The organism is Nonomuraea rosea (assembly GCF_039539705.1).
Classification (GTDB): Bacteria; Actinomycetota; Actinomycetes; order Streptosporangiales; family Streptosporangiaceae; genus Nonomuraea; species Nonomuraea rosea.
This window is the reverse complement of record NZ_BAABDQ010000013.1, coordinates 192,574-248,078: the sequence shown is the minus strand read 5'-3', so window position 1 is coordinate 248,078 and position 55,505 is coordinate 192,574. Positions and strand designations below refer to the sequence as shown.

The following is a 55,505-nucleotide window of genomic DNA, read 5'->3' as shown; positions in this document are numbered from 1 at the left end:
TTCGTCGCCTACTGGCTGACGACCTCCACCCCCACCGTCGCGGCGTGGGACGGGCTCTGGCAGTCGGCCCGCGAGCTGATCGGCTTCACCCGGCAGACCTGGATGAACGGCGCGCTGGGCGCGGCCCTCGTGGCCGCCGTGGTGACGCTGCTCATCGGCTGGCCGCGACGGCGCTCATCCGCCCGCTGAGGTGCGCCTTTCCACGTTGAGCAGGTGCTGCTTGGCGGCCACGCCACCCGCGTAGTCGCCGAGCTCGCCGTCCTCGCGCACCGCCCGGTGGCACGGCACGATCACGCAGATCGGGTTGGAGGCCAGCGCGTTGCCGATCGCCCGCAGCGCGCGCGGCCTGCCGATGCTCTCGCCGATCCGCTCGAACGTGGTCGTCGTGCCGTAGGGGACGCCCATCGTCTTCTGCAGCACCGTGCGGGCGAAGGATGTGGCCAGCGACAGGTCCACCGGCGTGGCGAACGCCCGCAGGCGGCCGGAGAAGTAGGCGTCCAGCTCTCTGCGCACCGGGTCGAGCCGCCGCGGATCGGGCCCGATGAACGTGCCCACATGCCTGCTGAGCAGCTCGAACACGCTGTTTTCCGGCTCGAAGCTGCAGGCCGCGATGCCCTTGCCGGTCACGGCGAGCACCATTCTGCCCACGGCGCCGTCATAGGTGCCGAACGCGATGTCCGGCGGTGTCTCACCCTTGTAGGTGCTGGAGGTCACGCGCAGCAGGGCATCGAGATCGCCGCTCGACATAGCCTCACCCTCCCACCCGCCGGGAATCACCGTGACCGCAGCGTATCGGACGGATCGCCCGACGCACCCACCGCGCCACGTGCACTATGGAGGAGTGGGGGACGAATGGGCCGGTAGTGACGACGAGATCGCTCGTGCGGTGCTCGCCAGCTCGCCCAATGCCGTCGTGGCGCTCGACAGGGATCAGAGTGTCCTTGTCTGGAACGACGCCGCCGAGCGGCTCTTCGGGTGGACGGCGGAGGAGATGCTCGGGCGCAGGGCGCCGATCGTGCCGGGCGAGCTGAAGGCCGAGCACAACGCGGTGCTCGAACGCGTACGCACCGGCGGGCAGGTCTCGCTGCGTACCAAGCGCCTGCGCAGCGACGGGACCATGCTCGACGTGCGGGTGGACATCAGCGCGCTGCGTCTGGGCAGCGCCGTGGCCGGCTACGTCTGCGTGCACCATCTGGCGCAGGCCGACGAGGTGGCCAGGAACCGCATGGCGCGCCGGGCCAGGCTCGTGCGCAGGCTCACCGACGTGGTCGGTGACATCAACTCCGAGCTGGAGCTGTCCGCCGTGCTCGACCGGATCTCGGCGAGTCTTACGGAGCTCACGGGGGCCGACGCGGGCGGGTTCGTGCTGATCGAGGAGGATCGGCTGCGGCTGGTCAGCACGTACCGGCTGCCTGAGAGCATCAGAGGGACCACCACGGACCTGCGTACGAGCCTGGTGGACAAGCTTTTACGCACCGGCAAGACCGTCATGCTGGAGTCGGACGGGCTGGAGGACCTGGTGTGGGCGCGGCTGAAGGGGCTGCACACGATCGCGCTCGGCCTGGCCGCCGTCGGCGGGCGGCCCTACGGCGCCCTGTACGCGCTGTTCGCCCGGCGCACGCCTGGACACCTGGAGCTGGAGCTGCTGGAGCTGCTCGCCGGGCACGCGGGCATCGCCGTCGGGAACGCGGTGGCCTACCAGGAGGCGGTGCGGCAGCGGGCGCATGAGCGGGCCGTGTTCGACGCCAGCGCCGACGGCATCGCCGTGCTCGACGGCGGGGGCCGCGTCGTGCGCTGGAACCCGGCCGCGGCCGAGCTGACCGCCTTCCCCGCCACCGCCGTCATCGGCGGGCCGCCGCCGTTCCCGCTGCCCAAGCCGGGGGAGAAGGTCACGTTCCAGATGGAGACCGGGCGGTGGCTGGACGTGGTGAGCGCGCGGATCGAGGAGACCGGCGAGGTGGTCATCGACTTCCGCGACGTGACCACGGCCAAGGAGCTGGAGGAGGCCAAGGACCTGTTCCTGGCCACGACCAGCCACGAGCTGCGGACGCCGATCACGATCGTGCGGGGGTTCGCCAGCACGCTCGATTCGCGCTGGGACAAGCTGAGCGACGCCGAGCGGCGTTCTGCCGTGCACACGATCTCGGAGCGGGCCAGGTCGCTGGGACAGCTCGTGGACCACCTGCTGCTCGGCGCGCGGGCCGGGGCGGAGGAGCTGAAGGTCAAGATGGAGACGTTCGACCTGGCCGAGCGCATCAACGCGGCCACGCTCGGGCTGCCCGTCCTGTCGGACAAGCACCGGGTCGAGGTGATCATCCCTGAAGGGCTGCCGCACGTCCTGGGGGACCCGCTGGCTACGGACATCGTTCTGGGGCAGTTGCTGGAGAACGCCTTCAAATACTCGCCGAAGGGCGGTTTGATCAGCGTCGAGGCGTGGCCCGAGGACGACAACGTCGTGGTGGTCGTCGATGACGAGGGCGTCGGTATCGCCCCGCCTGACCGGGAGCGGATCTTTGAGAGATTCGTCCAGGTGGACAGCGGCGATCGTAGACGGTTTGGTGGAGTGGGGCTCGGGCTCTACATCGTCCGCAGTCTCGCCAGGGCTCAGGGGGGAGATGTGAGTGCTCATCCGCGGCCTGGAGGCGGTACGAGGATGCGCCTTGTCCTTCGTTGCGCTTCCAATATCGGATCCGACACACCGATGCGGTAACGAGGTGGTCACGGTTGAGCTGATCTATCGTCCAATGTGTACAAGCTGTGATCGAGATGCGGTTTCTGGGATTGAGTAACGGGGCATTTCGGTCGTACCGGGGAGTGTTCCCGCGGGGGGCACAGGGAACGGGGAGGTGGGTGTGTCAAGCGTGGTGCTGCTGCCGTACGCGCCGTCCAGCGTCGCCGTCGCCCGCCAGCGTCTGAGCACTGACCTGCAGGAAAGCGGGGTCTTTTCCGCTGCCATCGACGATGCGGTGCTGGTGGTGAGCGAGTTGCTGAGCAACGCGCTGCGGCACGCGCATCCACTGCCGTCGGGCATGGTGAGAGTGGCCTGGCTGCGTAGTGACGATCACATCGAGGTGGCGGTGAGCGACGGGGGTGCGGCCACAGAGCCGCGGGCGGGCCGCCCGACCCTGTCCTCGCTCGGGGGCCGTGGGCTCGGCATTGTCGAATACGTCGCGGAGAGCTGGGGGGTTCGGCACGACGGGGACACGACGACGGTGTGGGCGATACTGCCCGCCCCCAACGGATCGATGAACGGGCAGGTCACAGGGCAGGTGGCGGCCCTCAGAGAGGCCGGCTAGCCAGCACCGCGCGCTCCGAGACGGCCCACGCCGACGAGACGAGCAGGTACACGCCGGCCGCCAGGGGGAGCACCAGCGCGGCCAGCACGGACCCGTACGGGAGGAACGGCGCGAGCTTCCTCATGAGTTCCGGCTGCTCTTCCGAAATCTTGATTTGCCTGGTGGAAAGCCATGCCACCACCGCGACCAGTGCGATGACCACTACAAAGACCAAAACCGGGGTGCTGAGCAGACCGTAATTAGCGATGACGCCTGCCACTTGCTGACCCAGCGGAGCCCCGAACAGGTCGTGGCCCACCAGTGCGGTCGGATGCGTGGCCACCCGATACATCAGCCACATGAACGGCAGCTGCGCGAGCATGGGCATGAAGCCGGCGAACGGCGAGCTGCCCTCTTTGGCGTAAAGCGCGGACGTCTCCTTGACGAGGCGCTCGGGATTGCGCGCGAAACGCTTCTGCAATTCGCGCAACTTGGGGGCGAGGCGCTCGCGGATTTTCGCGATGCGGGCCTGACGGACGTTGAGCGGCAGCAGGAGCAGCCGTACGGCCAGTGTGAACAGCACGATTCCGAGCGCGGCATGGCCGCCGGACACGGTGATGACGAACGTGACAAGTGAATCGATCATGAGCCCAACCCTTTGGGGAGACAGGTTTCAAGGGCTCACTGCGGTCATGGCGAAGTGAGCCCCGCTTGACGGGAAGCGGGGCTCGGTTAAGGAGCGCGTGGACGCGAACGCCCGGCCGCGCCGGGATCACGCTGGCGCTGGAAGGCCGTGCGGCGCGCGTAGGTCAGCGGGAAGGCCGATGGCTCGCCGCTGAGGGCCGGCAGCAACGTGGCGGCCCACGCAGCCAGCAGCAGGATCGCCATCATGGTGATCCCGGCCAGCCACGGATCGAACAGGAACTGCGTCACTGTGAGGTCACTGAGAACGTGAGGACTTGCCGACGACGGTGACCACGACGAAGACGAGCAGAGCGACCACACCGATGATGAGGGCGACCTTGACCAGCCCGACCAGCATCGGCAGGAGGAAATTGAACAGCACGAAGAGACCCAGCAAGGTCCCTAGCACGAGCATGACGACTCTACCCATGGGGACACCGTACGTCCTCTGAGGATGATCCGCGAGGCTTACGAAGTAATGACGTACATGTCACTGGACGAGGCTGTCGCCGTACCGTGAAGAGGTGAAGACGCGCATCCTGGTCGTCGATGACGACCCGACCGTTTCCGAGGTCGTGGCGCGCTATCTGGAGCGCGACGGGCACGAGGTCGAGTGCGTCGGTGACGGCGTGGAGGCGCTGCGCAGGGCGCTGGCGCACCCTCCCGACCTCATGGTGCTCGACCTGATGCTGCCCAAGATCGACGGGCTGCAGGTGTGCAGGAAGCTCCGGGAGCGCTGGCCGGTCCCCGTGATCATGCTGACGGCGCTCGGTGAGGAGATCGACCGGGTGGTCGGGCTGGAGACGGGCGCCGACGACTACGTGACCAAGCCGTTCAGCCCGCGTGAGCTGGCGCTGCGGGTCCAGTCCGTGCTGCGCCGCGCCCGCGGGGCGTCCGTCACGGGCGGCACGGGGGTGCTGCGCGACGGGGATCTGGTGGTCGACGTGGGGGCCCATGAGGTACGGCTGCGCGGGGGCGAGGTGATGCTGACGGCGCGGGAGTTCGATCTGCTGGCGTACCTGATGCGCAATCCGCGGCAGGCGTTCAGCCGGTCGGCGTTGCTGGATCAGGTGTGGGGGTGGTCGTTCGGGGACTCGTCCACGGTGACGGTGCACGTGCGGCGGCTGAGGGAGAAGATCGAGCCCGATCCGACCGAGCCGCGGAGGATCGTCACGGTGTGGGGTGTGGGGTACCGGTACGAGCCGTTGGACGGTGGGTCGTGACGTCGTGGGCTTTTTTGGCGGCTTCGGCGGCTTCGGCTTCTTTGGCTTCTTCGGCGGCAGAGCCCGCGGCGGTGGCCGTGGGGGAGTTGCCCATGGTCGTGGCGGTGTCCGCCGGGATGGGGCTGCTGGTCGCGCTGGTCGGCATCGGGGTGATGTGGTGGCTGCGCACCAGGTCCATCGGGGTGATGCTGGCCGTCGTCGTGGTGGTGGCCGTGGCGGCGACGCTGGCCGGGGTCGTGGCGATCATCATGCGGATGATCATCGAGGGGCCGGTCAAGGACTTTGTGCTGAGCGTGGTCGCGGTGGGCGGGCTGGTGGGGCTCGGGGTCGCGTTCGTGCTGGCCAAGCGGGTGGTCGGGGAGAGCAGGCGGCTGGTGTCGGCGGTGCGCGACGTGCCGTTCGTGGCGCCTCAGGGGCTGCCCGCCGAGCTCCAGACGATCGCGAACACGCTGGAGGAGGCGTACGCGCGGGAGCGGGCACTGGAGGGCGCGCGGCGGGAGCTGGTCGCCTGGGTGAGCCACGACCTGCGTACGCCGCTGGCCGGCATGCGGGCCATGGCGGAGGCGCTGGAGGACGGGGTGGTGTCGGACGCCAAGACGGTCGCGCGGTACCACGGGCAGATCAAGCTGGAGGTGGAGCGGCTGTCCGCGATGGTGGACGACCTGTTCGAGCTGTCGCGGATCCATGCCGGGGCGCTGCGGCTCTCGCGGGCCAGGATCGGGCTGGCGGACCTCGTCGCCGACACCCTGGCCGGGGCCGAGCCCTTGGCGAGGGCCAAGGGGGTGGTGCTGACGGCTGAGGCGGCGGCCACCGTACCTGTGGAGGCCGACGCCGGGGCGTTGGGGCGGGCTCTGGGGAACCTGGTCGTCAACGCCATCCGCCACACGCCGTCTGACCGGACCGTCGTGCTGCGGGCCGGGGTGGACGACGAGGGGATGGCGTGCCTGTCGGTTACGGACTGTTGCGGGGGGATTCCCGAGGAGGATCTGTCCCGGGTGTTCGAGGTGGCTTTCCGGGGGGAGGCCGCTCGTACTCCTACGGTCGATGGTGGGGCGGGGCTCGGCCTGGCCATCGCGCAAGGGATCGTGGAGGCGCACGACGGGGTGATCGGAGTGGTCAACGATGGGCCGGGGTGCCGGTTCGAGATCCGGTTGCCCCTGGTCGGCAGCTGACGTTCACCGCCTCCGTCGGTTGTGCGTCCGGCGTCCGCTTGAGTCCTCGCCTGTGCGCTCGCCTGAGCCCTCGTCTGTGCTCTCGTCTGTGCTCTCGATCGGGGCTTCGGGTGACGTGCATGCTCTCAGGCGCTCTCGGGGAGTGCCGGGTCGGCTGTGTCCCGAGGAGCTCCGAACGACTCCGACATTGCCCGAAATGTCGGGCAAGGCCAGCGCCACATGCAGCTCCGGCACCGCAAGATCGGGTGGGCGGTGTCGCTGGTGATGCCCCCCGCGTCCCGAGGCTGGTGGAGATCGAGCAGCCTCAGCCCGAGCTCCGTGAACCTGAGCAGATCGGCGCGGGCGCCGGCGAGGAATTCGAGGTCCTCGACCGCGAGCCTGGTGCGGATGGGGACGTAGCCTTCGTGGTTCACCAGGCCACGAAGGCGCCCTGCTTCGTCATGCCATGAAGTGGCCTTGTCTGTGCGGATGAGGATGGACTCCAAACGTTCTCGGAGCCCTTGTCGCTGGGGATCTTCGGGTTTCTCTGCATTCATCGACGCGGGGCCCGCCAGTGGCGCCCCTGCCCCTCCTTCGCCATGAAGCCGTGCCGGTTCCGGTGTCACGCTGTCAAGCTTCGCGTACTCTCCGTTTTGATGGAGCCCAAACGGAGGACAAAAACCTGTGCTTGCCCTATCGGCGTGACAACGTGACCGGAAGCCTTCGCGCCGCTAGCCTGCCCATGTGGAGCTCAAGGTCTCGACTCGATCACACGCCGGGTGCGCACTCGTTGCCATCACCGGAGAAATCGACCTGTACACGGCGCCTCACCTGCAGTCCGAGTTCACTCGGCTGCTGCAGGAAGGGCCTAGCCGGGTGGTCATCGACATGTCCGCCGTGGATTTCTGTGACTCCACGGGGATGAACGTGCTGTTGTCGGCACTCAAACGAATGAAAGAGCAGGGAGGGGCGCTCGAAGTGGCCGCCCCGCGTCCTGCCGTACGGAAGATTCTGCAGGTCACCGGGCTTGATTCGGTGTTCACCGTGCATGATGAGGTGCCGCAGGAGTTCCTCATAACCGAGGGATCATGACGGGATCCGCGACAGAGGGCCGATGCGTCCGCGGAGCCCCGCTCCGCGGCCGGGCCCCGCACCCGAGCGGACCACCGCACCCGGGCACGGCCCCGCACCTGAGCGGAGCACGGCGGCTGAGCGGGGCACCGCACCTGGGTGAAGCGGCGCTTCGAGGTGTGGCTCCTGGGCCGCGGGCGGCCGCGTCCTGCGGCGGGGTCTCCCACTTGCGGGAGGTCGCGGTTCGAGGTGCGGTTCTTGGCCTGCGGGGAGCGACGTCCTGCGGCGGTGCCTTCCGTACGGGGGGAGCCGCGTTTCGACGTGCGGTTCCTGGCCTGCGGGGAGCCGCGTCCTGCGGCGGGATCTCGGGGCTGCGGGGAGCTGCGTTCCGAGGCGAGGTCTCGGGTCTGCGTAACGCCTTGCTGCGAGGGAAAGCTGGACCGCGGGGCCTTACGCCTGGACGGAGCCCCGCGCCTGTCCGGAGCTGTGCTCCGTGGCGGGGTCGGAGTCTGTACGCGCGTGGAGGTGACGCTCAGTGAGCGACGGCGACTCGCGCGGAGATGACACCCGCGACGATGACACGCGTGGGGGTGATACCCGTAACGGCGACACCCGCAGTGGCGACACGGCGGCCATCATTCCGGCCGTCAACGAGGCCGACCGCATCGCGGCCACCATCAAGGCCGCCGCGGCCCTTCCCGGTGTGGACCTCGTCGTGGTCGTGGACGACGGCTCGACGGACCGGACCGGCAAGGTGGCGCGTGCGGCGGGTGCCCGAGTGGTGCGGCACAGTCGTAACCGGGGCAAGGCCGCCGCGATGGAGACGGGCGCGGAAGCGGTCCGGCTCTTGGACGAGGACGCCGCTCCCCGCCACCTCCTGTTCCTCGACGCGGACCTGGGCGAGACGGCTCACGCCGCGGCCCCCCTCGTCGAGCCCGTACGCGCGGGCACGGCCGACATGACCATCGCGCAGTTCTCGACCAGGGTGAAGCTCGGCGGACACGGCTTAGTCGTGCGCCTGTCGAAAGAGGGCATCCGGCGGGCGACGGGCTACGAGCTCGCCCAGCCGCTCAACGGCCAGCGCTGCCTCACCAGAGCCGCGTTCGAGGCGGCCAGGCCGCTGGCGCACGGGTTCGGGGTGGAGACGGCGCTGACGATCGACCTGTTGCGCAAGGGGTACCGGATCGCCGAGGTCCAGGTGGACATGGCGCATCGGGCCACGGGGACGGACTGGCGGGCGCAACTCCATCGGGCCGTTCAACTGCGGGACGTGGCGCTCGCCTTGGCCACGCGGGACCCTCTCGTCGTCAAGAACCTCGGCAAACGCCGCCCCACCCGCTGACCCTGCTTCGGTTCACCGGGCCAGAGCCGGCATTGGTTGATCGCTGCCCTTGGCACAGGTGGCTGGGCTGCCCGCTTGCCTCTGGACAGGCCGGGCTTCATCCACAGGCATGTCTGGCGCGAGCGGGTTATCCACAGGTTGCCGTCGCTGGGCCGAAGGCGCGCCGCGAGTGTGCTGGAATTTCCCGGTGACTTCGGAGACGCGGCGGGAAAGGGAGCACGAGCCGGTTCGAGCGCCGGCACCAGCTCTGGCACGAGGGCTGCCCTGGTGGCCCTCACGGGGGTCTTCTCGGGGGCCTTCTCGGGGGCCTTCGTGGGGACGGCTCGCGGGGCTCGCTGCCGTGGCGGCGATCGGGACCTCGATCCTGCTGACGATCGGCATCGGGCTCCTCGGTCCCTCGCCCTTGGTTCCGGCCTTGGGAGGTCAGGGCCGGCAACCGCCGTATTCGCTGGACGCCCAGCCGGACCCGCACCTGACGATCGCCCTCGCTGTCGCGGCGATCACCCTCGGTGGCATCGGCCTGCTGATCGCGCTCGCCGTCCTCCGGTCAGCCGTCAGAGCCGAATCGCGGACCCCGACACCCACTCCGGCCGATCCTGAACGCCATGCCGAAGTTGAGCCGGGTGCCTTTGACACGGCCGGCCACGGGTCCTCTGCTTCGGCTGAGTCCGGGCCCTCCAGCGCGACCGGTCGAGTGGTGTCCGATCCGGTGGATCCCGGACCCCCGGGCGCGACTGGTCGAGAAATACTCGATCCGGTGGATCCCGGGCCCTCCGGCGCGACCGGTCGAGAGGCATCCGATTCGGTGGAGCCCAGGTTCCCTGGCGTGACCGGTCGCGTGGTGTCCGATTTGGTAGAGTCCAAATCCCTTGGCATGACCGGTCGCGGGCCGACTGCTTCGGCCGTCTCCGGGCTCACTGGATGGCCGAGTGCGCGACTCCTGGTGCTCATCGGCTGCCTCGCCGCCGCCATCCTCGCGTTCCTGCCTCCCTCAGGCTCCGGCGACCACCTCAACTACGCCGCCTACGGCCGTATGGTGACCCTCGGCCTCAGCCCCTACACCCACGGCGCGGTTGACCTGCCGGGCGACCCCATCGCCGACGCCGTGGAGGAGCCCTGGCGCGAGGAGCCGAGCGTGTACGGGCCCGTGGCCACGGCCCTGCAAGCGGCGGCGAGCTGGATCGGCGGTGACTCGCTCCGGCTGACGATATTCGTGCTGGCCCTGTTCAACGCCGCCGCCTTCATCGTGACGGGTCTCCTCATAGACCGGTTCACCAGGGACGATCCCGCCAGGCGGCTGCGGGCCGCCCTGCTGTGGACGGCCAACCCGCTGCTGCTCTACCACCTGGTCGCGGGCCTGCACGTGGACACCCTCGCCATTGCCTGCATGGTCGCCGCGCTCCTGGCCAGAAGCCGTCCCGCAGGTGCCGGAGTCCTGCTCGGGCTCGGAGTGGCCATCAAGGTGAACGCCGGCCTGGTCGCCCTCGGCCCGGCCTGGGAGCTGCGCAGGAGACCCGCCCGCCTGGCGCTCATGGCCGCGTGCGCCCTCGCGGTGGTGGTCGCCGGATACGCCATCGTGGGCCCAGAGGCGATCGCGCCGATGACGCGCACCAGCAAGTCGATCTCACACGCCTCGTTCTGGAAGCTGGTCCAGGGCTGGTTCCAGTCGTTCGTGGGCACCGGCAGCGCCTACCGGGGAGAGATCCAGATCGGCTCGCTGCTGGTGCTGGCACTCGTCGCCTGGTCCTTGCTCCGCTGGGCGGCCCGCTCCGGTCAGGCGAGCCGCCTCACACCGCTTCGGGCGAACGACCCAACGAGCCGCGTACAAGGCGGGCTGGAGGCGCCTGTCGTCGCGGCCGGGCTCGTCGTGGCGTACCTCTTCGCGACCCCATACATCCTGCCCTGGTACGACGGGCTGGCGCTCGGGCTGCTGGCCCTGGTGACGGCGTCCGCGGTGGACGGGTTCGTGGTCGCGCACCTCCTGGTCCTGTCGCTCGCGTACCTGCCGGCCCGGGTGGAGGGGCAACCGCCGGACCTGGAGTGGCTCAGCAGCGTGCTCAGGCCTCAGCTCGCGTGGGTGCTGCTGGCTCTGACCGTGGCTCTGATCCTGTGGGCTTGGCGAGCTGCAGGGCGCGTACACAGGCTGCCAGCGTCAGCGGAACGGCCACCGTCAGGGCCATAGCGGGGATGGCGATGCCGGAGTCGTTCATGAGGAAGCCGACGAATGCGCAGGTGAGAGCACCGAACAGACCCGCTCTGAGTGTCGGCGCCAGGATGTAGGCCTGGCCGAGAGCTGAGGCGCCCCAGCGTGAGGGACGGGCGAGCACCAGGAACAGGAACGCCAGCGCGACCAGTGAGAGGAGGGTCAATGACCAGTTGCCGACGGTTACGCCGATCATGGCGCCGAACTTGCGGCCGATGACGGTCCACGCCTGACCGTCGATGAACTGCTGGACGAACGCTCCCAGGTGGGTTCGCTCCGACTCCGGGCGCAGCCAGTCGAACACCGAGATGGCGCCGATGAGCGCGGCCCCGACCAGGCCGACGAGCAGGAGGCGGAGCACCGATACGCGCTTGCCCGAAAGCAGTATGAGGAAGACCGCCAGACCGATCACGAACGCCGGGACACCGCCGAAGTCCGCGCCCCACGATGGCCAGCCGTCCGCGAAGACCGCGAAACCTCCGTACAAACCACAGACCACTACGACCATGACCTTCGATACACCCTTGCGGAGCAGCCACTGGGCCACCCCTGCCAGCCCGAGGATCGTGCCGGTCGCGTACACGGCGAAGGCGATGTTGCTGAAGCCGTAGAAACGTCCTCCGGTCACGGGCTCGTAGCCGGTTACCGCGTTCACCTGGAGTTTGGAGCCGGTCATGACATCGATGAGAAGGGCGACGGAGGTGATGGCGGAGACCACGGTCAGCGGGCCGAGCACGTGAGCGCGCCAGGGGCCGGCGAAGGCCACTGCGGTGATCAGACCGGCGATGGCCAGGATCGTGACGATCACCGACAGCATCGGCACCGGCAGGGTCCACCAGGGCACGAGCTGGGCCAGGAACGTGGAGACGGCGATGGCGCCGCTCAGCACGGCCACGGCCTGAATGGCCACCAGGATCTTGGATGCGCTCGCCAGGTCGGTGGGGATGCCCGTGGGTGCTGTTTCGGGAGTGTGGTTGATGGCGGTGATGTTCGGGCGGGCGGCCTCGGGTGTGCTGCCGGCGGCGGAGGTGTCCGGATGCGCAGGCTCGGCTGGGCCGTTGAGGGCGGGGGTGACTGTGGTTTCTGCCGGGTTGGTCGCGGTGGTTGCCGGGCTGGGTGCTGTGGTGGCGGCCGGGGTTGGGGTGGTGGCGCGGCGGCGGCGTAGGGCGAGGGCGGCGAGGGCGTAGAAGAGGAGCTGGATCGTCACGAGGACGGTGAAGAACGGGCCGCGTACCTCTTTGAGTACCTGGCTGGCCAAGTCTCCGTCCGCGAGCTCCGCCACCGTGTCGGCCGGGGTGGCGGGGGCGGGGCCGCCGGGTTGCCAGGAGCGGCCGACCACGTCGCGTGTGGCGGGCAGCCCGAGGAGCTGGATCGTGGTGGCGGTGAGGTCGGTGATCGTGACCAGGGCGTCCTGGCGGGTGGAGCTGGCGGTGAGGTGGTCATGGGGGTACGGCTCGCCGGTCGGCGACGGGCCGGTGGCGATCGCGACGTGGAGGTGGGCGTTCGGCGTCACGTCGGAGATGCCGGCCACCAGGATCGTCGTGTCGGGTGGCAGCTTGCTGATCAGGGCGCTGATCTGCTGGTCCGCCCTGGACACGGCTGCTTGGCGGTCTGCGGCGGGCATCGAGGTGGGGATGCCGTACTCGTCCAGGGGGCGGCGGGCCCACTCGTTCGCCAGGTCGGCGGCTTCGAGGATGATCAGGTTGTAAGGGGTGAAGTCGCTCAGGGCATCGAGGGTGGGGGCGTATTTGGCGATGTTTCCGGACTTGTTGGCCCCGCCGAGGGCGGCACCGGGGCCGATGGCGGCGACCTTGCCTCCGCCGTCGGTGACGAGTTGGCCGAGGGTGCCGAGCTGGGCGTTGTATCCGGTTTCGGACTGGTACGCGGTCAGGGCCTGCCAGCCAGGGACCGTGGCGCCCTGGTCGGTCACTTGAGGGGCGGGTGGAGCGGGGCAGCCCTTGCCTGCCGTGCCGGCTCGCTGGCCTGCCGAGACCGTCAGCCAGCCCGCGACGGGGCAGGTGATGCCGCGGTCCGGCGGCGGGACGGCGCGGGTCGAGAGGGAGGCGGAGGCACCCTCGGCGACGAGTTGCCAGAGGGCGGGCGTACGGGATCGGTCGAGGTCGCTCCACTCGAGACCGGGCACGCCGATGAGCGCCACTCGTCCCTGGATCTGGCCGGACTGCTGCTGCTCCTGTCCCTGGGCCTGGGCAGGCTGCTGCCTCTGGTGGTTTGTGGCCGGGGTTTTCGTGGTGGGGCCGGTCTGGGCTTGGGGCGTTGAGCGGGTGAGGGCGGTGTGGCCCAGAGCTGCGGCGTGTGCTGAGGGTGTGGTGAGGGTCGTGTGGTTCTGGGGTGTGGCGGCGGTGGGTGGCAGGGTGACTGCGGTGGAGCCGTAGATCGGGGCGGTGTGGCCGAGGGGTGTGGCGGCGGTGGCTGGGGCTGCGGCGAGGGCCGTGGGGAGGAGGAGGCCCAGGAGCAGGGTGGCGGCTGTGCGTACAGGATGGCGGGCGCTACGGGCCCCCGCCAGGTGCCTGGAAGCGCTACGGACCCACGCCAGGTGCCTGGAAGCGCCATGGGCCCACGCTAGGTGCCTGGAAGTGCTACGGCCGTACGCCGGGTGCTTGGAAGCGTTACTGCCGTACGCCGGGTGCCTGGAAGCGCGGCGGGCTGGGGGGTGAGGTGCCACGGGAGGCGAGCCGGGTGTGGCGGTTGGCATGTACGGACCCCCAGAGTCTGCCCCTCGATCAACAACAGCCACGGTAACGTGCCACACCGTGACAAGTGGCGAGGTGCGGGTGATGCGGCGGCAGTGGTGGGCGTGGGCGATCGTGGCGCTCGTCGTCGCGGCGGCCGTGGCGCCGCTGGTGCACACGTGGCTCACCAACGCGGACGACCAGCGACTGGTCGACCTGGACGTTTACCGTACCGGCGGGCAGATGCTGCTCGACGGGCGTCCGGTGTACGACTACTTCACGCCGGCGCCCCAGTTGCTCCCGTTCACGTATCCGCCGATCGCGGCGATGCTGGCCGTGGCGCTGGCGGAGATGTCCTGGGGGACGGCCCAGTGGGTGTGGACGGCCGGGATCTTCGTGGCGCTGGCCGTGACCGTGGGGTTCGCGTTCAGGCCGGTGCTGCGGAAGCACGCGCCGTGGGTGTTCGCGTTCCTCATGGTCGCCTGCGTCTATCTGATGCCGATCAGGGACCAGGTGCGGTTCGGGCAGGTGGACATCCTGCTGGTCGCGTTGTGCCTGGCGGACTGCGCGGCGAAGCGGCCGTGGTGGCCCCGGGGGTTCCTGATCGGGCTGGCCACGGCGGTGAAGCTGACGCCCGGGGTCTTCCTGATCTACCTGCTGGTCACCAGGCAGTGGCGGACGCTCGCGATGGCGGTGTTCGCCGCGGCGGTGCTGACGTTGCTGCCGTTCGCGGTGATTCCGCAGGACGCGGCGGACTTCTGGTTCTCGGCGCTGCTCGATCCCGAACGGCTCGGCGCGAACGCGGCCACCACCAACCAGTCGATCCGGGGCATGCTGATCCGGCTCTACATGCCCGGTTTCCTGGAGTCCGCGATCTGGGTCGTCATCGTGGCCGCGGTCGGCTGGTACGGGTTCCGCGGCGCCCGTGACGCGTACGAGGCGAAAGATCCGATCACCGCCGTCGCCCTCGTCGGGCTGATGGCCGTGCTGCTCTCGCCGGTCGCCTGGATCCATCACCTGGCCTGGGTGGTCGTGGTGCTCGGCGCCATCGTGGGAGACGGGCGCGATCCGGTCAGGCTGCGGGTGGCGGCCGGGGTGTGGCTGTTCTACGTGGTGCCGGTGCCCTGGTGGGGGGTTTCGCTGAAGGCGGCGAACATCCCAGGGGTCAGCGTGGTGCTCGGGAAGATCGTCCAGAACGGTTTCGGGCTGGGCGCGCTGGCTTTGGTGTGGTTGTTGGTGTCCTGGTTGCCGAAACGGCGGAGGATCGCCTGACCGAACCATTACCCTCTGTGCCGTGCTCGTTACCACCTGGGTCATTGTGGGCGTCGTCGCCGGGGTCAGTGGCGTGTTCATCGGTTTTCTGGCGCTCAAGCAGGCCAGGGCCACGGTGGAGGAGTGTCGGCGGATGCTGGCCAGACAGACGAGCGAGGGCATGGGAGACCTCAAAGCGATCAGAGACGTGGCCGTCTGCCGGTACGACGCGCTGTCGGAGATGACCGGGCGGCTGTCGTTCTCCGTCGCGATGATCAACGGGCTGGGCGACGGCATCGTGCTGACCTCGATCAACGGCCGGAGCGAGACGCGTACCTATGTGCGGCCCGTGGTGGGCGGGAAGGGGCAGCAGCCGCTCTCGCCCGAGGAGGAAGAGGCGGTGCGGGCGGCCAGGCTGGGCATCGGGCCGCTGATCGCGTCCCGGGCCTCCGGACCGCTCTGAGGACATCTGGGCCGCTTCACAGGGCCGGCCTGAGGGCGGTCGTGCAGGTCTGGTACAGCGAATGTACGCGTTGGGCGTCAACCTGCGGATACTCTGGAACCATGCCCAGACTCGCCTATCTCGGACCCGAAGGCACCTTCACCGAAGAGGCCCTGCGGCTCCTCGACCCCGCCGCCGAGCGGCTGCCCTGCGCCACGGTCAGCGCCGCGCTCAACGCCGCCCGCAAGGGCGACGCCGACGGCGCCGTGGTCCCGCTGGAGAACTCCATCGAGGGCGCGATCACCACGACGCTCGACGAGTTCGCCTGGGGCGAGCCGTTGCTGATCAACGCCGAGCTGCTGCTGCCCGTGCAGTTCTCGCTGCTCGCCAGGCCCGGCACCGAGCTCGCGCACATCAAGCGGGTCTACACGCATCCGGCGGCCATCACCCAGTGCCGCGCGTACATCTCGCGCGAGCTCCCCGACGCCGTCGTGGTCTCCGCGCCTTCGACGGCTGCCGCGGCGCAGGAGGTCTCGCTGCCCGGCTCGCCGTACGACGCCGCCATCGCCGCCCGCATCGCCGGTGAGCACTACGGGCTGGTGGAGCTGGCCGTCGACATCGGCGACCGGTCCGACACCGTGACCAGGTTCGTCAAGGTGAGCCGGCCGCAGCCGCTGCCGGAGGCGACCGGCTCCGACCGCACCACGCTGGTCGTCTTCCTCGCCGACGACCACCCGGGCGCGCTGCTGGAGATGCTGACCGAGTTCTCCGTACGCGGGGTCAACCTGACGCGCATCGAGTCGCGGCCGACGGGTGACGGGATCGGGCGCTATTTCTTCCACTTCGACTTCGAGGGGCACGTCGCCGACGCGCGGGTCGGTGAGGCCATCGCCGGGCTGCACCGCATCTGCGGCGAAGTGCGATTCCTCGGCAGCTATCCGCGGGCCGACGGGGTCGCGCCGCGGATCAAGCGGGGCACGGCCGACGCCGAGTTCGCCGAGGCCGGCGACTGGCTGACCCGGGTCCGCGCGGGCCTGGCCTGACCGGCTGGGGCTGGTCCGGAGAAGCGTTCCGCGGTGGCTGCGGGTAATCCGGGGGCTGTCGCGGGCTAATCGAGGGGCGGGCGGCCGTCGCGCGCCGGTAGCCTTTGTTTGTGATTGACCTGCGTACCCTTCGTGAGGATCCCGACCGGCTACGGGCGTCGCAGCGTGCCCGCGGTGAGGACGACTCCATCGTCGACACGCTGCTCGACCTCGACGAGCGCCGCCGATCCGCGCTGACCTCGTTCGAGTCTCTACGCGCTGAGCAAAAGAGTATGGGCAAGTCGGTCTCCAAGACGCAGGGCGAGGAGAAGGCCGCGCTGCTCCAGCGGGCCAAGGAGCTCGCCGGTCAGGTCAAGTCAGCCGAGGCCGAGGCGGAGAAGCTGGGGGGCGAGCTGGACGAGGTCCTCCAGACGGTGCCCAACATCGTCGAGGAGGGCGCGCCGTCCGGCGGCGAGGACGACTACGTGGTGCTCGAGACCCACGGTGAGCCGCGGGTGTTCGACTTCGAGCCCAAGGACCACCTGGAGCTGGGCGAGGCGCTCGGCGCCATCGACATGGAGCGCGGCGCCAAGGTGTCCGGCTCGCGGTTCTTCTTCCTCAAGGGGCTCGGCGCGCGGCTGCAGCTCGGCCTGCTCAACATGGCGATGCAGCAGGCCATCGAGGCCGGGTTCACGCCGATGATCACGCCGGTGCTCGTCAAGCCGGAGACCATGCAGGGCACCGGTTTCCACGTGGCCCACGACAAGGAGATCTACCGGCTTCCCGACGACGACCTCTACCTGGTCGGCACCTCGGAGGTGGCGCTGGCGGGCTACCACGCCCAGGAGATCCTCAGCGGCGACGAGCTGCCGCTGCGCTACGCGGGCTGGTCCTCGTGCTTCCGTCGCGAGGCGGGCTCGTACGGCAAGGACACCAGGGGCATCATCCGGGTCCACCAGTTCGACAAGGTGGAGATGTTCTCCTACGTACGCCCTGAGGAGGCGCACGAGGAGCACCAGCGCCTGCTGGCGTGGGAGAAGGAGATGCTGGCCAAGATCGAGGTCCCTTACCGGATCATCGACACGGCCGCCGGTGACCTCGGTATGTCGGCGGCCAGGAAGTTCGACTGCGAGGCGTGGATCCCGACCCAGGGGCGCTACCGCGAGCTGACCTCGACCTCCAACTGCGGCGAGTTCCAGGCCCGCAGGCTCGCCGTCCGCTATCGCGACAAGGACGGCAAGCCGCAGCACCTGGCCACGCTCAACGGCACGCTGGCCACGACGCGCTGGATCGTGGCGATCCTGGAGAACCACCAGCAGGCCGACGGCTCTGTGGTGCTTCCCGAGGCGCTGCGCCCTTACGTGGGGCTCGACGTGCTGGAGCCCGCCAAGTAGGCACCGGCCGGCGCGCGGCTGAGCCGACCGGATGACGGCGAGGCTGAGCTGGGCGCCGGCAAGACCGGGCCGGGCCTGGCCGGGTGACGGCGCGGCTGAGCCGGGCCGGGTGCTGCCGGCCGCTCAGCCGCTGGTGCCGGGTGCGCTCAGTCGTGCGGGTAAGGGTCTGCGTTCGTGTAGGGGTCTGTGTACGCGTCAGAGTCTGTACGCCGGGCGTCGCGTCTGATGACCGCGACGCCCGCGAACAGCACGAGCGCGGTCAGCAGCACGGCGAAGACGACGGCCAGCTCGTACGAGCCGGGCGTGCCGGTCGACCAGCCGTAGAAGGGCGTGTAGACGGTCGCGTACACCAGTGGTGCCGCCAGCAGCCCCACCGCCACCGGCGTCGGCTCCGTCTTCCCGATGATCACCAGGACGAAGCACCACATGGCTCCTGCCAAGGCCATCAGCCCGCCGATCAGGAGCATCAACAGCCCGATGCCGAAGAGCCCATGCCAGCTCAGCAGAGCCAGATAGAACCCCGTGGCGGCCATCGCGGCGAAACCCGTGTAGAGACGATGGCGCCGGCGCACCCCCGCCCCGATGCCGCCGAACATCATCAGTGCGGCCAGGAACAGCGCCAGGTCCATCTCGGGGGTGAGATCCACCTCGTCGAGGTGGACGTCGTCGCCCGGCCAGCCCACGCGCCGCCATGCTCCCGACGGGTCGCGGACCAGGATGCCGTCCTGGCTGTTCGCGACGACCACGGTGTGCCCGCCCGGCCGGGCCTGTACGGCCAGAGCCACGGAACGCAGGTCGGCCCGGCCGCCGTGCTGTCTGACCAGCCGCTCGCGGTCGTCCCCTGACAGCGACCACGAGGGACCCCATGTGGTGCCGCCGTCGTCCGACTGCTCGACGGCCAGGCGCCCCGACGTCACCCGGTAGCAGCGTGTCCCTTGTCCGGGCACGCAGGCCGCGCTCTGCGGCGACTTGATCCGCTCGTACTGTCCCTCCGCCCAGGTCTGGCCGCCGTCCTCCGACACCCATGCGGGCGACGAGCCGTTCCGGACGTGGACGATGATCCGGCCGGCCTTGTCCACCTCGACGGACTCGGCGGAGGGCGGGAGCGGGGCGGCGGACGTGGCGGTCACCGCCAGCACGGCCAGCGGCACGGTCACCAGGATCCGCCACCGCGCGGGAAACATCTCCAGACCGCGCCGGGCCGGCTTCAGGGCCGGGTCCAGACTGCGCCGGCGTGCGGAGCCCGGTTGCGGGTCGAGGGCGCGGTTGCGGATCCACCAGGCCAGGGCGAGCGTGGGCAGGGCCAGGAGGTCCGTAGGATCGGCCAGGACGCGCGACGGATCCGCCACAAGGGTCCAGGCCTGGGTGGCGGCCTCAGCGCCCGTCTCCGTGGTCTTCACGAGCACGAAGACCACCCCGGTCAGTACGGTGGCCGCGAGGTCCCCCCGCCGCCGGAAGAGCAACGCCGGCAGGGCGGGCGCCACGAGCAGTCCGGCGAAGTCGCTCAGCTTGCCGGTGACGAACCCGGGCCAGACCTGCTTGAACAGATGATCGTTGAGCAAGAGCACGACCACCCCGGCAACGGTCACGGGGTGACATAACCACGCGTACCTCATGTAGAGGTCGATGGCCGGGAGCACCGAGAGGTTCAGCGGTTATGTGAGTCGAGTCACACCCGTGACCTTCCTGACACCGGGCCCGCCACAAGGCCCGGGACGGCAAAAGACCGGAGCCCGCTGGAAGCGAACTCCGGTCTGTCTCGCTGCTACAGGTCAGATGGCTCGGACCTGAGAGGCCTGCGGCCCCTTCTGGCCCTGCGTGATCTCGAACTCGACCCGCTGGCCGTCTTCAAGGCTGCGGTAGCCGTTGCCGACGATCTCGGAGAAGTGCACGAACACGTCCGGCGCACCGCCGTCCGGGGCGATGAAGCCGAAGCCCTTCTCGGCGTTGAACCACTTGACGGTTCCCTGAGCCATAAAAGCTCTCCCTCAGGATGTGAATCTATGGGACCCACACCTCGTGGGTCCCGGTGTGTCGTACAGCAAGCACCCGGGGTGGCTCAGACAAAGTCATGCTGGTTTTCACTACGGGATCAGCTAATACAACGCCATCACATCTAACACCATTCTGGAGCGTTGGTGTTCCCGTCCCTAGGAAGATTTCTGTCAGGCGGCATCACCGGGCAAACTGGAACGTGTTATGCAGAGCCTTCACGCACCGCGCCTAGTGGCCACCGACCTCGACGGTACTGCCCTGCGCGCCGACGGAACCGTGTCTCCCCGCACGGTCGCCGCCTTCGGCAAAGTCGAGGAATCAGGGGCTGTACTCGTGTTCGTGACAGGGCGTCCGCCCCGGTGGATGGGCGCGGTGGCGGGTGCGGTACGTCACCAAGGGCTCGCCATCTGTGCGAACGGTGCGCTGATCTACGATCTACATACCGAACGGATAGTGGAATCTCACCTGATCGCCGTCGACGTACTCGAGGAAGTGGTCGCTCAGCTAAGAGCGAACGTGCCCGAACTCGTATTTTCGGTCGAGTATGAAGCCGGTTTTGCGCATGAGTCAGATTTCCGGCTCGGCGGCTTGGACAGGAAGGGCGCGGGGATCGTACGCGTCGACTCCATGACCTCACTCCCATGCGCCAAGCTCCTGGCCCTGCATCGGGGAATGAACGCGGACGAACTCCAGTCCACCGTCCACGAGTTGGTGGGGCACTTGGTGACCGCCACCCACTCCAGCGGAAGGGGCCTGATCGAGATGAGCGCCCAGGGCGTCACAAAGGCGACGGCCCTGGCGGCGCTCGCCGCGCAGCACGAGATCAGGTCGTCGCACGCGATCGCGTTCGGTGACATGCCGAACGACCTGCCCATGCTGAGCTGGGCAGGCACGTCGTACGCGGTCGCGAACGCACACCCCGACGTGCTGGCGGCGGTCGATCACGTGACCGCGACCAACGACGACGACGGCGTCGCTCAGGTGCTCGAAACCCTTTACGGGTGACGAGCGGGCCGTTACAGGTAAGGGCCGGAACCGTGCGGCGGCCGCTGCGCGTCGTCGCCCGGCACCCCGGGCAGCGCCCTGCGCATCTGCTCAAGCTGCGCCCGAGCGGCCATCTGCTGCGCGAACAGCGTGGTCTGGATGCCGTGGAACAACCCTTCGAGCCACCCGACGAGCTGGGCGTGGGCGATGCGCAGCTCGGCCTCGCTCGGCGGCGTGCCGTTCTCGTCGGTGAACGGGAGCGACAGCCGCTCCAGCTCGTCGACCAGCTCGGGCGCCAGGCCGTCCTCGAGCTCCTTGATGGAGGACTCGTGGATCTCCTTCAGGCGCTTGCGGCTGGCCTCGTCGAGGGGAGCCGCGCGCACCTCCTCGAGGAGCTGCCTGATCATGCTGCCGATGCGCATCACCTTGGCGGGCTGCTCGACCAGGTTGGTGACCGACCGATCGTCCTCGCCGCTATCGCCCTGACCTTGGAAGTCGGGACCCACCACCACGATGTGGGGGGTGTTGTTGTCCTCAGCATTCATAACACTCACCGTACTAGCAGGATCTTGCCGACGTGCTCTCCCGAATCCAACATTCGGTGTGCTTCGGCGGCCTCGCTCATGGGCAGCTCCGCGTGCACCACGGGACGCACGGCCCCCGCCGCGACCAGCGGCCAGACGTTGTCCACGACGCTGCGGACGATCACGCCCTTCTCGTCCACCGGGCGCGAGCGCAGGGCCGTGGCGTGGACGGCGGCGCGCTTGGCGAGCATGGCGCCGAGATCGATCTCGGCCTTGATGCCGCCCTGCAGCCCGATGATCACGAGCCGGCCGCCGGTGCGCAGCGCGCGTATGTTCCCCGCCAGGTATTTGGCGCCCATGATGTCGAGGATGACGTCGGCGGTCACCTTGCCGGCGAAGTCCTCCTCGCGGTAGTTGATCGCCTCGTCGGCGCCCAACTCCTTGACGCGCGCGGCCTTGGCGTCGGAGCCGACGGTCGTCACCACGTACGAGCCGAGTGTCTTGGCGAGCTGCACCGCGAACGTGCCGATCCCGCTCGCACCGCCGTGCACCAGCAGCGTCTCGCCCTTGCGCAGCCGCCCGACCATGAACACGTTGGACCACACCGTGCACGCCACCTCGGGCAGCGCCGCGGCCTGATGCAGCGGCACCCCGTCGGGCACGGGCATGACCTGTTGCCAGGGCACGACTACGCGCTCGGCGTAACCGCCGCCGGCGAGCAGCGCGCAGACCTCGTCGCCGGCCGTGAAGTGCTCGACGTCCTCCCCGACCGCGGCCACCACGCCGGCGACCTCCAGCCCCAAGTACGGGGGCGCGCCGGGCGGCGGGGCGTAGAACCCCTGCCGTTGCAGGACGTCCGCGCGATTCACGCCGGCGGCGGTGACGTCGATGAGCACGTCTCCCCGCTCGACCTGCGGCTCGGGCACCTCGTGCCACTCCAGCACCTCGGGGCCGCCCGGCTCGGTGATCTCAATGGCTCGCATGCGAACCACGGTAGCGGGGCAAAGAACTTGTGGGTTGCCGGGCTGCGCGGTCACCCAGGGCGATAATCTGCAATGTATTTGCTGCCCCTTTAGACCCACCCGAGGGGGAACACGGTGGCAAGACACGATCGAGAAGAATCGCTCGAGGAACAGCTCGCCTGGCTAGACGCGATCAAGGAGACGGAGGAAGTCCCCGTCCCTGTCAGCGCCTCGGCTGCTTCCGCCGACGAGCCGATCGCCTCGCCGTACCCTCAGGACCCCTGGTCGCTGGTGCCCACGCAGCACGACACGCCGACGCCGCCGCTGTTCCGCGCCGCCGTCGACTCCGTGTACGGCGCCGCGGCGGCCGACGACCTCCCCGAGGGGGAGAGCGAGGCCGCGGAGTGGCTCGGCACGGCCGGGACGAAGCAGGAGCCGGCGGCTCCCGCGCCCAGCAGGGACGAGCTGGAGGACCCCTTCCTGGCGCCGCTCAAGCCGCTGCCGCGCCTGGACGACACCGACACCTACGCGCTGACGTTCACCGCGCCGGAGACCAAGCAGCCCGAGACCAAGCAGCAGGACACCAAGCAGCAGGACGCCGAGCAGCCGGAGAGCAAGCAGCCGGAGGCCAGGCAGCCGGATTCGGATGCCAGGCAGCCGGACGAGCCTGACGCCGCCGAGAAGGGCGACAAGCCGGGCGAGGTCAAGGAGACGGCCGAGTCGTCCTGGCCGGCGGCCGTGGAGAAGGCGGCGGCGCGGCAGGAGGCCCCTGCGAAGGAGCGGGCCGAGGAGGAGGCGCGCGACCCGTGGTCGGACACCCTCCCGAGGAGCGAGCGCCCGCAGTGGGCCGTGCCCGAGGCGCAGCAGGCCGAGCCTGAGAAGCCCTCCTGGGCGGCCGAGCAGGACAAGAAGCCGTCGTGGGGGACCGATCCGGAGAAGACGCCGGAGAAGGCCTGGGGGGCCGAGCCGGACAAGCGGCCCTCGTGGGGCGACTCCGAGCAGCGGGATGAGCCCGAGGACCGTTCCCGGCGCGAGGAGCCCAGCGAGCTGCCCCATTGGGGCGAGCCAGAAAGCCACCCGAACTGGTCCGAGCCTGAGAGCCACCCGAACTGGTCCGAGACCGAGACCCGCCCGAATTGGGACGTGCCCGGCGAGCGGCTTCACTGGGCCGAGCGCGACGAGCATCCTCTGGAGCGCCCGCAAGAGCGGGCCCATGAGCGGGTGCAGGAGCAGCAGGCCCAAGAGCAGGAGCAGGCCCAAGAGCGGGTGCAGCAGCGGCCCCAGGAGCGGCTTCAGTGGAGTGATCCCGAAGACCGCCCCCAATGGACGGATCCGCTCCGGCAGGACCGCCCCCAGTGGCCCGAGCACCAGGAATGGCGGCCCGCCGAGCGCGAGATCCCGCCTCCGCACGTACCGGAGCCGCAGCAGCAGCTTGAGCGCCCGCCGCACCACGAGGAACCACCGCGGCCACGACGTCGTCCCGCGCCGGTGCCGGTGTTCACCGCGTCGCCCAGGCCGCCGGTCACCGGCCGGCCGACCGCGGAGAGCCTGGATCCGGAGTCCCTGCTACGCGGACGGCGAAACGCCCCCTCCAAGGGCTGGCGCCGCATGATCTACAAGGCGTCGGGCGGCTGGATCAAGCCCGGCGAGCCACCGGAGGTCCGCCGCCGCCGCGAGCTGGTGGCCAGGGCCCGCACCCCGGTGACCGCGGGGCACCACCGCGTGGCGGTGCTGAGCCTGAAGGGCGGCGTGGGCAAGACCACGACCACGGTGGGCCTCGGCGCCACCCTGGCCCAGATGCGCGGCGACCGTGTCATCGCCGTGGACGCGAACCCCGACAGGGGCACCCTGTCCGACAAGCTCGTCCTGGAGACCTCGGCCACCGTGCGCGACCTGCTCAACGAACGTGAGCAGGTCAAGCGCTACGTCGACATCAGGGCGTTCACCTCGCAGGCGGGCTCGCGGCTGGAGGTGCTCGCGTCCGACCGCGACCCCTCGGTCTCCGAGGCGTTCAGCGGGGCCGACTACCAGGCCGTCTCCCAGGTGCTGGAGAACTTCTACTCGATCTGCCTCACCGACTGCGGCACAGGCCTGCTGCACTCCGCCATGGGCGGCGTGCTGGGGCTCGCCGACCAGATCGTGCTGGTCAGCTCCCCGTCGGTGGACGGCGCCAGAGCCGCCTCCGCGACGCTCGACTGGCTGGAGGCGCACCACTACGGCGATCTGGTGAAGGCGGCGACCGTGGTGCTGTGCAGCGTCAGGCCGCGGTCGAAGTCGGCGGTCGACATCAAGAAGCTGGAGGCCCACTTCGCCGCCAGGTGCCGTGCGGTGATCCGGGTGCCCTACGACCCGCATCTGGAGGAGGGCGCGGAGATCGACCTCGACCGGCTCCAGGAGTCGACCAGGGAGGCCTACCTGCAGCTCGCCGCCAGCGTGGGCGACGGGTTCGCGGGCATTCACGAGTGAGCGGAGGGTGTGGGATTCGAACCCACGAGGCCATCGCTGACCTGGCCGCTTTCAAGGCGGCTGCACTCGTCCACTATGCGAACCCTCCTGTGCGGAAACCACGATAGCGGCTGTCGTGACAGGGGTGTACGTTCAGGAGGTGGCGGATCTCAACGTCGAGGTGGAGCGCGGCGACTCCGTCGCGCTCGTGCGAGTGGACGGCGACCTCGACAAGCTCACGGCGCCCCTGCTGAAAGACTGCCTGGCCAGGCTGTTCGCGGAGGGGCGGGTGCAGGTGGTGATCGACACGGCCGAGCTGGAGTTCTGTGATTCCAGTGGTCTGTGGGTGCTGGTGGAGCACCAGCGCAGGATCACCGAGCACGCCGGGTCCTTACGCCTCGTGGGCGTGCACGGGGTCCTGCAGCGCGTCCTCGACGTGACGGGACTCAAGGCCGCCTTCGACAGCGTGATCCCCGCCGAGCTCTGAAACGGCCGATCCCGGGCGCTCCCCGCGCGCGTCCCGCGCGTTCGCGCGACGCGTGACCTCGCCCGCATGACGCGTGACCTCGCCCGCCCGCTGACACCGCGGGCCAACCCGCTCGCCGCCCGCTAAGCGCCGAGTTGCGACAGCAGCCACTTGGGGCCGGCGGTCTCGGCTCCCAGCGCCGCCACCCGCTCCTTCAGCCCCCGGTCCGCCGTGACGACGACCACGCGCTCCCACGGCCTGGCCTGACGCACGACGTCGACGATCGCGTCGTCGCCGCTGCCCGTGGCGGCCACCACCTGGATCCCCGTCGCGGTGGGCGCGCTCCTGGCGGCGCCCTCCACGACCGCCACCACCCTCGGGAACCACTGCGCCAGCACCGGATGCGTCAGCCGCAGCCGCGACACGGCCTCGATCAGCCGGGTCGCCGCCCCGAGCCGGTCGCGCCACCATCCGTGCTCCGCCCTGGCGCCGACGATGTTGGCCACGTCGAGCACGATGGTCTCCGGCGTGATGGCGCCCTGGACCTGGCTCCAGGTGGCCGCGAAGCCCGGATGCAGCTTGCGCGCGGCGACCTCGGGCAGCGCCAGCCAGCGCAGCTCGGTGCTCTCGCTGTTGGCGGGCGCCGCGGCCAGCAGCTCGGCCGACTCGGCGATCACCGTCTCGAACGCCCACCCGCCGTGGTCGTCGAGGTAGACCCCCTGCACCCGCAGCCCTTCGCCGCCGAGCGCCGCCTCCTCGTAGGCCTCGCGCAACGCGCTGGTGACTGCGTCCTCGTGGCTGTCGCGCGCTCCGCCGGGCAGCCCCCAGGTGCCGCCATGATGGCTCCACCAGGAACGCTTCTGCATGAGCACGTACGGGACGCCCAGGTCGTCATGGTGCACGATGAGGAGCCCGGAAGCTCCGTGGATGCCCCAGTGCCTGTGTCCTTGGGAGCACTCGGCCCAGCCGTCGCCGTCCTTAGCCACCATGAGGGGATTCTCTCAGCCTCCGCCCTTGCTGAAATGCTGGAAGTCCTTGGTGCCCGACCAGGAGCCGCCCCACTCCCAGCCGACCTGGGCGAAGGCCCTGACGACCTTGTCTCCAGGATTAATAACACCTTTGCCCTTCATTGGGCGTTTGGTGTACTTTTTGGCATTTTGGTGCGCAGTGCTCCCACTTGCGGTGACATATGGGTTCTCGCGGGGATTGAGGTCTATTGCTTCCCCGTACGCGTGATTCGACCAATTGCTCGACCCGGTCGCAGGACGGCAGTTGAAGGCCGAGGTGTTGTCCACGTCGATGGAGTCGTAGTCGTCGCCCTTGTAGACGTCCACCAGCTTCATCTGCCTGATCGGCCAGCGCCAGTCGTACAGCTTCCTGAAGACCGTCACCACGTCGTCGGTCACCGTCTTGCGCACGACCAGCTCACCGGTGTGCGGCTTGTCGTCGAAGCCCCAGTAGGACATCGTGATCAGCCGCAGGTCCTGGTAGTGGACGGGGCAGCCGGGGCGCCAGGAGTAGCGCAGGCGCTCCCGCTTGATCGAGGTGACCTTGGCGCTGAACGCGGGCGGCGCGGTGGCACTGGGCGTGGCGGTGCCCGGGGCCGTCGTGGCCGGCGTGAACGTGGCCGAGGCAGGGACGGACGCGGGCGATTCGGGCGGCTGGTTGGCGGACGCAGACGTCGCGGGCGACGCGACCGGGTCTCCGGCGCCGCACGAAACGGACGCGAGCACCACGAACGCCATGGCGGCAGCACGTTTCATCTCGCCACCATATGCGACGTCCCGCCAGGTCACGGGACTATCAATACGGTGCGGCGAGCACGTTTCGCCAGGCCGACGGCCACCGAGCCGCCCAAGGAGCACCACGAGTGGCGCGAGCGGCCCACCACGATGGCGTCGGCCATGTACGCGCTGGCCAGCGTCTCCAGCTCACGCGCCGTGTCACCACGCACGCTGACGAACTGCCAGGGCACCCCCGCGCCCCGGAGCTCGTCACGAAGGTCCTCCGCCAGGTCCGCCCCCGAGTCCGGGATGATCGGCGACCCGGCGAAGAACCACAGGGAGGCGCTGTTCAGCGACTCCACGAAGGCGACGAGCAACGCGGCGTTGTCCCGGCGGGCGAGCCCGGCCGCGTACGCGAGTGCGTTGCGGCTCGGGTCCGACCCGTCGAAGCCCACCACGAGCAGGCCGGCGCCATCCTTGCCGATCTCGAACTGACCGGCGGGGAGCCTGCCTGCCAGCGGCTCCCACTGCGGGTCTGTGCCACCGCCCAACACGGCATGTCTCGCGTCAGGCGTCGGCGTGCTTGCCGCGGCGGGCCAGCTCGCGCAGGGTGTCGGCCGCGTAGACCACCAGGGCGGCGAACGAGAGCGCGGCGATCGATCCGCCGAGCCACAGGTCGTTGATCGTCGCGTCCACGTAGGCGGCGCCCCGGGTCTGGTAGCCGACCGCGAACGGTGCGGCGACCAGCCACAGGCCCGCCAGGAACAGGACGACGAGGGCGGACACGCCCAGCTTGGCCTTCATCGGGTCTCCTCCACTCCGACCAGGGAAGTCCTGCCGTTCTGGCGGTGCTCGCCACCGGTCCTGTCGACCTTGTTCATGTCCTCGCGCAGTGCCTCGACGAGCGGCGCGAGCAGGCTGGCCAGCTCGGCGGACGACGCCTGCGGCGCGGGGACGGCCACGGGCTCGGGCTCCGGCTCGACCTTGCGCGGCTTCACGACGACCAGTCCGCGGGTCACCAGCTCCTCGTGGATGGCGAGCGCGAACGCCACCGCGCCCACGAGGCCCACGACCGCCAGGCCGAGACCGGTGAAGAACTGGGACTGCGTGGCGTTCGTCCAGTCGGCGTCCTCCGGCTGGGTGCCGAGGGCGAAGGGCGCGATCATCTGCCACAGCCCGGCCAGGACGGCCAGGGCCGCCGCGACGGCGCCCACAAACTTGCGAATCATTGTGTGATTCCTCCTGTTACGAGGTCTTTCTGCGGTGGCGTGGCCTGCGCGATCAGCGCGCGCGAGGTGGGCCGCAGCACGTTGTGCGCGACCGACCTAGCCCGCTCACGCTCTGTGCGGTCGTCGGGCGGCGCCATCTTGGCCACCGCGGTCAGCAGGGCGGAGCGCTCCCCGTTCACCCGCTCGATGCGCTGGGCGACGAGCTCCAGCAGCAGGCCGGCCAGGACCAGGTCGTCCTTGCTGAGCGGCTGCTGCGGCTCCGGCGGCGGCGTCGTGGCGCCGCGCAGCGGCAGCTCCTTGAGGAACAGCGTGGCCACGAACCCGAGCAGCGCGATGGGCACGCCCACCATGAACACGGTCTCCAGGCCCCGCGTGAACGACTCCAGCACGATGTGCTTGATCGGCTCCGGCAGCTGCTGGATGGCTCCGGGGCTGCCGAGCTTGAAGTCCGCGCCGCCGCCGGGCAGGTTGAGACCGGCGGCCGTGGCCAGCTCGACCATCTCGTCCTTGAGGCGGCTCGTCAGGATCGCGCCGAACGCGGCCACGCCCACGGCGCCGCCGAGCGAGCGGAAGAACGAGACGCCGGCCGTGGTGGAGGCCATGTCGCGGATCTCGGAGCCGTTCTGGGCGGCCAGGATGAGCATCTGCATGGACAGGCCGAGACCGGTGCCCAGCACCGCCACGTCCAGGCCGATGAGCCATTCGCTGGAGTCCACGTGCAGCCTGGACAGCAGGAACAGCCCGACGGCCACGATCAGCAGGCCCGCGACCGGGAAGATCTTCCACTTGCCGGTCTTCGTGACGATCTTGCCGGAGATCACACCGGCCAGGAACAGCGCCACCACCATGGGCAGCGTCATCAGACCCGAGTTCGTCGGGCTGAGGCCCTTGACGATCTGCAGGTATTGAGGCAGGTAGATCATCGCGCCGAACATCGCCATGCCGACGAACAGCGAGGCGAGGCTGGTGAGCACGAACGTGGGGTTGCGGAACATCCGCGGCGGCAGGATCGGGTTACGCGCGGTCCGCTCGGACAGCACCGCCAGAGCCAGCATGAGCAGGGCCGTCGCGGCCAGGAAGTAGGTCCAGAACGAGTTCCACTCGAACTGGTTGCCACCGAACGTCAGCAACAGCATCAACGCGCTCGCGCTGGCCGTGATCGTCGTCGCGCCCCAGATGTCGATCGAGGTGTTGCGCTTGATCTTCGGTAGCTTCAGCACCTTCTGGATCACGATGAAGGACACCAGCGCGAACGGCACGACCACGTAGAAGCACCAGCGCCAGCCGAGCCAGTCGCTGTCCACGATGAAGCCGCCGAGCAGCGGTCCCGCGACCGTGGAGATCCCGAAGACCGCGCCCATGTAGCCGGAGTACCGGCCACGCTCGCGGGGCGAGACGATGTCCCCCAGGATCACCTGCGCAAGGGCCGACAAACCACCCACACCCAGGCCCTGTACGGCACGTGCGGCGATGAGCTGCCCCATGTCCTGGGACAGGCCGGCCACCAGTGAGGCCGCGACGAACAGCCCCAAGGCGGTCTGGAAGAGCAGCTTGCGTCCGAACAGGTCGGACAGCTTGCCCCACAACGGCGTGGACACCGTCATCGTCAGCATGGTGGCGCTCGCCACCCATGAGTACTGGTCCTGACCGCCGAGCTCTCCCACGATCGTCGGCAACGCGGTGCCCACCACGGAAGTCGAGATCATCGACGTGAGCATCGCGAGCATCAGCCCGGACATGACCTCGAGGATTTCGCGGTGGGAGTAGTGCTGCCTCGCGGGAGATGCGGTCTGTGCCTGGGCTACCAAGACACCACATCCCCTTCTTACAGTCCGATCAGACCCATTCTTTACAGTTTGATCAGGTTGAGTATACGCGCGTTTACTAGCCGCGCGGCAAGTGGGGGTTCGTTCAGTAGAGTGCGGGCATGGAAGCCCAGGTGACGGAGGCCCGGCCGCGCGACCGTGAGGCCACCCGGGAGCGGATCCTCCAGGCTGCCCGCACCCTGTTCGGCGAGCGGGGTTACGAACGCGTGACCGTGCGCATGATCGCCGGCGCGGCCGAGGCCAACGTGGCGCTGGTGGGGCGCTATTTCGGCTCGAAGGCCGGCCTCTTCGGGGCGGTGCTGCAGGGTGAGCCGACCTTCAGTGCGCTGTTCGACGGCGACAGGGAAGGGCTGCCGCGGCGGCTGGCCGAATACGCGGCCGAGCGCATGCAGCATCCGCCCGACAGCCCGATCCTGCGCGCTCTCGAACGTTCCGCGGGACATCCCGAGGTGCAGGGCGTGGCCCGCGAGCGCCTGATGACGGCCGTGCTCAACCCGCTGGCCGAGCATCTGGAGGGTCCTGACGCGTACGCCAGGGCCCGCATGGCCACGTCGTTCTTCCTGGGCATCGGCGCCACGCGCCACCGGCTCGGCCCCCAGCCGCCCACGCCGGCCGACGTCGACCGGCTGACCGCGATCTTCGAGGCGTGCCTGGCCGAGTGAAAGTTTCACCCGCCATGAGGGCTTGACCTGCGGTGGCGGCGTGGGAAGCGATCGGAGGTCTTTGAGCGGGCAGTAGCGGCTACCTACCATCCGGAGTGCCGGTGGGAGCGCTCCCACACGACGGACGGAGAGAAATTTCATGTCTCGCAGAAGGCCCACGTTGGCGGTGCTCCTCGCGGCGGCCGCCATGGCCGCGGCGGGCGCGGTCGTCCTCGCCTCCTCCACCGCACAGGCCGCCGACTCCGCTTTCTACGTGGATCCGCAGACGAACGCCGCCAAGTGGGTGGCGGCGAACCCCGGCGACAGTCGTACCGCGGTGATCAGGGACAGGGTCGCGGCCGTCCCGCAGGGCCGGTGGTTCGCGACGTACAACCCGGCCACCGTGCGCAGCCAGGTCGACGCGTACGTGGGCGCGGCCGCGGCGGCCGGCAAGATCCCGATCATGGCCGTCTACGACATGCCGAACCGCGACTGCGGCGGCGCCAGCGCGGGCGGCGCGCCCGACCACGCCGCCTACCGTGCCTGGATCGACCAGATCGCGGCCGGTCTGGGCGGCAGGGCGGCGACGATCGTCCTCGAACCCGACGCCCTGGCCATCATGACCAACTGCATGAACGCCGCCCAGCAGGCTGAGGTGAAGGCGTCCATGGCCTACGCGGGCAAGAAGCTCAAGGGGACGTCCGCGCAGGTCAAGGTGTTCTTCGACATCGGGCACGACGCCTGGCTGTCCGCCTCGGAAGCCGCCTCCAGGCTGACCGGCGCGGACGTGGCCAACAGCGCCGACGGCATCGCGGTCAACACCTCCAACTACCGCGCCACCTCCGGGCTGGTGTCGTACGCGAAGAGCGTCATCGCGGCGACCGGCGTGTCCCGGCTGAAGGCCGTCATCGACACCAGCCGCAACGGCAACGGCCCCGCGGGCAGCGAGTGGTGCGACCCGGCGGGCCGCGCCACGGGCATCTGGAGCACCACGAACACGGGTGACGCCGCGATCGACTCCTACCTGTGGGTCAAGCCGCCCGGCGAGGCGGACGGATGCATCGCGGGAGCGGGCCAGTTCGTGCCGCAGCGGGCGTACGACCTGGCCGTCGCCGCACCCCAGCCCACGGTGAGCCCGACGGTGACGCCGACGGTCACCCCGACCGTGACCCCGACCACCGGACCGGCGGGCTGCACCGCGGCCTACAAGCTGACCGGCCAGTGGCAGGGCGGCTTCCAGGGTGAGGTCACCGTGAAGAACACGGGCTCATCCGCCATCGGCGGCTGGAAGGTCGGCTGGACGCTCCCGAACGGCCAGACGATCGCGCAGCTCTGGAACGGCACCCTCGCCGGCACCGGCAGCACGGTCACGGTCACGAACCTCAACTGGAACGGCGCCCTGACCGCGGGCGCGACCGCCACGTTCGGCTTCCTCGGCAACTCCACCGGGCAGAACAGCACGCCGTCCGCGATCACCTGCACCGCCTCCTGACACGGGAGAACCCCTGCGGGCCGATCCGGCTCGCAGGGGCGTTTCGGTGGAGTACGTGAAATAACGCAGGCTTCATCACTGTTGCACAGAGCCAGGTCACACCGCTCTTCGAAAGGCGCGCACCCATGGCTCTGCCGTTGTCCATCCTTGATCTGGCGCACATCGGCGAGGGCGAGACGGCGAGTGACAGCTTCACCGCCAGCGTGGCCCTGGCCCAGCGGGCCGAGGAGCTCGGATACCGGCGGATCTGGTACGCCGAGCACCACAACATGTCGAGCATCGCGTCCTCGGCGACCAGCGTGCTGATCGCGCACATCGCCGCTCACACCCGGACGATCCGCCTCGGAGCGGGCGGCGTCATGCTCCCGAACCACGCCCCGCTCACCATCGCGGAGCAGTTCGGCACCCTGGAGACGCTGCATCCCGGGCGCATCGACCTCGGTCTCGGCCGGGCGCCGGGCAGTGACCAGCAGACCATGAGGGCGCTGCGCCGCTCGCCGGCGTCGGCGGACTCGTTCCCGCAGGACGTGCTGGAGCTGCAGGGCTACCTGGCGGGCGAGTCCCGCATCCCGGGCGTCGACGCCACGCCGGGCAAGGGCACGAACGTGCCGCTGTACCTCCTCGGCTCGTCCCTGTTCGGGGCCCAGCTCGCGGCCGCGCTCGGGCTGCCGTACGCGTTCGCCTCGCACTTCGCGCCCACCGCGCTGGAGGAGGCCGTCGCGCTCTACCGGCGCGAGTTCAAGCCGTCGGCGCAGCTCGATCGCCCGTACGTGTTCGCCGCGCTCAACGTGATCGCCGCGGACACGACGGAGGAGGCGCAGGAGCTGTTCCACGACGCCATGCGTTACCGGGTGACCAGGTTCCTCGGGCGCGGGCGCTCGTTCACGCCGGAGGAGGCCGACATGATCCTGGAGTCGCCGGCCGGTCAGCAGATCGCCCAGATGGCCAAATACTCCGCCGTGGGCGACCCGGTCGAGGTGCGGGACTATGTCGGCAAGTTCGCCGAGCACGCCCAGGCGGACGAGCTGATCGTGGTGTTCTCCGCGAGCGAGCGGAAGGCGTGGCTGCGCTCCGCCGAGCTGCTGGCCCAGGCGTACGGGCTGGGCGGCTGACAATCATGGCTCGTCCGGGGAGATCCACGGAGGCGGGCGCTCTCGTACGATAGGGGGGTGCACGGTCTTATTCGTTCCGTGTGGGACGAGCCCCGGCCGCCCAGCCCCCCGCCGCGGGTGTGGCGTGACTGGGCGCTCATGGGAGTGCTTCTTCTCGCCGCGGTGATCGAAGGCGCGGTGCGTCCCGATCTCCCGGCACGGGCGATCGCGGTGATCGTCACCGTCGGGCTGCTCCCCACGCTGCTGTGGCGCAGGACCAGGCCGCTGCGGATGATCGCGATCGTGTTCGCGACCACCAGCCTGTCGCCGCTGCTGACGGGCGGCGTGCGGCCGGAGACGTACACGCTGGCCTACCTGCTGATCCTGGTGTACGCGCTGTTCCGGTGGGGGTCGGGCCGCGAGGCCGTGACCGGGCTGGCCATCATGCTGGGCTCGCTGGCGATCTCGATGGCGTTCTACGACCTCCTCGTGTCCGACGCGCTCGCCGGGTTCACCGTGATGTTCTCGGCCCTCGCCCTGGGCGGGGCGCTGCGCTACCGGGCCAGGGCCCGCATGCGCGAGCTCGACCAGGTCAAGCTCCTCGAACGCGAGCAGCTTGCCCGCGATCTGCACGACACCGTCGCCCACCACGTGTCGGCGATGGCGATCCGCGCCCAGGCGGGGCTGGCGACCTCGGGCTCGCACCCGGACGCCGCGACCGACGCGCTGCGTGTGATCGAGGCCGAGGCGTCGCGCACGCTCGCCGAGATGCGCGCCATGGTCCGCGTCTTACGCCGCGACGAGCCCGCGGAGCTGGAGCCGGGCAAGCACATCGCCGATCTCGAACAGCTCGCCGGCCGGGTTCGCGTCGGCCCATCCGTACACGTGGAGATCTTCGGTGATCTGGACGATGTGCCCCCATCGGTGGGGGCCGCGATCTACCGCATCGCGCAGGAGTCGGTCACGAACGCGCGGCGGCACGCGCGGCACGCCACCCGCATCGAGGTCAACGTCGCCGCGGACGACAGCTCGGTGCGGCTGCGCGTGAGCGACGACGGCGACAGCAGCTCCACGCGCCCGGTGCCGTTCGGCTACGGCCTCATGGGCATGATCGAACGCGCCGGTCTGCTCGGCGGCACCTGCGAAGCGGGCCCGAACCCCGGCCGCGGCTGGACCGTGACCGCCGTGCTGCCCAGGGCCGGGATGGCGGCATGAGCATCCGGGTGGTCGTCGCCGACGACCAGGAGATCGCCCGCACCGGGCTCAGGATGATCCTCGACGCCCAGCCGGACATCGAGGTCGTCGGCGAGGCCGGTGACGGCGCGCGGGCCGTCGAGCTCGCGCGGCGGCTGCGCCCCGATGTGTGCCTGCTCGACATCCGCATGCCCAGGCTCGACGGCATCGAGGCCACCCGCTCGCTGGCCGGACCCGCGGTCGCCGACCCCATCGCCGTGGTGGTCATCACCACGTTCGACCTCGACGAGTACGTCTACGAGGCCCTGCGCGCGGGCGCCAGGGGCTTCCTGCTCAAGGACGCCGGCCCCGAGCTGCTCGGCCAGGCCGTCCGCGCGGCCGCCAACGGCGACGCGCTCATCGCGCCGAGCGTCACGGGCCGGCTGCTGGCGACGTTCGCCGGAGCCGGCGCCACACCACGGCCCGTGCAGCCCATCGAGGCGCTCACGGACCGGGAGGAGCAGATCCTCGCCACCGTGGCCCGCGGGCGGACCAACAGCGAGATCGCCCGTGAGCTGCACATCTCGCTCAGCACCGTCAAAAGCCATGTCGCGAACCTGATGACCAAGCTCGGCGTCCGCAACCGCGTCGAGATCGCCATGTGGGCCTACGAGACCAAGCGCATCAAGAGCTGATCCGATTACGGATGAACCATTCGGCCACGACGAGGTTGATCACCCAGGCCACGGCCATGAGCAGCGCCCTGCGCAGCTCGGCGGACTCCATGGGGATCAGCGAGCCGAGCGTGAGGGTCAGCGCCTGCGTGCCCGCGCCGAGGGCGATCGCGTAGCCGCGCATCATCCAGGCGCGGTGCCTGGCGAAGTCCCGCCGCCTGACCGCGGCGAATCCGAGCACGATGGACACGAACATGGCCGAGCCGAACACCAGCCGGATGCCGGTCAGGAGCGTGCCGTCGCCCGGGGGATGTGCATAGAACACGGTCATCCACAGGCCGGTGAGCGCCGCGATGAGCCCGCACGGGACCAGGATCCGCCCGGCGGTACGGTGCCAGCGCGGCCTGCGCCGCCGTAAGCCGGGCGCGAACTGGAAGGCGCCCAGCAGGCTGTAGGTGGTGACGGCGAAGATGTGCAGCACGACGGGCACGGGCGAGGCGAAGAACCGCGCGCTCTCCGGCGTGACCTCCCCGCCGGTGAGGTCGGTCAGCCGGATGGCGCCGCCGAGCGCGGGAACGACGCTGAGCACGATCAGAGCGGTGGGCACGAGCCAGGCCGCTCTGGAGGAGGTCACGGTCATGCCCCGATCGTGACCTGCGCGGGGGCGCCGGCTCATCGATAGAACGGCCCGAACGGAACCGGCCGATGGGCTGACGACGAGCTCGTACTTTCGGCTGTTAACGGGCGGGCGCCGTGTCATCACACTTCAGGACGTAGACCCCCACAGCGGATGAGGAGAAACGCGATGAAGGCCTTCGTCCTACGCTCGTACGGCCCGCCCGACGCCCTCGAACTCACCGAGGTCACCAAGCCGTCGCCCCGTGACGACGAGGTGCTGGTACGGGTGCGCGCCACCTCCGTCCAGCCCTACGACTGGCACCTCATGAGAGGCGAGCCGCGCATCGCCCGCCTGATGGGAGGTGGCCCCGGCCTGCTCAAGCCGAAGATCACCGTGCTCGGCGCGGACGTGGCGGGAGAGGTCGAGGCGGTCGGGAAGGACGTGACGGAGTTCGGCCCCGGTGACGAGGTGTTCGCGATGCCTTTGCAGGGCGGCTTCTCCGAGTACGTGTGCGTCAAGGAGAGCGATCTCGCCCCGAAGCCGGCGAGCCTGACGTTCGAGCAGGCGGCGGCGGTGCCCCTGGCGGCGGGCACGGCGCTGCTGGCCCTGCGCGACCAGGGCCGGCTCATGCCCGGGCAGCGGGTGCTGGTCAACGGCGCCTCCGGCGGGGTGGGCACGTTCGCCGTGCAGTTGGCCAAGGCGTTCGGCGCGCAGGTCACCGGCGTCTGCAGCACGCACAACGCCGACCTCGTCCGGTCTCTCGGCGCGGACGAGGTCGTCGACTACACCAAGGAGGACTTCACGCGCGGCGGAGAGCGCTACGAGCTGCTGGTGGACATGGCGGGCAGCCACTCCGGCTCGGCCTACCGCCGGGTGCTGACCCGTAAGGGGGCCCTGGTGGTCGTGGGCGGGCGGGGCAGCCGATGGCTGCAGCCCGCCGGCCACGCGTTCGCGATCCTGGGGGCCGGGCCGTTCGTCTCCCAGCGGATGGCGCTGGCGGACGTGGTCAGGTGCAAGGACACCAAGCGGAACCTGCTGACGCTGACCGAGCTCATCGAGGACGGCCGGATGACTCCGGTGATCGACCGGAGCTACCCGTTCGGCGAGATCCCCGCCGCCGTCCGGTATTCGGAGGAGGGGCACGCGCCCGGCAAGGTCGTCATCTCCTTCTGAGCCTCAGTCCGCGACGAGGCGGTTTCCGCGGCCTTCGTGCTCGCGCTGGCGCCGGACCACGTAGGTGCCCGGCGCGCAGCCCGTGCCCCCGTGCTCGGGATGCAGCAGGTAGACCACGGATGACGCCTCGAACATGGCGATGGCCAGCGAGTCGAGGTCGTTCACGTCCCTCGTCCACCGGCAGGCGCCCGGCTCGGCGACGAGCGTGTGCGGGTTGCCGCCCGCCTCGCCGCGCAGCAGCTCGACGCCCTCGGGAGGCACGTCGTGCCACTGCGCGATGGCCCACGGCCGGACCGACCGGCCGACGACGGCGAGCGGGATGACGATCAGGTCGCCCTGGGCCTGGAGCCCGTCGACGACGGGGATGCGCACCGACTGCTCAAGGTGGTCGAGCACGGCGAAACCGGTCTGCTGGGAGAGGGAAGCGAGAGTCACAGTCATGGGAATCACCTCAGGTTCTGCGAAGGAGGAGGGAGTACTGCTCGGCGGACAGCCCGTAGGTCCAGCCGGCGGCTTCGACCGGGTCTTCGAGGAAGCCGGGGACGGTCAGCCCGTAGCGCCGGCGGCGGCCGTCGCGTTCGAGCGAGCCGTTGACCGCGAGCAACACCCGCGTCCCCTGGCGTACGTCGTAGAGCCGCAGCTCGGAGCCGGGATTGCCGGGGTCGGGGGCGGTCGCCACGAGCGTCAGCTCGGCTTGCCGGATGTAGGAGGACCAGCCGATGTGCTCGATCGCGCACCGCCTGACCTCCACGTTGGCCTCGGTGGCGATCCGATGGACGCTCGGATCGCTGATCACCCAGGACGGCACCCGCGTGCCGTGCCAGGAGTGCAGATCCCACCCGTCGGCGTAGCGCACCGCGGGGCCGTCCGCGCAGTGCAGCCGCACCTCGCCGTCCTCGCCCGCGATCTCGGTACGCAGGGCGACGGGCCGCTCGGAGAGCACGCACACGCCGGTGCCCGGCCACCACCAGCCGGACGACCTGGCCAGGGTGGCCCACAGGTCGAGCCGGCGCTCCTGCTCCTCGGTGAAGACCACGCCGGCGGCCCGGCGCAGGGCGTCGTAGTGGGCGATCCAGGAGACGCACTGAGTCGCGTACCAGTTGTCGCGGGTCCGTACCCAGGAGTCGTGCGCCGCGGTGAGCGCGGGGTGGAGCGAGCTGGTGACGGAACGGGTCAGCGAGGCGCGGACCTTCTGGCGGATCATCTGGTCGGCCGGCTGCTGGACCCAGCGGACCCGCTGATCGAGCCCGCGGCACAGCTCACGCATGAGCGCGGAGAGCCGGCCGGGCACCGGCCACTCGGAGATCCGGTCGGCGGACACCCAGGCGCGTTCTCCCGGCGGAGCGGTCAGCAGGGCCGCGACCGGCGACGACACCCAGTGGAAACGCGGTGGGGAGAGCCCGATCAGCCCGTAGAGCCCGGAGACGGCGGCCTCTGCGGCCGGACGGTCGGCGGGCAGCGTCGACAGCGCCGAGCCCAGCCATTCTTCGCGGATTGTGGCAGCTTCCCGCTGCAGGGAAACGCTCACCGGATGGGGGTGGCGTGGTCCTTTCGCACGATCATGTCCCAGATGGTGACATGCCGGACGGGCCCATGTCCACCACGCCCCTCATTCCGGCGGCCGCGGCCCGAGGGTGTAGGGCCCGGTGATCTCGGAGACGGGCGCCGGCGCGAGCCCGGCCGCGAGGAGCTGGGAGCGCAGCGTGATCACCGTGCGTTCCATGGCCCGGATCTGCGCCTGGAGCTGGCGGATCTGGTCCCGCATCGCGGTGGCGCCGCTCTGCTCGGTGACCAGGTCGGAGCTGACCTGGTTGGCTTGGGTCTGCACCCGGGCGACCTGCCTCTCCATCTGGTTGAGCGCGTCCTCGTAGATCGTCTTGGCGCGGACGAAGGCGTCCGCGTCGACTTTGGAACGTTCTAGCTCGGCCTGACGCTCGGCCTGCAGCACCGCCGTCTGCTGGGTCTTCTTGTTGGCGTCGGTGGCCGAGCGGAAGGCGAGATAGGCCACGCCGATCGGGACGATGCCGACCCCGAGCTGGAGGAGTATCTCAGTCAAGCCCGACATCGCTGCCTCCCGTCGGCCGGATCACTCCGGTGTAGGTGACGCCCTCGTCTGTGTGCCAGGCGTTGACGGTCAGCGCGATGGCGAACTCCGTTCCGTCCCGGTGCAGGCCGACCAGCGGCATGAGCCGCCCGGCCAGCTCGGAACTGCCGGAGGTGCGTACGCGGGTCAGCGCCTCGGAGTGCTGGTCGCGGAACCGGACCGGCATGAGGCTCGTCAGCGGCTGCCCGACCACCTCGTTGGTGGACCACCCGAACAGCGAGGCCGCCTGCGGATTCCAGGACAGGATGCAGCCCGCCTCGTCGGCCACGATCACGGCCGCGGACCCGCCGGGCAGGCGCTGCACCACGACGGCCTCGGGCCAGGTGGCGATCAGCGCGATCCAGCTGCCGAACGCCAGCCACACCGCCGCCCCGACCCAGCCGCGCGGGTTGGCGCCGGTGAAGGTCGAGACGAGGTAGAGCAGGCCGTACAGCAGGAAGAGCGCCGTGGCGGCGGCGAAGGCGACGCGATCGGAGCGGACGAAGACCTGGACCAGGCACAGCAGGCCCGTGGCACACCAGACCAGTGCCCAGGCGATCAGGGGTGCGACGGAGGCCAGCACGGCGTAGCCGGGGGCGGACCGTTGCTCGGGAGTGGCGAAGGCCAGGGAGGCGGCTATCGCCTGACTCAGCAGGCCGATGAAGGCGAGGGAAGCACCGCGGCGCCCGACGCGATGCAGAATGCGGGTGATGGCGCGGCTGGGGGTACGGCGAAGAGGGGGCGCACCGACAACGTCTCCATTACTCACGGTGGTTAGATTAATGCATTTAGTTATGATCGGTTGGGGTTATGCCGGTCGATTCTGCGAGGGATTCTGCGCCCGCTGCCGGTGCCGGCGCTTCACGTCGCCGGGCCCGCGCGGCACAATGGGCCCATGCCGAGCTTCGAACGGCTCACCATCGAGGAAGCCCGCACCCTCACCCGCGACGAGCTCCTGCCCCGGATCGAGGCGGAGCAGCAGTATTGGTATCAGCGGATTCACCGCTGCAGGATGCGACCCGGTGATGACGAGGCGTTCAAAACCTTCAACCAGATCCTGCACGTCGCTGCGGATCCCGTCCGGCTGCTCTGGGACACCGATCCGTTCCTCGAAGGCACTTCCACGAACTCGGATTATTGGCAGAAACCGCTCGGCGAACTCGGCGAGCTCTGAATCCCTCGCTTTTCGCTGGCGTAGTGCGAAATTTCCAATTGATTCGGACTGATCGGACGGCTCGGCGACGCGGTCAGAGCCAGCCTGCCTCGGTGGCGATGCGGACCGCGTCCGACCTTGTCCGGGCGTTCAGTTTGGTCACGGCGGAGGCGAGGTAGTTGCGCACGGTGCCGTAGCTGAGATTCAGGTCCTTGGCGATGCCCCGGGGCGCGACGCCGGCGCCGGTCAGGCGCAGGACGTCGGCCTCGCGTTCGGTCAGCGGGCTGGCCGGGACGTCGAGCGCGGCGTAGGCGAGGTGCTGGTCGATCACCCGGCCGCCGGCCGCGACCTCGCGGATGGCGCTCACCAGGTCCTGTGGACGGGCGTCCTTGAGCATGAAGCCGGACACGTGCGCCGCGACCCCGCGCCGCAGGTTGCCCGGCCTGCCCAGCGCGGTGAGGATCAGCACGCGGCAGTCCGGCAGCCGTTCGTGCAGGTCGGCCGCGGCGGCCAGGCCGTCGAGGGCGGGCAGGTCGATGTCGAGCACGGCGACGTCCGGCCGGTGGGCGAGCGCGGCGGGTGCGATCGCGTCGCCGGCGTCCACCTCTGCCACGACCTCTATGTCCTCCTCATAGCCGAGCAGGGCGACCAGCGCCTCCCGAAGTATCCGGACATCCTCCGCTATGAGCACTCGAATCACGATTCGCATACTAAGCGTGGTAAACAACGCAGGTGACGCTGGAGGGAAGCGGGCGGACGCCGCTCAGGCCGTCCACGGGCTGGGCGCTTGTGCTCGGTTACGTCGCCCTGCTCGTCCCGACGCGCTTCACGATCGTCGTCGCCATGGCGAACGCGCGGGGACAGTCCGCGCCGCTCATCCTCGGGAGCTGCCTGGGCCTCATCGTGGCCGTCGCCGCCCTGTTCGCGCTGGTGGCCCGCGGCTCGCGGCGCGCCGTCCGTCCCCTCCTCGGTGTCGCGACCTTCGGCCCGTACCTGCTCTTTCCCCTGCTGTGGGGGCCCCTCGCGGGGCCGCTGGCCGCCGCCATGCCGCTGAGCGTGGCGGGTCCTGCGGGGTGGCTGCTGTTCGGCGGGGTGCTGCTGGCCGACACCGCCGTGGGGGCCGTGCTGCACGGCCCCGCCCTCGCCACGGTGGCCAGTTTCGCCATCGTCGACATGAACGTGGGGCTCACCCTGTTCGCCCTGGTACGGCTGGCCGTGCTGCTCACCGAGATCCAGTCGGCCAACCGGCAGTTCGCCGAGCTGGAGGCGGCGAACGAGCGCCTGCGCGCGGCCGGCGACCTGCGCGCGGCCATCGGCGACCGGCTCGCCCGCATCCTGCGGACGTCCCGCCGCCGGCCGCTCACCCCGGCCGTGCTCGCCGGCGTCGCGGAGATCTCCCGGGAGGCGGCCGCGGCGGCCAGGAGGGTCGCCGGGGTTGGCGGCGAGCCGCTCATCGAGAGCCGGACCGGCGATCCGCCGGACCGGTCGGGAAGGCTCTCGCGCTGGGCCCTCACGGCGATGACCGTCAACATCGCCGTCATCGTGCTCAACAACGTCGCGGGCGGCACCACGACTCCGCGCCACTGGACCGTCGCCGCCGTGACCGCGGTCCTGGCCGTGGCGTTCCAGCTCTACCACGGCGTCCCCAGGGCTTCTGCGCCTTCGGCCTGGCGCTGGACGCTGCCGCTGCACATCCTCCTCGTCGGCGCCGCCGCTCTCTACGTGGGCGACGGCAGCCTGGCGGCGCTGTTCGGCCTGGCCGTGGCCAACACCCTCGTGTGGCTGCCCACGCGCTGGTCGGTGCCGGTCGTGGCGGTCGCCGCCGTCGCCGCCGGCTCCCTGATGAGGCTTTATCCGGACGTGGGCGGCTACCAGCTCTACCAGATCGCCTCGACGTTCGGCATCTCCGTCGGGGTGTTCGCCTTCAACCGGTTCCCCGAGGCGGCCGGACACCTGCGCGACCTGCGCGGCCAGATCGCCACGAGCGCCGTGGCGGCCGAACGGCTCCGGGTGGCCAGAGACGTGCACGACCTGCTCGGCATCACCCTGTCGGCCATCACCCTCAAGGCCGAGCTGGCCCTGCGCGCGATCGGCGACGACCCGGGCAAGGCGGCGCGCCTGCTGGAGGACGTACGCCCGCTGGCCGTGCGGGGCCTGGCCGACGTGCGCTCGATCACCTCCGGCGGCCCCGAGCTGAGCCTCGGCGAGGAGATCGAGTCCGCCCGCGCGCTGCTGGGCTCCGCCGGCGTCGAGGTCCAGGTGCACGCCCCCGGCGTGGAGCCCTTCCCGGTGCTGGCCACGGTCCTGCGCGAGGCCGCCACCAACGTCGTCAGGCACTCGGCCGCACGCCGGTGCACCATCGAGGTGGGGACGGACGCCCACGAGGTACGGCTGCGCGTCGCCAACGACGGTGTGCCGCCGGCCGTGCCGGGAGCCGGCGGCAGCGGGCTGGCGAGCCTGGCGGCCAGGGTCGAGGCCGCGGGCGGCACGTTCACGGCGGGCGACGAGGGGGACGGCACGTTCGCCCTCGTCGCCGTGGTGCCCCGTCAGAGGCCGGCGAAGAAGGCCCGGACGTCCTCCGCGTAGACGTCGGGCGCCACGTGGGCCGCGTAGTGCCCGCCGGTCTCGTACGTGTGCCACTGCACGATGTTCTTGTGGTCGCGCTCCGCGAAGCGCCGGATGGACTGGAAGTCGCCCTTGGCCGAGGCGAGCCCGATCGGCGTCGTGGTGGGCTCGGCCGGAGGCGGCGTGGCCTTGGCGTTCTCGTAGTAGAAGCGGATCGCGGAGCCTGCCGTGCCGGTGAGCCAGTAGAGCGCGACGTTGGTCAGCACGAAGTCGTCGTCGAGGTCGAGGTCGAACAGCTGGGCCTGCCAGCCCAGCAACCCGACCGGCGAGTCGGCGAGCGCGTGGGCCAGCGTCTGCGGCTGCTGCGAGTGCAGGGTGTTGAAGGCGCCCATCTCCTCCCAGAACCACTGCAGCACTCCCATCGCGGCCTGCTCCTCCTCGGTCAGGTCCGCGAGCTCCGCGGGGTCGCCGGAGGGGAAGGAGAAGATCTGCGTGACGTGCACGCCCACCACGTTGGGCGTGGCGACGCGGCCGATCTCCGGCGAGACCATCGAACCGCCGTCGTTGCCGACCGCGCCGTAGCGCTCGTATCCGAGGCGGGCCATCAGCTCCGCCCAGGCCCTGGCGGTACGGACGGTGCCCCAGCCGCTCTCCGTGGTCGGCCCGGAGAAGCCGAAGCCGGGCAGCGACGGGATGACGAGGTGGAAGTCCTTCGACAGCGGCTCGATGACGTCGAGGAACTCCACGAACGATCCCGGCCAGCCGTGGGTGAGGATCAGCGGCAGCGCGTCCTGCTTGGGGGAGCGTACATGGAAGAAGTGGATCCGCTGCCCGTCGATGTCGGTGGTGAACTGCGGATAGGCGTTGAACCGGGCCTCCCAGGCGCGCCAGTCGTAGCCGTTGCGCCAGTGGTCGGCCAGCCGCCGGACCCGCTTGACGCTCACGCCGTAGGCGTCGGGCACGTCATCGGTGAAACGGGCCAGATCCAGCCGCGTCTGCAGGTCGTCCAGGTCCGCCTGAGGGATCTCGATACGGAAGGGAGTGATGTCGGAAGTCATGCCTCCATCTTTGGGAGAGGTGGTCCGCGCCGGTAGTTCGCCGTGCACCGGTCCCTTGTGCAGAATGCACTACGTGGGCTGGCTGGTCCGCCAGCGTGTCTGTTTGACGCGGTTCCCGCACAGCTGCATCGAGCACCAGCGGCCCGTCCGGGATCGGGACTGGTCGTAGAAGGCCCACTGGCAACTGTCGTTGGCGCACGCTTTCAGGCGGGCCCACGTCCCGTCGGCCAGTGCTGCGGCTGTCGCGCCGACGACCCTGCTGATCAGGGAGTTCATGCCGGCACCGCCTTGGTCGGCGAGGACGACGCCGCCGGGTGTGAACGTGATGCCGGTGCCGGATCTTCGGGCGGCCTCGGTGAGGAGCGCGGCGGTGGACTCGGGCAGCGGCAGCCGATCGTGATTGGCGAGCAGGGCCTGGCGGAGGGATTCGCGCAGGGTGATCGCCCATGCGAGCGCTTCTTCGTCCGTCGTGCCGTGGATGCCGCGCTCACCCGCCCACTCGGCCCATGAGGCGGGGTCGGCGAAACGGTCGGTGCCTGCGTCGATGTCACGGGTGTTCACGAATGCGCGAACGAGCTCCAGCGCTCCGGGCGCCGGCGTGACCAGCGGGGCCGGCTCTGTGTCAGGCATACCACATTGTAACCCTTGTTGCGTTGATGGAGGTTACTTGACTAACCTTCAAATCTATGACGACAGTTACTTCGTGGTGGGGCCGGTTCCGTTATGTGTGGGTTGCTGGTGCGTTGTCCGGGCTCGGGGCTGAGATCGGCGAGCTCGCGCTGCCGTCGCTGGCCCTGATCACCCTCGGGGCGACGGCCGCGGAGGCGTCATGGGTCAGGGCCGCGATGCTCGCGCCGTTCCTCCTGGTCACGTTGTGGTTCGGCGTCATCGTGGATCGCCGGGCGCGCAGGCCGCTGATGATCGGGGCCGACCTCGTACGGGGAGCGGTGCTCGTCCTGGTCTGCCTCCTCGCGCTGGGAGGGTGGCTGACGATCCCGCTGCTGATCGCGGCGACGGCCGTGCTCGGGACCATGACCGTCCTCTACCAGCTGGCCGATTTCGCCTTCCTGCCGCAGATCGTCCCTGAGCGGCACCTCATCGGCGCGAACGCCAAGATCACCGCGACGCAGTCCGCCATCCAGATCGCGGGGTCCGGCGTCGGGGGAGCGCTGGTGCAGGTGCTCACCGCGCCGATCGCCGTCGTGATGAACGCGCTCGGCTACCTCTTGTCAGGGTTGCTCATCAGCCGCGTACGACTGCCGGAGCCCCGGCCTGGCGCAGCGGAGCTCAGGCCTGGCGCAGTGGAGCCCTGGCCTGGCGCAGTGGAGCTCAGGCCTGGCGCAGTGGAGCTCAGGCCTGGCGCACCGGTGCGGCGCTCGGCGATCGCGGAGGCGAAGACCGGCCTGAGCCTGCTGCTCCGGCATCCGATCCTTCGCGCGCTCGCCGCCGAGGCCGCACTCTGGAACTTCGGCAACGAGATCTTCATGCTGGCCCTCGCGGTCCACGTCCTCGGCGACGCGGCGGCCGGGCCGATGATCCTGGGCCTCATCGTGACCTGCGGGGGAGTGGGCGCCTTCGTCGGCAGCGTGTCCAGTGCCCGGCTGACGGCGCGCTACGGGTACGGCCGCTCCCTGCTGGTCAGCCTCGTACTCGGCAACACCGCCCCGCTGCTCGGCGTGCTCGGCGCGGCGCTGGTCCCCGCCGGGGCGTTCCCGTTCCTGAGCGCCGCCTTCCTGATCTCGGGGATCGGCATCGGAGTGGCGAACTCGCAGTCGACCAGCATCCGCCAGATCGCCGTCACCGAGGAGGTGCGGGGCCGCGTGAACGCCGGCTACCGGCTCGCCTCCTGGGGCGCGCTGTCGATCGGCGCCCTGGTCGGCGGCGTACTCACCACGATCCTCGGCCCGGTCGCCGCGGCGCTCGCCGGAACGGCGGTGATGGCACTCGCGTCACTGCCCGTGGCGCTCTCCCCGGCCCGGCACGTCCGCACGATCGAGGAGGTCGCCCCCCGAAGCCCTCTCCTGACCGGCCGGCCGTCGTAGGCTGATCCCCTACATGACGGACAGGAGGCTGAGGTGGCCGACGCGACGCTGACCGAGACGACGGTGGCCGAGGTGATGGGCGAGCTGGCCGCACTCGAAGACCCGAAGATACGCGCGGTGAACGAGAAGCACGGTGACGATCACGGTGTGAACCTCGGCAAGCTGCGCGCGCTCGCGAAGCGGCTGAAGACGCAGCAAGAGCTCGCGCGCCGGCTCTGGGAGACGGACGACACCGCGGCGAGACTGCTGGCACTCCTGATCTGCCGCCCGAAGGCGTTCGAGCGTGACGAGCTGGACGTCATGCTGCGCGAGGCGGGCACACCCAAGGTGCACGACTGGCTCGTGAACTACGTGGTGAAGAAGAGCCTGCACGCCGAGGAGCTGCGCCTGACCTGGTTCGCCGATCCGGATCCCGTGGTCGCGAGCGCCGGCTGGGCCCTGACCACCGAACACGTGGCGAAACGGCCCGAGGCCCTCGACCTCGTCGCGCTGCTCGACACCATCGAGGCGGAGATGAAGGACGCCCCGGACCGCCTGCAGTGGGCGATGAACCACTGCCTGGCGCAGATCGGCATCGAGCATGCCGAGCACCGCGCCCGCGCCATCGGCATCGGTGAGCGCCTGAAGGTGCTTGAGGACTACCCGACTCCGCCGGGCTGCACGTCTCCGTTCGCACCCATCTGGATCAATGAGATGGTGCGCCGCCAGCACGACAAGTAGCCGGGCCCTCCCGCCTCTCAGGGAAAGCGCGGGGACGTGGCGACAAGGAGCTCCCGTAGGATCTCGCGGCCGTTCACGCTGACCACCACCTCATCCCCTCGTATCTCGTACAGGTAGGAGCCGTTGCGAGCCAGCAAGCCCGCCGCGGTCTCCTGCGCGCGCATGAGCAGCCCCGTACCGTCCCGGCCGACGTACTGGCCGTAGTAGTACAGCTCTCCGGTCGCGGTGCGGCAGATGACGATGTGCTTGTCGCCCGCGTCGTAGGCGGCCACCAGGTCGGCGCCGCCGTCCGGGATGAGCCTGGCCACCCCGCCCGGGCAGGCGACGGCCTGGACGACCGGCGTCGTGACGACGGGAGGGCCGGACCGCGGTGCGCTCGACGGCGCCCGCGCCCTGACGCCGGCCAGCAGCCCGAGCATCAGGACGAGGGCGCAGAGGAAGGCCACGATGAGTACGGCGATCACGCACCCGGCGAAGCCGCTGGTGGAGGACGAGCGGTAGGCAGGCGGTGGCATCGGGCGCGGCAGGAACGGCGGAGGCATCACCGGCAGCGGCATCACCGGCGGAGGCGGCGGAGGCATCACCGGTAGGGGCGGTGGGGCGAAGAACAGGGCCGGTGGTGGTTCCGTGGCGGTGCGGCGTACGGTGTCGCAGCACCGGCACGAGGTGTCGGCGGTCGCGTTCCACACGTCGCACAGTGAGCACCGCCAGGTCGTCGTCACACCGTTCACAGGCTGTTCGCTATCGTGTCGATGATCTCGTCCAGCTCCAGCTCCGCAAGTCCCTGGCCGGCGACGGAGGGGAAGTGCAGGGTCATGTTCCACTCCTCGGTGATCTCGGTCCACGGATAGGCGTCGGGCGCGAAGAGGACGAGCCGCTTGGCCGCGTTCTCCATGACAGCCGTCTGGCTCTTCGCGTACCCCCACTGCTCGAACAGCCCGTCCAGGTCGCGCGGGATGCCCTGCGGATATGTGTGCGCGGTGACGGCCTGCGGCGCGCGCAGCGGGTGGGCGGGGGCGTCGGTGAACATCACGATGACGTGACGCCGGCGATCCAGGCCGCGTTCCCAGTCGGCGTTGATGGCCAGGGCGAGCGCCTCCAGCCCGGATTCCGGCACGTCGCCCCCGCCCGTCGCGTGCAGCTCGCGGACGAACCGGTCGAAGTCGGCCGCCCGCTCCGGGAACACCAGGAATTCGGTCTCCTCGATCGCGTCCTCGGCGAAGTCGCCGAAGTCCCTGAACGCGATCACCTTGAGCCGCAGCCGGCTGATCTCCTTGCCCTTGCCGCCCATCACGAGGCTGAGCCGCTCGTGGAAGGTGAGGGCGCTCTTCTTGACCGTGTCCAGCACCGGGGCCATGCTCTCGGTCACGTCGACGCAGAGCACGATGTCCACCGCGTACCGCAGGTTGCCCCGATACTCGTGGTCGCTCGTCATGGTTGTCTCTCCTTCGTTGGCCTGCTCATCCGCACTCGTGATCCCGGCGACGTCAGGTAGGGGGCGCGCACCTCGCAGGTCGCCGGGTCCCGCAGCGCCGCCAGGAACCTTCCGGTGCCAGGACGGACGTCGGGCGACCACGCCGTCATGGCCGCGAGGAGCCCCCGCATCGGGGCGCTCAGCCGCTCGTCGATGCGCAGCTCGGCGCCGTCGTTGAGGGCGTCGGCGGGCGACGCGTACCGGTCACCGAACCCCGGCAGCGCGCCCGTCAGATAGTGGTGCGCCATCAGCCCGAGCGAGAAGACGTCGGCCTGGGTCGTCAGCGACTCGGGCGGCACGTCCGCGTCGCCGCGCACATAACGACGCCACTCGGGAGCCCCGTACACCAGGTCGCCCGCGATGTCCTCCCGGTCGGGCGGCCGGCCGGACGCGTAGGCGTCGTCGAAGTCGATGAGCTTGGCGGTGTGGTACGCGCCCGCCCCGCTCTGCCCGACCAGCACGTTGCCCGGCTTCAGGTCGCCGTGCACGACGCCGATGCCGTGCAGGAGCCCGACGCTGAGCCCCAGCGTCCGCAGCAGCACGGCCTTCTGCAACGGTGTGAGCGCGCGCGGCGGTGGCGTGCGGGCGGCGTGGATCCGCTCGGTGACCTTGTAGTACGTGGTGCCGTCGTGGAAGAAGTCGAGGGCGAGCACCAGGTTGCCGCCGCCGACGGCGTCCGGCCGCAGGAGCCCCATGATGGTCCGGTGCCGTCGTTCGAACTCCTCGCACGCCTCCAGCCGTAGCCGCACGCTCCTGGGGCTCGCCGTGGAGCCCTCCTTCGGGCGTTTGGGATCCAGGAACCGCTTGATGAAGTAGTCGCGCCCGTACCGCTGCGCGAAGGCCCATATGCAGCGTCCGCCGCCGCTGTTGGTCGGCTCGCTGACGATGCGGTACCCCCTGATGACGTCGCCCGCCCTCATAGCGGCTCCGCCGGTGGCGGCATGAGCCGTTCGTAGTCCGGCCGGTACTCGTCCCAGGTGCGCGTCCGCCACCGCCCGGCGGCCCTCTCCTCCGCCGGCCGGTCACCCGCCCCGTAGTGCGCCTCGACCTGTCGGGCCCGCTGGGCGAAGCCCGACCGGAGCCGGTCGAAGTCCGCGTACCCCAAGGCCACGAGGCTGAGCGAGGCGTCGTCGCCCGTGTAGCCCGACACGTGCCGCGCCAGCCGCTCGGCCCACTCGCGCGTGTCCCGCGCCTCCTGCATGGTGCTCAGCAGGTGGCACTCGAAGTGCGCGGGCGTGTCCACGTACCCGTGGAAGCCGTCCGTGGCGCAGACGAGGACGCTCGGCAGCGGCAGGAGCAGCACCTGCGCGTCGATCGTGAACTCCTGGTCGGCGCAGATCACGTTCGTCATCGGCGGATCGCGTACCAGCTGCTCCAGGCCGTCCGTTTCGTCGGTGTGATCCCTGGTCAGCGCCTGCAGCCCCTGATGGGGGCTCAGGACGTAGGCCCGGGAGTCGCCCGCCCACAGGACGCGGCACTCCGCCTGGTCGCCGGTGAGCCGGTAGCGTACGGCGGCCATGGTCGTCGGGAGCCACCGGCGCATGCTGCTGACGATCTTGCTGGGACGTGGCGGCGGAACGGCTCCCAGCAGCTCCACCAGTCGCGTACGCAACGACTCCGGGGCGAGCCCGCCCAGGAACCACGACGCGACACCGAGCCTGGCCAGCCGGGCGCCCACCCAGGCTCCGCTGCGCGTCGTACCGTCGCTCAGCTCGCACGCCGCCCCCGCGCCCGAACCGCCCAGCCCGTCGAACACGCCGAGGATCCCTTCGGCCGCCGGTACGCGGTGCGCGAACAGCGGCTCGGCGTCCTCGCCGCCTCCGCGTGAGCGCTCCGTCCACACCCCGAGCGCCAGAACGTCGTCGTCGTCGTACCACCAGACCGTCCCGTCGCCCGGACCGGCGAGCACGCCTTCGACCAGCACGGTCGTCATTCGTCCGCGCCCTCGGCCCGCGTCCGCGGCAGCCCCCGGACCCGGCTGGGGACCCGCTCCGCGTCGGCCGCGAGCGAGCCGCGCAGGCGGCTGGAGCGGATCCCGCCGAACGGCGCAGCCGAGTCGCCGGTGATCCGGTCCCGCAAAGCCCGCTCGGCCTGCAGGAACTCCCACGGCTCGCGCTCCTCGCTGCGAGAGCCCTCCATCATCTTGTTCCACGCGGCGAGCAACTCGCCGCGCTCCTCCCGCTCCGCGCCCGCGATGATGTCGTACGCGGCCCGCGGGCCCTCGCGCTCCATGATCTCGGCGACCAGCCCCTCCGCGCCGTCCTTGCGCAGCATGCGCAAATGGCGCTCCCTGCGCATCTCGATGAGGCGGGTCTCGCGCTCGATCTCCCGGTACCTGCGCCCGCCCGCCAGCACCTCGTCGCCGTCCACGACCAGCTCGACGGTGATGTTGCGCAGCCGGATGGCGGAGTCGCCGGTGAAGACGCGTACCGACTCGCTCAGCGCGTCCTCGGCCAGGTGCAGCTCGCCGATGTCGTAGTTGCGCGAGACCTGGCGGAGCATGCGCTGCAGCGGCAGGTACAGGGCGGCGCTGACGTCCACGATGCCGCGCGCCACGATCTCGGCGGGGTCCGCGACCCGGCAGTTCAGCCGGACCAGGCTCGGGAAGCCGAAGGCCGGGTCCTGGCTGAGCAGCGGCATCCGCAGGACGAGCCGGTGCTCGGTGGTGTCCACCAGGAAGACGTGCCGGTAGGTCCCGTACCAGGCGTCCGGGATGGCCTCGCCGTTCCTGATCGTCAGCAGGTCACCTTTGCGCGGCGCCAGCACCAGCGCCGATCCCGGCGCGGGCGGGCGCAGAGGCATGCGCGGCAGGACGAGAGGCAGGCTCGTGCTCTTCGCGATCGGGTTGTAGGTGTACTCCTCCATGTCAGGTCCTTCCGTTGCCGTATGAGCGGACGTATGAGGGGCGGGCGAGGTCGGCGAGTACGCGGGCGGCGGGGTGGTCCGGGCGGCCGGCCGCGCGGGCCCATGCGCCGAGATGGTGGCGCAGCCGCTCGCAGTGCCGCTCCGAGCGGCCGGCCACGGCGAGCACGAGGCGGCGCGCGTCGCGGTAGGCCAGGTCGTCGCGGCCCGCGTGCTCGTCCAGGTAGTCGCGCAGCGTTTCGAGTGCCTGGTCCTGGGCGGGCTTGCGGTCCAGGGCCCGGGCCCAGAGCTCGGTCAGCGCGGGCCAGTGCCGCTCGGCCTCGGTCAGCAGCAGCGGCACGCCGGACGTACCCGCGCTCCCAGCAGGAAGGGCCGCGAGGAAGGCGAAGGCCGACAGCGCCTTCGCCACGATCTCCGCGGACGCACGCGGCTCCGACCAGGCCAGCAGCCCCGCCAGCACCTCACCGGCGCACCCACCCTCGACCAGGTGGAACAGGGCGCTGCCGACCGGCAGGAGCGTGCTCCAGTCGTCCTCGCGGTCCAGCAGCACGCGCAGTGCCTTGACCGCGCGTTCCGGCTGCGCCACGCCCAGGCTGCCGCTGAGCGTCGCGGCCGCCGTCATGCCGCGCCGGCGCTGCTCGGCCGTGTCCGCCTCCGCGACCCACGTCTCCAGCAGCACCCACACCGCCTCGGTGAGGTCGGGATGCCCGCCCGCCACGTCGAGCGCCGTCGCCGCGCTCTGCCGCACCACGAGCGACGGGTTCTCGGCCCACGACTTGAGGTAGCGGTGCAGGGCGTGAGAGTAGTCGCTCCAGGCGATGATCCCGGCGGCCACGGACAGCCGCGCCCGCACGTCGATGTCGGCATGCGTGACGAGCTGGCGCATCCACTTGACCAGCGCCGAACGCTGCCCGTCCAGGTAGGTCCATGCGAAGCCGAGCACCGCCTGCCGTACCAGCGGATTGTCGTACCGCACGCGCGGCGCCACGTCGCCGGGCGTCTCGCCCGTGCAGGGCGTGAGCTGCACCCACGGGTGCTCCGTCGCGATGTGCTCACGGAAGCGCAGGTCGAAAGGCGCTTCCACGGGCAGTTCCAGCCGCTCGTAGAGCGCCGCGGCGGCGTCCGACACCGTGAGGTAGGTGGCGCCGTCCAGCACCGCCGCCGCCAGCGCGAAGCTCACGGTCTCCGACGTCCGGTGCCGCGTGAACCACTCGTGAACGCGCCCGGTCGGGTCCCGCAGCTCCTGGACGCACGCCGTCAGGTCCGCGCCCTCGCGGATCGCGTCGCCCAGGCGCAGGGCCGTGCGCGGGCGGTGGTCCTCGCGCAACAGCTCGAACGCTCCCGCCTCGCCGAGCCGGCGGCGCAGCTCCACCGACTCCTCCGGCGAGGGATCGCGGCCGTGGACCCGCCGCTCGATGAGCCGTACCGCGTCCAGCGGGCCGAGGTCGGTCAGCACCTGCGCGGAACCACCCCCGGCCTGTACCAGCGCACCCCTGGGCGGCCCGGTCACCAGCACCAGGTAGCTCCCGTGCTCGTGCAGGCAGGCCGTCATGTCCTCGATCCACTGCTCGTCGATCAGGGACGGGTCCAGTCCCGTGGGAACGCCGTCATGGACGAGGTAGCCGCCGTCGCGCTCCGGCTTCCAGCTCATCTCGCGCAGCTCCGAGGCGTCGCGCACCTCGTAATAGGCGCCGTCCGGCTGGTCCCGCAGCACCGTGGCCAGCAGATTCCAGCTCGTGGCCTTCCTGCCGCCGGGCGGCAGAGCCAGGATCAGCAGCCGGTGCTCGGCGAGGATTCGTTGCGCGTCGCCGAAGCGCGGCAGCGGCACGTAGCCTTCCGTCCAGCGGGCCAGCTGCGGCGGCCGGATCTTCGTCTTGGGCCGCCTCGCGCGCCGCTCCTCGCCGCCGACGCTGAAGCCGCCGCCGAAGTCGACCTTGTCGTTGAACAGGGCCAGCGTGCCGATCCGCATGCCGTGCGAGTCGTCGTTGAGCCGCTCCATGACGCGAGCCGCGATGGCGGCCGCCCGTGCGGCCTCCGCCCGCTCCGGCTCGTCCTCGCCCTTGCCCCGAAGTGCCTGCAGCGCGTCCTGCTCGCTGAGCGGCCCGCCATCGTCTTTGTTCTTGTCTTTGTCCTTGTCCTGCTCGGGCTGTGGGGGCGGCTCCGCGCCCGCCGCCTCCGGGCTCTCCTTCTTGACGGGCGGCTCGTCGGTCTGCTGGCTCATGCGGTCACCCGTCCCTACGAGATGTTGAAGTCGCCCGAGAAGTGCACGGGCGCGTGGTAGACGCTGGCGTTCTTGATCAGCTCGGCGGAGATCGACGGACCGCCGGCCTTAGCCCGCGACGCCTGCTCCACCAGCAGCCGGGCGGCCTTCAGGAAGGTCTGGTCCCGGTCGAGGCAGGCCTCCAGCACGCGTCCGAACGCCGCGACGGCCACCATGTCGGCGGGGTCGGCCTCGACCTGCACGAGCGTGCGCTGCGCGTCCTCGTCACCGGCGAAGTGAAGGCGGACCAGCTCCAGCATCTCGACGGGCTGGCTCGTCCAGGACTCCCCTCTGACGGCCTCGGTGACAAGGCGGACGGCGTCTTTTCCGATCTCGGCTGATGACCGCATGATGGCTCCAGGAGGATTGACTTCGTAGGAATGAGCGGGCGGGGCGAGGGCGGGGTCCTGGCGCAGGATCCGTTGCTGCAGCTCCTGAACGGGAGCGCCGGGATCGTTCCCGTCGTCCAGCAGGGCGCGGCGGAGGTCGTCGTACGCGGTGAGCGCGTCGGAGGAGCGGCCCGCCCGGTGCAGCGCCAGCATCAGCAGCCGCGTCACGTCCTCGTCCAGCGGCCACGCGTCGGCGAGGTCCTGGAGCTCGGGCACGAGCTGTGTGTGCCGCCCGAGCCGCAGCTCGGCCTCCAGACATTGCAGGAGCGCTGCCCGATGCTCTCCCAGCAGCCGAGCCCGCGCGCCGGCCGCTCCCGGGCCGGGCAGCCTGTTGAGCGGCTCGCCCGGCAGCAGCCCGCCGCCCCACTGCCGCAGCGCCTTGCGCAGCAGGTGCACGGCCTGCGTGTCGTCCGCACGCAGCAGCGGCCGCGCCTCCGCGACGAGGTCGTGGAAGCGGTGCACGTCCACCTGCTCCCTGCCGGTTTTCGCCACATAACCGATCTCGTACGGCGGCAGCAGCGGCTTCCCCAGCCGCTGACGCAGGCCGCTGGCATATTGCGCGATGACCCTGCGGGCGCTTTTGATCGGGTCGTCGCCCCAGATCTTGTCGATGAGCTGCTCGATGGTGACCGGCCTGCCTTCGGCGAGCAGCAGCAGGGCCAGCATCAGGCGCTGCTGCCGATTCCCCAGTTGAACGGGCTGGTCCCCTTCGCGCGCCTGCATGCCGTTCAGCAGGTGAAACTGCATGGCCACTTCCCTCCACAATTGGAGAATTCCTATGACGGGCCTATGTCCGGCCTTACACCCACTCGCTTACCTGACCTCGTAACGCGCCATTCGATTCTTTATCCAGAGGGACGCACAAGGGCTTCCCGAAGACAAAGGAGAAAGAAATGAACGAGGCCAAGGGCAACAAGTCGCCGGGCATCGCGTGGTACAAGGCCACCTTCAGCGACCACGGTGGCGGCTGCGTCGAGGTGGCTATCGACCGTAATCGGGTCGCCGTACGTGACTCCAAGGACCCGTGCGGGCCCGTGCTCCACTTCAGCGCCGCGGAGTGGAACGCCTTCCTCTCCGGCGTGTACGCCGGAGAATTCGACCTGGCCTGATTCCAGGTTCACCTGGCCTGGAAAAGGCCGCTCCTAGGAGAGGCGCCGCGGCCCGCGGACCGCGGCGCCCTCCCCGGCCTCGGGGAGGGCCCCCGTCGGGCGCGCCCCAGGGCCGGTCGGACGTCCATGGCGGGTCATCGGGCCATGGCACGAATGTCGGCGCCCAGCCGCGCGAGAAACTCCCGCGCCGCATCGCCGTAAAGAGCCATCTCGCCGAGCAGCGACCATTGCCGCCGGTACGTCGCCACGTCCTCGGCGCCGCGCACGATCAACCTCATATGCGTGACCTCTACTTCCACGAAACTGTCTCCCGTGCTGCTGTCACTTTCGTAGAGCGTGAATCCGTGCGGGGGGCACACGGCCGATTCCGCGTCCTGGGGAATCACCCCGACCCTGACGTTCTCCAGCGTGCTCAGCGTCGCGACGCGGTCGAGCTGCGCCAGCAGCAGCCGCACCGGTCCCGGCCGGACCCGCAGCGCCGCCTCCGTGAGGATGAATTCGAACTTCCTGCTCTCGTCGTACAGCGCGAGCTGACGTTGCAGCCGCGCCGCGACGACCATGGGCAGGTCGCCCTCCGAGTAGGGCGGGTCGAACAGCGAGAAGACACGGCGGGCGTATTCGGCGGTCTGCAGCAGGCCTGGAACGATCGCCGGCTGGAAGACCCGGAGCAGTTGCGCCTGGTCCTCCTGGTCACGGATGTCGTCCTGGAGGTGCGTCTGCTGCTGCAGGGCCGCGCGCCAGGTGTGCATCTCGGTGAACGCGGCCTCCGTCAGGTCGGTGAGCAACTCCCGGGTCTGAGCCGGCGCCTCCACCGCCTCGCTCCAGGCCGTGACCTCCGGCAGAGAAGGGATCACGCTGCCGGACTCGATCCGGGAGACCTTGGACTGGCTGATGCCGATGCGGCGAGCGAGGTCCCGCCCTGAGATGCCGGCGAGGTCGCGCAGGCGCCGGAGCTCTGTCGCCAGCCGCTGCCGCCTGGTGCGGTGCCTCCCCGCTTCAGCCGCGAGGTCGTCCATGGGTCCCC

The 55,505-nt window shown here is 70.2% G+C and carries 56 protein-coding genes, 1 tRNA gene and 1 pseudogene (1 of these 58 running past the window's edge); 26 read left to right on the top strand and 32 right to left on the bottom strand.

Annotation, left to right across the window (positions count from 1 at the left end; all coding sequences use genetic code 11):
- Positions 1–189: the end of a purine-cytosine permease family protein gene (locus tag ABEA43_RS29150; protein ID WP_345566708.1), read on the top strand. Its footprint begins 1,146 nt before the window's first position; the window shows 189 of its 1,335 coding nt (coding positions 1,147–1,335); its start codon lies beyond the left edge, outside the window; it ends in the stop codon at positions 187–189.
- Here the strand turns inward: ABEA43_RS29150 and ABEA43_RS29145 are convergent.
- Positions 175–747 (bottom strand): methylated-DNA--[protein]-cysteine S-methyltransferase, encoded by a 573-nt coding sequence (locus tag ABEA43_RS29145; RefSeq protein ID WP_345566706.1) that lies wholly within the window; start codon positions 745–747, stop codon positions 175–177. The genes ABEA43_RS29150 and ABEA43_RS29145 overlap by 15 nt on opposite strands.
- Positions 748–841: 94 nt before the next feature.
- Between ABEA43_RS29145 and ABEA43_RS29140 the strand changes: the two genes are divergently transcribed.
- Complete coding sequence (locus ABEA43_RS29140; protein WP_345566704.1) at positions 842–2,710, top strand: sensor histidine kinase; 1,869 nt, start codon at positions 842–844, stop codon at positions 2,708–2,710.
- A 136-nt stretch (positions 2,711–2,846) separates the two neighbouring features.
- The gene (locus ABEA43_RS29135) at positions 2,847–3,296 is read left to right on the top strand and encodes an ATP-binding protein (protein WP_425570378.1); all 450 of its coding nucleotides are present in this window, start codon (positions 2,847–2,849) and stop codon (positions 3,294–3,296) included.
- On the opposite strand, the gene yidC is transcribed toward ABEA43_RS29135, so the two are convergent.
- The 3 genes from yidC to ABEA43_RS29120 all read right to left on the bottom strand — a co-directional run bounded on the left by yidC (position 3,280) and on the right by ABEA43_RS29120 (position 4,389).
- Positions 3,280–3,921, bottom strand: coding sequence for a membrane protein insertase YidC (gene yidC, locus ABEA43_RS29130; RefSeq protein ID WP_345566701.1), 642 nt, complete (start codon positions 3,919–3,921; stop codon positions 3,280–3,282). The two genes, ABEA43_RS29135 and yidC, sit on opposite strands and share 17 nt — an antisense overlap.
- Before the next feature lie 86 nt (positions 3,922–4,007).
- Positions 4,008–4,208, bottom strand: coding sequence for a DUF6412 domain-containing protein (locus ABEA43_RS29125; RefSeq protein WP_345566700.1), 201 nt, complete (start codon positions 4,206–4,208; stop codon positions 4,008–4,010).
- A gap of 7 nt (positions 4,209–4,215) precedes the next feature.
- The gene (locus ABEA43_RS29120; RefSeq protein WP_345566699.1) at positions 4,216–4,389 is read right to left on the bottom strand and encodes a hypothetical protein; all 174 of its coding nucleotides are present in this window, start codon (positions 4,387–4,389) and stop codon (positions 4,216–4,218) included.
- 94 nt (positions 4,390–4,483) lie between these two features.
- Between ABEA43_RS29120 and ABEA43_RS29115 the strand changes: the two genes are divergently transcribed.
- The 5 genes and pseudogenes from ABEA43_RS29115 to mptB form a co-directional block, all read left to right on the top strand.
- The gene (locus ABEA43_RS29115) at positions 4,484–5,182 is read left to right on the top strand and encodes a response regulator transcription factor (RefSeq protein ID WP_345566698.1); all 699 of its coding nucleotides are present in this window, start codon (positions 4,484–4,486) and stop codon (positions 5,180–5,182) included.
- 92 nt (positions 5,183–5,274) lie between these two features.
- Positions 5,275–6,354 (top strand): sensor histidine kinase, encoded by a 1,080-nt coding sequence (locus ABEA43_RS29110; protein WP_345566697.1) that lies wholly within the window; start codon positions 5,275–5,277, stop codon positions 6,352–6,354.
- Positions 6,355–7,077: 723 nt separating this feature from the next.
- Positions 7,078–7,425 carry an STAS domain-containing protein gene (locus tag ABEA43_RS29105; protein WP_138698378.1) on the top strand — a complete coding sequence of 116 codons (348 nt, stop codon included), beginning with the start codon at positions 7,078–7,080 and terminating at the stop codon, positions 7,423–7,425.
- A gap of 613 nt (positions 7,426–8,038) precedes the next feature.
- Positions 8,039–8,746, top strand: coding sequence for a glycosyltransferase family 2 protein (locus tag ABEA43_RS29100; RefSeq protein ID WP_345566824.1), 708 nt, complete (start codon positions 8,039–8,041; stop codon positions 8,744–8,746).
- Positions 8,747–8,855: 109 nt separating this feature from the next.
- Positions 8,856–10,511 (top strand): annotated as a pseudogene (gene mptB / locus ABEA43_RS29095) (polyprenol phosphomannose-dependent alpha 1,6 mannosyltransferase MptB); the annotation flags it as partial.
- A gap of 292 nt (positions 10,512–10,803) precedes the next feature.
- Here the strand turns inward: mptB and ABEA43_RS29090 are convergent.
- Positions 10,804–13,107, bottom strand: coding sequence for a hypothetical protein (locus ABEA43_RS29090; RefSeq protein ID WP_345566695.1), 2,304 nt, complete (start codon positions 13,105–13,107; stop codon positions 10,804–10,806).
- A gap of 613 nt (positions 13,108–13,720) precedes the next feature.
- Between ABEA43_RS29090 and ABEA43_RS29085 the strand changes: the two genes are divergently transcribed.
- The 4 genes from ABEA43_RS29085 to serS all read left to right on the top strand — a co-directional run bounded on the left by ABEA43_RS29085 (position 13,721) and on the right by serS (position 17,748).
- Positions 13,721–14,911 carry a glycosyltransferase 87 family protein gene (locus ABEA43_RS29085; protein ID WP_345566693.1) on the top strand — a complete coding sequence of 397 codons (1,191 nt, stop codon included), beginning with the start codon at positions 13,721–13,723 and terminating at the stop codon, positions 14,909–14,911.
- 22 nt (positions 14,912–14,933) lie between these two features.
- Complete coding sequence (locus ABEA43_RS29080) at positions 14,934–15,353, top strand: DUF4446 family protein (RefSeq protein WP_345566691.1); 420 nt, start codon at positions 14,934–14,936, stop codon at positions 15,351–15,353.
- 101 nt (positions 15,354–15,454) lie between these two features.
- Positions 15,455–16,375 (top strand): prephenate dehydratase, encoded by a 921-nt coding sequence (gene pheA, locus ABEA43_RS29075; RefSeq protein WP_345566689.1) that lies wholly within the window; start codon positions 15,455–15,457, stop codon positions 16,373–16,375.
- Between the two features lie 110 nt (positions 16,376–16,485).
- Positions 16,486–17,748 carry a serine--tRNA ligase gene (gene serS / locus ABEA43_RS29070; protein ID WP_345566688.1) on the top strand — a complete coding sequence of 421 codons (1,263 nt, stop codon included), beginning with the start codon at positions 16,486–16,488 and terminating at the stop codon, positions 17,746–17,748.
- A 146-nt stretch (positions 17,749–17,894) separates the two neighbouring features.
- On the opposite strand, the gene ABEA43_RS29065 is transcribed toward serS, so the two are convergent.
- Both ABEA43_RS29065 and ABEA43_RS29060 read right to left on the bottom strand, forming a co-directional pair.
- Entirely contained in the window at positions 17,895–19,322 is a 1,428-nt protein-coding gene (locus tag ABEA43_RS29065; protein ID WP_345566686.1) for a hypothetical protein, read from the bottom strand.
- 198 nt (positions 19,323–19,520) lie between these two features.
- On the bottom strand, positions 19,521–19,724 hold the full coding sequence (locus tag ABEA43_RS29060; protein WP_043619750.1) for a cold-shock protein: 204 nt from the start codon (positions 19,722–19,724) through the stop codon (positions 19,521–19,523).
- Between the two features lie 250 nt (positions 19,725–19,974).
- On the opposite strand from ABEA43_RS29060, the gene ABEA43_RS29055 reads away from it, so the two are divergent.
- On the top strand, positions 19,975–20,748 hold the full coding sequence (locus tag ABEA43_RS29055) for an HAD family hydrolase (protein ID WP_345566684.1): 774 nt from the start codon (positions 19,975–19,977) through the stop codon (positions 20,746–20,748).
- Between the two features lie 11 nt (positions 20,749–20,759).
- Here the strand turns inward: ABEA43_RS29055 and ABEA43_RS29050 are convergent, their stop codons facing one another.
- Together ABEA43_RS29050 and ABEA43_RS29045 are read right to left on the bottom strand one after the other, a co-directional pair.
- The gene (locus tag ABEA43_RS29050; RefSeq protein WP_345566683.1) at positions 20,760–21,272 is read right to left on the bottom strand and encodes a bacterial proteasome activator family protein; all 513 of its coding nucleotides are present in this window, start codon (positions 21,270–21,272) and stop codon (positions 20,760–20,762) included.
- A 5-nt stretch (positions 21,273–21,277) separates the two neighbouring features.
- Positions 21,278–22,234 carry an NAD(P)H-quinone oxidoreductase gene (locus tag ABEA43_RS29045; protein WP_345566682.1) on the bottom strand — a complete coding sequence of 319 codons (957 nt, stop codon included), beginning with the start codon at positions 22,232–22,234 and terminating at the stop codon, positions 21,278–21,280.
- A 114-nt stretch (positions 22,235–22,348) separates the two neighbouring features.
- On the opposite strand from ABEA43_RS29045, the gene ABEA43_RS29040 reads away from it, so the two are divergent.
- Positions 22,349–24,679: a nucleotide-binding protein gene (locus tag ABEA43_RS29040; protein WP_425570377.1), complete on the top strand. Its 2,331-nt coding sequence runs from the start codon at positions 22,349–22,351 to the stop codon at positions 24,677–24,679.
- Between the two features lies 1 nt (position 24,680).
- On the opposite strand, the gene ABEA43_RS29035 is transcribed toward ABEA43_RS29040, so the two are convergent.
- A tRNA-Ser gene (locus tag ABEA43_RS29035) sits at positions 24,681–24,767 on the bottom strand.
- A gap of 36 nt (positions 24,768–24,803) precedes the next feature.
- Here ABEA43_RS29035 and ABEA43_RS29030 point away from each other — a divergent pair.
- Positions 24,804–25,145, top strand: a complete 342-nt coding sequence (locus tag ABEA43_RS29030; RefSeq protein WP_345566681.1) for an STAS domain-containing protein — start codon at positions 24,804–24,806, stop codon at positions 25,143–25,145.
- A gap of 122 nt (positions 25,146–25,267) precedes the next feature.
- Here ABEA43_RS29030 and ABEA43_RS29025 read toward each other — a convergent pair whose 3' ends face one another.
- From ABEA43_RS29025 to ABEA43_RS29000, 6 genes are read right to left on the bottom strand one after another with little or no spacing between them, the layout of a single operon-like run.
- Positions 25,268–26,113, bottom strand: coding sequence for an NUDIX domain-containing protein (locus ABEA43_RS29025; RefSeq protein WP_345566680.1), 846 nt, complete (start codon positions 26,111–26,113; stop codon positions 25,268–25,270).
- Between the two features lie 12 nt (positions 26,114–26,125).
- On the bottom strand, positions 26,126–26,887 hold the full coding sequence (locus ABEA43_RS29020) for a M15 family metallopeptidase (RefSeq protein WP_345566679.1): 762 nt from the start codon (positions 26,885–26,887) through the stop codon (positions 26,126–26,128).
- A 29-nt stretch (positions 26,888–26,916) separates the two neighbouring features.
- Positions 26,917–27,399: a universal stress protein gene (locus ABEA43_RS29015; protein ID WP_345566678.1), complete on the bottom strand. Its 483-nt coding sequence runs from the start codon at positions 27,397–27,399 to the stop codon at positions 26,917–26,919.
- Between the two features lie 16 nt (positions 27,400–27,415).
- Positions 27,416–27,652 (bottom strand): hypothetical protein, encoded by a 237-nt coding sequence (locus ABEA43_RS29010; RefSeq protein ID WP_345566677.1) that lies wholly within the window; start codon positions 27,650–27,652, stop codon positions 27,416–27,418.
- Complete coding sequence (locus ABEA43_RS29005) at positions 27,649–28,077, bottom strand: hypothetical protein (protein WP_345566676.1); 429 nt, start codon at positions 28,075–28,077, stop codon at positions 27,649–27,651. The genes ABEA43_RS29010 and ABEA43_RS29005 overlap by 4 nt, the downstream gene beginning before the upstream one ends.
- Positions 28,074–29,816 carry an MDR family MFS transporter gene (locus ABEA43_RS29000; protein ID WP_425570376.1) on the bottom strand — a complete coding sequence of 581 codons (1,743 nt, stop codon included), beginning with the start codon at positions 29,814–29,816 and terminating at the stop codon, positions 28,074–28,076. Before ABEA43_RS29000 ends, ABEA43_RS29005 begins: the two co-directional genes overlap by 4 nt.
- 188 nt (positions 29,817–30,004) lie before the next feature.
- Between ABEA43_RS29000 and ABEA43_RS28995 the strand changes: the two genes are divergently transcribed.
- The 5 genes from ABEA43_RS28995 to ABEA43_RS28975 all read left to right on the top strand — a co-directional run bounded on the left by ABEA43_RS28995 (position 30,005) and on the right by ABEA43_RS28975 (position 34,995).
- Entirely contained in the window at positions 30,005–30,565 is a 561-nt protein-coding gene (locus tag ABEA43_RS28995) for a TetR/AcrR family transcriptional regulator (protein WP_345566674.1), read from the top strand.
- Positions 30,566–30,704: 139 nt separating this feature from the next.
- Positions 30,705–32,036, top strand: a complete 1,332-nt coding sequence (locus tag ABEA43_RS28990) for a glycoside hydrolase family 6 protein (protein WP_345566673.1) — start codon at positions 30,705–30,707, stop codon at positions 32,034–32,036.
- Positions 32,037–32,161: 125 nt separating this feature from the next.
- Complete coding sequence (locus ABEA43_RS28985; protein WP_345566672.1) at positions 32,162–33,148, top strand: LLM class flavin-dependent oxidoreductase; 987 nt, start codon at positions 32,162–32,164, stop codon at positions 33,146–33,148.
- 57 nt (positions 33,149–33,205) lie between these two features.
- Entirely contained in the window at positions 33,206–34,342 is a 1,137-nt protein-coding gene (locus ABEA43_RS28980; RefSeq protein ID WP_345566671.1) for a sensor histidine kinase, read from the top strand.
- Positions 34,339–34,995 carry a response regulator gene (locus ABEA43_RS28975; protein ID WP_345566670.1) on the top strand — a complete coding sequence of 219 codons (657 nt, stop codon included), beginning with the start codon at positions 34,339–34,341 and terminating at the stop codon, positions 34,993–34,995. Before ABEA43_RS28980 ends, ABEA43_RS28975 begins: the two co-directional genes overlap by 4 nt.
- Here ABEA43_RS28975 and ABEA43_RS28970 read toward each other — a convergent pair.
- Complete coding sequence (locus ABEA43_RS28970; protein ID WP_345566669.1) at positions 34,985–35,614, bottom strand: DUF2306 domain-containing protein; 630 nt, start codon at positions 35,612–35,614, stop codon at positions 34,985–34,987. The two genes, ABEA43_RS28975 and ABEA43_RS28970, sit on opposite strands and share 11 nt — an antisense overlap.
- Before the next feature lie 165 nt (positions 35,615–35,779).
- Between ABEA43_RS28970 and ABEA43_RS28965 the strand changes: the two genes are divergently transcribed.
- Entirely contained in the window at positions 35,780–36,766 is a 987-nt protein-coding gene (locus ABEA43_RS28965) for an NAD(P)-dependent alcohol dehydrogenase (protein WP_345566668.1), read from the top strand.
- A gap of 3 nt (positions 36,767–36,769) precedes the next feature.
- Here ABEA43_RS28965 and ABEA43_RS28960 read toward each other — a convergent pair whose 3' ends face one another.
- From ABEA43_RS28960 to ABEA43_RS28945, 4 genes are all read right to left on the bottom strand, one after another.
- Positions 36,770–37,207: a hypothetical protein gene (locus ABEA43_RS28960; RefSeq protein WP_345566667.1), complete on the bottom strand. Its 438-nt coding sequence runs from the start codon at positions 37,205–37,207 to the stop codon at positions 36,770–36,772.
- Positions 37,208–37,217: 10 nt separating this feature from the next.
- Positions 37,218–38,294 (bottom strand): DUF6745 domain-containing protein, encoded by a 1,077-nt coding sequence (locus tag ABEA43_RS28955; RefSeq protein WP_345566666.1) that lies wholly within the window; start codon positions 38,292–38,294, stop codon positions 37,218–37,220.
- A gap of 81 nt (positions 38,295–38,375) precedes the next feature.
- Positions 38,376–38,822 carry a hypothetical protein gene (locus tag ABEA43_RS28950; RefSeq protein ID WP_345566665.1) on the bottom strand — a complete coding sequence of 149 codons (447 nt, stop codon included), beginning with the start codon at positions 38,820–38,822 and terminating at the stop codon, positions 38,376–38,378.
- Entirely contained in the window at positions 38,815–39,618 is an 804-nt protein-coding gene (locus tag ABEA43_RS28945) for a PAS domain S-box protein (RefSeq protein ID WP_345566664.1), read from the bottom strand. The genes ABEA43_RS28950 and ABEA43_RS28945 overlap by 8 nt, the downstream gene beginning before the upstream one ends.
- 126 nt (positions 39,619–39,744) lie before the next feature.
- Here ABEA43_RS28945 and ABEA43_RS28940 point away from each other — a divergent pair, with 126 nt between their 5' ends.
- Positions 39,745–40,023, top strand: a complete 279-nt coding sequence (locus tag ABEA43_RS28940; RefSeq protein WP_345566662.1) for a hypothetical protein — start codon at positions 39,745–39,747, stop codon at positions 40,021–40,023.
- Between the two features lie 73 nt (positions 40,024–40,096).
- On the opposite strand, the gene ABEA43_RS28935 is transcribed toward ABEA43_RS28940, so the two are convergent.
- Entirely contained in the window at positions 40,097–40,702 is a 606-nt protein-coding gene (locus ABEA43_RS28935; protein WP_345566661.1) for a response regulator transcription factor, read from the bottom strand.
- 32 nt (positions 40,703–40,734) lie between these two features.
- On the opposite strand from ABEA43_RS28935, the gene ABEA43_RS28930 reads away from it, so the two are divergent.
- Positions 40,735–42,588: a sensor histidine kinase gene (locus ABEA43_RS28930; protein ID WP_345566659.1), complete on the top strand. Its 1,854-nt coding sequence runs from the start codon at positions 40,735–40,737 to the stop codon at positions 42,586–42,588.
- Here the strand turns inward: ABEA43_RS28930 and ABEA43_RS28925 are convergent.
- The gene (locus ABEA43_RS28925) at positions 42,549–43,625 is read right to left on the bottom strand and encodes an epoxide hydrolase family protein (protein WP_345566658.1); all 1,077 of its coding nucleotides are present in this window, start codon (positions 43,623–43,625) and stop codon (positions 42,549–42,551) included. The genes ABEA43_RS28930 and ABEA43_RS28925 overlap by 40 nt on opposite strands.
- Positions 43,626–43,694: 69 nt before the next feature.
- A complete protein-coding gene (locus tag ABEA43_RS28920; protein ID WP_345566657.1) occupies positions 43,695–44,255 on the bottom strand; it encodes a CGNR zinc finger domain-containing protein in 561 nt (186 codons plus the stop codon).
- A 56-nt stretch (positions 44,256–44,311) separates the two neighbouring features.
- On the opposite strand from ABEA43_RS28920, the gene ABEA43_RS28915 reads away from it, so the two are divergent.
- Together ABEA43_RS28915 and ABEA43_RS28910 are read left to right on the top strand one after the other, a co-directional pair.
- On the top strand, positions 44,312–45,667 hold the full coding sequence (locus ABEA43_RS28915) for an MFS transporter (RefSeq protein WP_345566655.1): 1,356 nt from the start codon (positions 44,312–44,314) through the stop codon (positions 45,665–45,667).
- A 75-nt stretch (positions 45,668–45,742) separates the two neighbouring features.
- Positions 45,743–46,387 carry a DNA alkylation repair protein gene (locus ABEA43_RS28910; protein ID WP_345566822.1) on the top strand — a complete coding sequence of 215 codons (645 nt, stop codon included), beginning with the start codon at positions 45,743–45,745 and terminating at the stop codon, positions 46,385–46,387.
- Positions 46,388–46,404: 17 nt separating this feature from the next.
- Here ABEA43_RS28910 and ABEA43_RS28905 read toward each other — a convergent pair whose 3' ends face one another.
- Genes ABEA43_RS28905 through ABEA43_RS28875 form a run of 7 tightly spaced genes read right to left on the bottom strand, consistent with a single transcriptional unit; the run spans position 46,405 to position 54,119 of the window.
- Positions 46,405–47,118, bottom strand: a complete 714-nt coding sequence (locus ABEA43_RS28905) for a hypothetical protein (protein WP_345566653.1) — start codon at positions 47,116–47,118, stop codon at positions 46,405–46,407.
- Positions 47,115–47,822: a vWA domain-containing protein gene (locus tag ABEA43_RS28900; RefSeq protein ID WP_345566651.1), complete on the bottom strand. Its 708-nt coding sequence runs from the start codon at positions 47,820–47,822 to the stop codon at positions 47,115–47,117. The genes ABEA43_RS28905 and ABEA43_RS28900 overlap by 4 nt, the downstream gene beginning before the upstream one ends.
- The gene (locus tag ABEA43_RS28895; protein WP_345566649.1) at positions 47,819–48,781 is read right to left on the bottom strand and encodes a protein kinase domain-containing protein; all 963 of its coding nucleotides are present in this window, start codon (positions 48,779–48,781) and stop codon (positions 47,819–47,821) included. Before ABEA43_RS28895 ends, ABEA43_RS28900 begins: the two co-directional genes overlap by 4 nt.
- Complete coding sequence (locus ABEA43_RS28890; protein WP_345566647.1) at positions 48,778–49,794, bottom strand: hypothetical protein; 1,017 nt, start codon at positions 49,792–49,794, stop codon at positions 48,778–48,780. Before ABEA43_RS28890 ends, ABEA43_RS28895 begins: the two co-directional genes overlap by 4 nt.
- Positions 49,791–50,726: a hypothetical protein gene (locus tag ABEA43_RS28885; RefSeq protein ID WP_345566645.1), complete on the bottom strand. Its 936-nt coding sequence runs from the start codon at positions 50,724–50,726 to the stop codon at positions 49,791–49,793. The genes ABEA43_RS28890 and ABEA43_RS28885 overlap by 4 nt, the downstream gene beginning before the upstream one ends.
- Before the next feature lies 1 nt (position 50,727).
- Complete coding sequence (locus ABEA43_RS28880; RefSeq protein WP_345566644.1) at positions 50,728–52,944, bottom strand: hypothetical protein; 2,217 nt, start codon at positions 52,942–52,944, stop codon at positions 50,728–50,730.
- 14 nt (positions 52,945–52,958) lie between these two features.
- The gene (locus ABEA43_RS28875) at positions 52,959–54,119 is read right to left on the bottom strand and encodes an AfsR/SARP family transcriptional regulator (protein WP_345566642.1); all 1,161 of its coding nucleotides are present in this window, start codon (positions 54,117–54,119) and stop codon (positions 52,959–52,961) included.
- A gap of 146 nt (positions 54,120–54,265) precedes the next feature.
- Between ABEA43_RS28875 and ABEA43_RS28870 the strand changes: the two genes are divergently transcribed.
- Positions 54,266–54,481: a DUF397 domain-containing protein gene (locus tag ABEA43_RS28870; protein ID WP_345566640.1), complete on the top strand. Its 216-nt coding sequence runs from the start codon at positions 54,266–54,268 to the stop codon at positions 54,479–54,481.
- 134 nt (positions 54,482–54,615) lie between these two features.
- Here ABEA43_RS28870 and ABEA43_RS28865 read toward each other — a convergent pair whose 3' ends face one another.
- Positions 54,616–55,497 (bottom strand): helix-turn-helix domain-containing protein, encoded by an 882-nt coding sequence (locus ABEA43_RS28865; protein ID WP_345566639.1) that lies wholly within the window; start codon positions 55,495–55,497, stop codon positions 54,616–54,618.
- Positions 55,498–55,505 lie beyond the last annotated feature (8 nt).

Bases quoted from the DNA above. Each gene is read 5' to 3' on its own strand.
- ABEA43_RS29145 (WP_345566706.1), bottom strand. From the start codon at position 747: ATGTCGAGCGGCGATCTCGATGCCCTGCTGCGCGTGACCTCCAGCACC.
- yidC (WP_345566701.1), bottom strand. From the start codon at position 3,921: ATGATCGATTCACTTGTCACGTTCGTCATCACCGTGTCCGGCGGCCAT.
- ABEA43_RS29120 (WP_345566699.1), bottom strand. From the start codon at position 4,389: ATGGGTAGAGTCGTCATGCTCGTGCTAGGGACCTTGCTGGGTCTCTTC.
- ABEA43_RS29110 (WP_345566697.1), top strand. From the start codon at position 5,275: ATGGTCGTGGCGGTGTCCGCCGGGATGGGGCTGCTGGTCGCGCTGGTC.
- pheA (WP_345566689.1), top strand. From the start codon at position 15,455: ATGCCCAGACTCGCCTATCTCGGACCCGAAGGCACCTTCACCGAAGAG.
- ABEA43_RS29060 (WP_043619750.1), bottom strand. From the start codon at position 19,724: ATGGCTCAGGGAACCGTCAAGTGGTTCAACGCCGAGAAGGGCTTCGGC.
- ABEA43_RS29050 (WP_345566683.1), bottom strand. From the start codon at position 21,272: ATGAATGCTGAGGACAACAACACCCCCCACATCGTGGTGGTGGGTCCC.
- ABEA43_RS29045 (WP_345566682.1), bottom strand. From the start codon at position 22,234: ATGCGAGCCATTGAGATCACCGAGCCGGGCGGCCCCGAGGTGCTGGAG.
- ABEA43_RS29025 (WP_345566680.1), bottom strand. From the start codon at position 26,113: ATGGTGGCTAAGGACGGCGACGGCTGGGCCGAGTGCTCCCAAGGACAC.
- ABEA43_RS29020 (WP_345566679.1), bottom strand. From the start codon at position 26,887: ATGAAACGTGCTGCCGCCATGGCGTTCGTGGTGCTCGCGTCCGTTTCG.
- ABEA43_RS29010 (WP_345566677.1), bottom strand. From the start codon at position 27,652: ATGAAGGCCAAGCTGGGCGTGTCCGCCCTCGTCGTCCTGTTCCTGGCG.
- ABEA43_RS29005 (WP_345566676.1), bottom strand. From the start codon at position 28,077: ATGATTCGCAAGTTTGTGGGCGCCGTCGCGGCGGCCCTGGCCGTCCTG.
- ABEA43_RS29000 (WP_425570376.1), bottom strand. From the start codon at position 29,816: ATGTCCGGGCTGATGCTCGCGATGCTCACGTCGATGATCTCGACTTCC.
- ABEA43_RS28995 (WP_345566674.1), top strand. From the start codon at position 30,005: ATGGAAGCCCAGGTGACGGAGGCCCGGCCGCGCGACCGTGAGGCCACC.
- ABEA43_RS28990 (WP_345566673.1), top strand. From the start codon at position 30,705: ATGTCTCGCAGAAGGCCCACGTTGGCGGTGCTCCTCGCGGCGGCCGCC.
- ABEA43_RS28985 (WP_345566672.1), top strand. From the start codon at position 32,162: ATGGCTCTGCCGTTGTCCATCCTTGATCTGGCGCACATCGGCGAGGGC.
- ABEA43_RS28975 (WP_345566670.1), top strand. From the start codon at position 34,339: ATGAGCATCCGGGTGGTCGTCGCCGACGACCAGGAGATCGCCCGCACC.
- ABEA43_RS28970 (WP_345566669.1), bottom strand. From the start codon at position 35,614: ATGACCGTGACCTCCTCCAGAGCGGCCTGGCTCGTGCCCACCGCTCTG.
- ABEA43_RS28965 (WP_345566668.1), top strand. From the start codon at position 35,780: ATGAAGGCCTTCGTCCTACGCTCGTACGGCCCGCCCGACGCCCTCGAA.
- ABEA43_RS28960 (WP_345566667.1), bottom strand. From the start codon at position 37,207: ATGACTGTGACTCTCGCTTCCCTCTCCCAGCAGACCGGTTTCGCCGTG.
- ABEA43_RS28940 (WP_345566662.1), top strand. From the start codon at position 39,745: ATGCCGAGCTTCGAACGGCTCACCATCGAGGAAGCCCGCACCCTCACC.
- ABEA43_RS28925 (WP_345566658.1), bottom strand. From the start codon at position 43,625: ATGACTTCCGACATCACTCCCTTCCGTATCGAGATCCCTCAGGCGGAC.
- ABEA43_RS28920 (WP_345566657.1), bottom strand. From the start codon at position 44,255: ATGCCTGACACAGAGCCGGCCCCGCTGGTCACGCCGGCGCCCGGAGCG.
- ABEA43_RS28915 (WP_345566655.1), top strand. From the start codon at position 44,312: ATGACGACAGTTACTTCGTGGTGGGGCCGGTTCCGTTATGTGTGGGTT.
- ABEA43_RS28910 (WP_345566822.1), top strand. From the start codon at position 45,743: ATGGGCGAGCTGGCCGCACTCGAAGACCCGAAGATACGCGCGGTGAAC.
- ABEA43_RS28900 (WP_345566651.1), bottom strand. From the start codon at position 47,822: ATGACGAGCGACCACGAGTATCGGGGCAACCTGCGGTACGCGGTGGAC.
- ABEA43_RS28895 (WP_345566649.1), bottom strand. From the start codon at position 48,781: ATGAGGGCGGGCGACGTCATCAGGGGGTACCGCATCGTCAGCGAGCCG.
- ABEA43_RS28890 (WP_345566647.1), bottom strand. From the start codon at position 49,794: ATGACGACCGTGCTGGTCGAAGGCGTGCTCGCCGGTCCGGGCGACGGG.
- ABEA43_RS28885 (WP_345566645.1), bottom strand. From the start codon at position 50,726: ATGGAGGAGTACACCTACAACCCGATCGCGAAGAGCACGAGCCTGCCT.
- ABEA43_RS28880 (WP_345566644.1), bottom strand. From the start codon at position 52,944: ATGAGCCAGCAGACCGACGAGCCGCCCGTCAAGAAGGAGAGCCCGGAG.
- ABEA43_RS28875 (WP_345566642.1), bottom strand. From the start codon at position 54,119: ATGCAGTTTCACCTGCTGAACGGCATGCAGGCGCGCGAAGGGGACCAG.
- ABEA43_RS28870 (WP_345566640.1), top strand. From the start codon at position 54,266: ATGAACGAGGCCAAGGGCAACAAGTCGCCGGGCATCGCGTGGTACAAG.
- ABEA43_RS28865 (WP_345566639.1), bottom strand. From the start codon at position 55,497: ATGGACGACCTCGCGGCTGAAGCGGGGAGGCACCGCACCAGGCGGCAG.